This is a genomic window from Okeania sp. SIO1H4 (assembly GCF_010672695.1).
In the GTDB taxonomy this organism is placed as follows: Bacteria; Cyanobacteriota; Cyanobacteriia; order Cyanobacteriales; family Microcoleaceae; genus Okeania; species Okeania hirsuta.
This window is the reverse complement of the sequence record NZ_JAAHGB010000017.1, coordinates 57,672-112,996: the sequence shown is the minus strand read 5'-3', so window position 1 is coordinate 112,996 and position 55,325 is coordinate 57,672. Positions and strand designations below refer to the sequence as shown.

Sequence of the window (55,325 nt, the reverse complement as noted above, 5' to 3'; positions counted from 1 at the left end):
AATGCCGATCATTTTTAGCTTGGCTATTGACCATTTATTTTACGATCGCGATCACACTTCTGAGTATTCTATCTCAGGAAGAAGGCATTGCTTCTACTGGTCACTTATTTCTGCCATCCTGCACTAGATTAAAAAATGAATATGGATTAGACTAATGGCAAAGTATCAATTTTCTGAGGATGCAATTTTATATCAAGTCAGAAGTCAAAAGTCAAAAGTAAGGTTTGTCGGGTGCGTTAGGAAGTTAAAAATTCAAAAGTAAAATTTGTAGTAGATTGACACAGCTAAAACTGTGCAGCTATAATCAGACATAATATTACTCCCTTTGATCGAATTCTTTTTCTACTTGCGGAGTGAGAAATATCTCTTGAAATTTCTCTACCGATTTTGGATGGATAAACAATATAGCAATGCCAATAATGGCAAATATTGTACATAACAAGTAGTAAATAATTTGCCCATTCTGCATCCAAGTCAAGGAATCTAGAAATCCAAATTTCTTGGGTTTTTCTATTTCTGGTTCTGGAGAATTTGCTGTTACTTTACCTTGAATCTTACTCTCGTCACCGAATACATTACCCACAATATTTCCATCTTTATTTTCTATATTTTGGCTTTGGTCATTGACAATTTTTTTTGTCATGGTTTTATTCCCAACAATATTATTACTATCTATAACAAAATCTCTACTATCAACTATATAAATATCATTTGGACGATGACTAGCTTGTAAAAATTCTCTACTCAAGTCTCCGTCTATTACATCATCAATGTCTATTACATGATCAATTAAACTTCGGATATCCACTTCATCATAGGGATAATTATCGCAGTTAGTTTTTTGTCTGCCATTACTTTTCCATTCGTTTAATTTCTCAAATTTGTATCCGGGATGGTTGTTAATTGATTATCACTTAAATCAAGCCTAATTAAATTGGTGAGTTGAGTAATTGATTCCGGGATATTTGTTAACTGATTACCACCTAAATAAAGCCCAGTTAAATTGATGAGTTTAGAGATTGATTCCGGGATGTTTTTTAATTGATTATCACTTAAATCCAGCCCAGTTAAGTTCCTGAGTTTAGAGATTGAATCCGGGATAGTTGTTAATTGATTACCACCTAGATAAAGCCTAGTTAAATTGGTGAGTTTAGAGATTGACTCCGAAATGTTTGTTAATTGATTATTTCTTAAATTTAATACTTCTAGCTGCTCTAGCTTCCAAACCTCAGTAGGGATTTCAGTCAATATTTCATCATCTCTGCTCAAAGAAACATTACTTAAGTTTAATTCCTTAAGTTTTTTATCTTTAGCTACTTGTATTCTTTCTCGAAAACGTCGTGGTATCTGATTCTGCTGATTTGTTTTAGGAAAATTCATAGCTCAATAAAAGAATTTTTACAATTATTGTAATAGCTACAAATACAAACATCGATTTTCCATAACCATCATAACTTTCTTACTTCAACCCAACCTAAAAAAAATTCTTATAAATAACCACCCAATGTTTTGCCTCAAAAATTTTCTCAGTATTTCAGCAACGTGCTAGAACATTATTGTATAGAATTTTTGGCGTTGGTAATTTGAGATATGATACCATGTCTGGATAAGAGCGCAATAGAACTCCGTGACCTTTACGCTCCCCGAAAAACTTTATCTTTCTACTCGGGGTTTCTTCTTCTTTCTTTCCTTCTGACTCCTGACTCCTAAAGAATTAAGATTCATATCATACACTAATTTACCAACGCCGAATTTTTCAGTAAGTGTGGATACACTGCTGGAGATCCCCCCTAACCCCCCTTGACAAGGGGGGAAACCGGAAGTCCCCCTTTTTAAGGGGGATTTAGGGGGATCGTTGTTTTTCGTACCTCATGCGTAAGTCCCGATCATACTTACTAGATGGCAAAACTAAGACGTTATAGTTATGGGTGCCTGATTTGTAGAAGTAACCTACTTAGTAGATGGAAAACTAAGACGTTATAGTTATGAGTGCCTAATTTTTCATCACCACAAAAGCGACAACAATAGAAAAACTAAGACGTTATAGTTAGCAGACAGAGATTCCTACTCTAAAACTTTGATAAAATTGCTTTTTCTCTTTTAAAGATAATAAAGCTGATAGCTGACTGCTGAATACTGAATGCTTACCATACTATTCCAACCAAGATGAAAGGTCTCTATCAATTAAATCTTGTAATTTGAGAATATCTTCACGGTAGAATTCAGTTAATAGTTGACGCTCTTCTGAAGAAAGAGGTTTGAGTTCTTTTCCTGCTGAATTTAACTTAATTATACTAGAGCGTAATTTCTGCCGCATTTCTAAAGGCATTAATACTCTAAGCGTTGATGAAATAGCTGTCCTAACTGGATTTTTTGTTTTCAATAAATTATTCAATGTTTGATTCTTAGGTACAGCCGCACTTTGACTACGCTTTGAAGTATCAGGGTTAAATGTATCATCTACCCCAATAAATCTATAAATCTCTTGCATAACCTTTAAAGAATCTTTAGTTAAATCATCATGGAGAATAATTTTTAATTTTTCCCGGTCGAAACTATCAAAATAATGTTTGATAGGAGAATAATATAATCCTTTCTTGATTGTTGAAGAACTATCTGCACGAAATTTAACTTGTTCGCTTAGAGAACGAACTTTTCCCACATTTATCCCATCGCGAAGGTGCATTAAATAATCAGAATAAGCTCTGTCTACAGGATTTCTCAATATAGCAATCATTTTCACATCAGGAACATAACGTTGAATCATTTCCGATGAAGTTTTATAGTTAACAAGATAGTTAGGAGAAGCTTCTCCTATAGCAATCTCATCTTTTACATTCATAAATAGTTCACAGTATCTTTCCCAGCTATTAATTCTTTTTCTTGTTCCTGTATCTGGTTTTTTTTCTGTATTGTTTTCCCAATCTGTAGCGAAAAAATTTGTTTCCTTAATGGGACTCATATACACCTGGGGATGTTCCTTTAAATATCCATAGACGGATGTAGTTCCTGCCTTCTGTACTCCTATTATTAGAAAAGTTGGTAACTTCATTGTATTTCTCCTAAATTTAAACTTATAGATATAGACATTTATTATTAAAGGTATCAGACTACTAATTCGGAGTTTAGAGCATAGTTTACTATGATGCTTAAATTATAATTTATTAAGAGCTATCTTCCACACATTCTGATGAATTAGTAACTCTTCATTCCTAATTAAGCTAAGAATAATTTAAATTCTATATCCTTCACAGGAGCGCCCATTCCCTTGCGTCTACTACAGATGCGGGGTCGCACCACTGTTAAGAGTTCCTTTTGGCACAAATTTTAGATATATGGTTTAAATGCAAAATAGCTAATATCTTGGTTTAGTTTACTGCATTGATAGACTATTGTAAATAATCTGAATATTATATCAATCCGTGCATAATTTATAAAAAACTCACCGCTGTTTCTAGTTAAATCTTCCCTTTTTCCTAATTTCCAGATATTATATACACAACCGCTTTAAGGATTACAATACTAAATGTTGAACACAGATTAAATTTGTTTTATATACCATATCCGGATGATTAAGTATCATAAAAATGTTCTATTGAAGCGATATTGAAGGAATATCCCAAATTTCTGCTCCCTTTCCAGTGTTTTCACTTGAATTTACACCTACCATCTACCGCCTAAGAAATTTGTTGGAAACAATTAGACAATATTGAAATAATAGATCAAAAATCAGCTTTTTTTTTATCAGTTAGTTTGACTTATTATTTCACTGTTTGAGTTTGTTTTTAATTTATTCGATCAGAGATTTAGAATCTAACAGCAAACCAGTAGGTTCATCATTATTATCCTCGTATTGAGGAAATAATTCGGAAATTTCTGATTTATATTTCTCCGTTTTATCTTGAATCATGTTATACGCTTTTACTAAAATTTCCGATTGTGCTAATAGTAAATCATGTAAATCTATCAATCTTAAATTGCCATTCGACAACACTATAATTATTGGTTCGTAAATATAATTTTTTGGTCTATTTAGGGCAGTTAGTACTGCAGCATTAATTTGAAAATTTTCAGAAAGAACTAAAGGAGGAGTGCTAAGAAAATCTAACAATTCGCTAACAGGTTGCCTAGAATAAAAGTATTTATTTCCTGGTGATTTCATATACTCTAAGAATCTGACTTGTGAAATCATACCCAACATTTTTGTATTTTTAGTAATGATAACTCCTGGTAATTCTGGTTGTTGTCGAAATTTTTCTGCTACTTTTTTTACTAAAGTAGTAGTATTAACTTGAAAATCGTGGAAGGGTAAGTTTCCAACAGTGGAATAGAGTGTAAGCTGAACTAGGTTGGTCATTGAAAATAATGAAGAATAAGCAGTATGAAAAAATATGCTATGAGAATATGTTAACTTGGATAAATTTACAGTTAGATTAAATAATCTAAAATATAAAAAAAAGCTTAATAATTACATAAGCAATACTCTTTGTCCTGGTCCGGAATATTCTTATGGCCATTTTATCCAAAATCACCGGGGATGCCCAGTTTCCACCTGCAAAACCAAACTTAATTTTACCTTTAAATACCCTTGAGCTTTTAAGTCAGCTATTGCAACAAACAACTCAAGGTTTGAAGACTATATTAATTACGGAAGATATACTTGCCACCACCCAATCTCATAAATTCCCAGACCTAAAATTTACAGTAGTTATTTCAGAGGAGTTTAATGGACTTTTGTGGGGCACAATAGTCAAGGAGTCATCAGATAATCAAAGTCAGAAGACAGAAGACCGACAAAAAGATCATAATTTACAATCTAACTCTTCTACCTTTCCTTTTTCAAGGGAAAATGTGGGAAATTTCAAATTTAATGTAGGTTTAACTTTTGACCCAGAGGCAATCACACTTTTTGTATACCAGATTTTTAATATTATAGAAGAAGATAATAGTAACTCAGCGCTCATCTCTCAAATTAAATCTCAAATAAATAACCTGAAAGTCAATAATCCAAATCTCCAGGATGAATTTACCTTGAAATTACTAAAATTATTGACTTCTAATGAAAATATAGATTCTATTTTAGAGCAAACAAGTAGTCAAACAATCAAGAAAAAAAAATCTTATTCTCAGACATCAAATTTACTATCAATAAATGATTCAATAGTTGGTATTTATGGATTATCAGGACCGGATTCAATACTGAATAATCAACAATATCCATTAGTATGTAAACCTATTGAGCAAGCTCTAAACCAACAGCTAGAACAAGAGATACTTCTGAATCAAGTCACAACTCAAATTCGTCAAAGTTTAGAACTACCAGAAATTTTATCAACGACTGTAGAGCAGGTTCAAAAATTGATTAAAGTTGATAGATTATTAATTTATAAATTTAATTATTCCTTATCATTAACAAATAAAACAAATAATATTACAACAGACAATCAAAGAAAAGGTACTGTTAAATATGAAGCATTAGCATCCGAAAAAATTTCTTCAGTATTAGGTTTAAGTGAAGGAGAAAACTGCTTTTTTCCTCCCCATAACTCGATCGTGAAATATAGTAAAACATTTGTTCGTGCTATAGCTGATACAGAAGTAGTTTATGGTAAATTTCCTTGTTTAGTAGAATTGATGCAACAACATCAAGTCAAAGCTAAATTAGTAGTATCAATTATAGTCAATCGACAATTATGGGGATTATTAATTGCCCATCACTGTTCGATTCGAGAGTGGCAAGATCATGAAAAAATATTTCTCAAAGAAATAGCAGAACACTTAGCGATCGCTATTTACCAAGCTCAATTATATGAAGAATTGCAAAAGCAAAAACAAACTTTAGAAAAGCAAGTGGCTAGACGGACTCAAGAACTTTATGATACTCTACAAGCAGCAGAATCAGCTAATCGTACTAAGAGTGAATTTTTAGCCACAATGAGTCATGAATTACGCACTCCTCTCACTTGTGTTATTGGTATTTCTTCAACTCTTTTACGCTGGTCTTATGGCAATAGAGGAGCTAAAACAATACCAATACAAAAGCAAAGAGATTATTTACAAATAATCCATGATAGTGGCGAACATCTCCTAGAATTAATCAATGATATTCTAGATTTATCTCAAGTAGAAGCTGGCAAAGCAGTTTTAAATATCGGTGATTTTTCTCTCTCTAAATTAAGTTATGAACTTTGGCAAACTTTTAGAGAAAAAGCAGAAAAAAACGAAGTAAAATTAACTTTAGAACAAACAATAAATCCACAACTAGATCTATTTACTGCCGACCAAAGGCGAGTTAAACAAATTCTCTTTAATCTTCTCAGTAATGGAATTAAATTTACTCCTAGTGGGGGGAGTGTCATACTTAAAGTTATCAGAGACAAAAATACAGCAATTTTTCAAGTAGAAGATACCGGTATAGGAATTTCTGAAGAGCAAAAACCATTATTATTTAAGAAATTTCAACAACTAGATTCTCCTTATAATCGTCAGCAAAGTGGTACGGGTTTAGGTCTGGCTTTAACAAAACAATTAGTAGAACTTCATGGTGGAATTGTTGAAGTAGAATCTGCTATTGATTTTGGCTCTACTTTTACAGTGAAATTACCAGCACAACCCCTAACATTAAAAAATGAAGAATTAAAACAAAAAGAAGAAAATTCACCTAATATTTTATCCTTGCAAGGTAGTGTAGTGTTGATTGAGCAAGAAGAAGATGTTGCCACAGTAATTTGTGATATTTTGACAGCAGCAGGATTAAAAGTTGTATGGATAATAGAAGGTTCTACAGCAGTGGAGCAAACTATTTTGTTGCAACCTCTTGCTGTAATTGTAGATATGCAATTACCAGGAATGGATGGTGTAGAAATTATCCAGCAGTTACGCACAACAAATAGTAGTGAAAATCCAAAAATTCTGGCATTAACTACTTTTGATCAACAAATAGATATGGAATATTGTTATACTGTTGGTGCAGATGAATGTTTGACTAAACCAATTAATCTCGAATATTTATTGAGTAAAATGATAGACTTGCTGACCAAATAAGAATTCAGTCATAGGTAATTGGTAATATACCTGACCAGTATGGTAATTTCTATAAGTAAGTTTCAAGTATTTAATAACTTTTGTTGTTTTCATAGTTATTTGAAACTTTCAAATATCTTATTACTATTACTTTTAAAATGGTATAATCATATTTTATTTGTGGAGCTTACAGCACTTTTCATTTAAGTAGACTACGAAATTATTTTTGCTTAAGGAGTGGGGAGCAGAAAAATGCTTTAGCCACTATAGTCTATCTATGTGAAAATTCCTATAATATCAAATTAATATGAAGTTGTATAGAATAATATTTTAATCAGAGTTGATTGTAGATCGGGAGATACAAGTTAATAAATGCAGCTTCACATAAAATTGGTATAACACCTAAAACCTAATATTATATCCGGTTGAATAATTATAAATAACGACGGAGGAGTCAAGAGAGAATAAAAAGGAAGAGGATCAGAAAGTTTTTTATTACTAATTATCCGGACTTGATATAAAGTCTAATACCTAACACCTAACACCTAATTCTGTACAGCCTCATATAAAATTGGTATAATTCCTGATACTGACTACATGAATTTATCTCTACTTATAATCTATAAATCAGCTCTAACATCTATACAAAATAATTATTTAACCATGACTAATAAATACTCCGATCTATCATTACCACAAGGTTTAATCATTTCTTGTCAAGCTCCCACTGACTCCCCTTTAAATCATCCAGAAGTTATTGCAGCTATGGCACAAGCATCTATAAATCAGGGAGCTTCAGCAGTGAGAATAGATACACCATCCCATATTCGAGCAGTGCGACAGAGAATTACTCAACCAATTATTGGTTTGTGGAAGCAACAAATACCAGGATTTGAAGTTTATATTACGCCCCAATTTTCAGATGCAGAAGCGATCGCCAAAGCAGGAGCAGATATTATTGCTGTTGATGCTACTGCCAGAAAACGTCCGGGAGGAGAAACTTTAGCAACATTAATTACTCGTATTCATAATGAATTAGGAAAATCAGTAATGGCCGATGTAGATACTATAGAAGCAGCACAACTAGCTGTAGAAGAAGGTGCGGATTTTGTCGCCACTACTCTGTATGGTTATACTGAGCAAACAATCACAAAATCTCCTCCTGGTTTTGAGCTGTTAAAACAGATAGTAAAAAACTTAGAAGTGCCAGCAATTTGTGAAGGAGGTATTGCTTCTCCCACAATGGCAAAAAAAGCTATGAATTTAGGAGCTAATGCTGTAGTTGTCGGGACAGATATTACAGGAATTGATAGTAAAGTCAAAGCTTACAAAATGGAGATGATTTCTTAAATTAGCTAAATACGCTAATTATTTAATGCGCTTTTATATCATGTCCGGTTGAATACTTATAAATAAATAACGGATGAGTCATAATTCAGGAGGAAAGAAAGAATAAAGAAGCAAGAAAGAAGAAGAAAGGGCGTTGCACAGAGACAAATGATTTTAGATTTTTGATGAACAATATTTTGGATTTGAGAATTGCTAAAATGATTAATATTAGGTTTTTTACTCAAAATCTAAACTAATTTTTGGCAATATCATTCCATAATGTGCAAACCCCAATATTAAATCGGACCATCTCCCCTAACTATATAATATCATGTCCGTTTATATCGTTTGTGTAAACCCAAGGGTGAATATCTACAGGAAATGATGGTTTTTTCTTGCGAGGGTAGCCTTCTTTCCTCTTCCCTCTTTCTTCTTCCTTCTTCCTTCTTCCTTCTTCCTTACCTTTGCTATACAAGACCAATGCTACCGGACATGATATAATAAGTATTCAACCGGATTTGATATTACTCCGTGTATAGTAAGTTACAAGGGTTTCTAGAAGAGGAAAAAAATTGATAATAGCAAGGAGTGAAAGATATAACAAAGAACGGGGAAAAATAATCAAACTGGAGAAGAGAATGACTTTTTTGTAGAGTCTTATATCAAATTCTGTTTAATCGGAATGATATAGTTTCTTTTATTATTATTAGTAAGGACTTTCCGTTCCGAAAGCCCTGAAAATATTGACTCTTCTTCCTCAATATTTAATAATACTGAGGCTTTGTTGCACAAAGGAAGGAAATAGGGTAAAAATAGCAGTGCATGACACGCAAAACCTACACCGAAGTAGATCTGAGTAACTCCAAGTCTAATTCCAAGTACCGGGTAAGCAACTGGTCTGAATATGATCCTTCCCTAAAGCACAGAGGGAGTCTGACATTTTGGCTCAGTCCTGAAGTAATAGAGCAGTGGGTAAACCAACAGAAAACAAGACCTAGGGGAGCATCGAATAGTTATAGTAATGTAGCTATTGAATTAATGGTCTCTGTGAGTAGCTTGTTTGGATTAGCAGGACGACAAACAGAAGGATTTGTCGAATCTATATTTAGTTTGATGGAACTAGACTTACCTGTACCAGACCATAGCACTGTATCTCGTCTGATCAGGAAGTTAAACATTACTATACCAGTGATACCAAAGGCAGAAGGGACTCACGAGCGTAGTAGATTCTACGAGAGTCAAAGTATATGGTGAAGGGGAATGGAAGACCAGGATTGACGGTGTAGGCAAACCTGTAAAATTGCGTAAACTACATCTAGGGGTAAATGTTTGCGCAGCATTCCGAAGGAAAGCGACAGGAGAAATAATTGCTGCTGTAGTAACAACCAACGATGTTAGTGATGACCAAGTATTCTCTGACTTGCTTGATGGAGTTGAAGATGAAATAGTAAAAGTTTCGGGCGATGGAGCATACGACAAGTGCAAGTGCTATGAAAAAGCTAGTCACAAAGGAGCTAAAATCACAATTCCGCCACGAAAAAATGCGGTGATTTGGCAGCATGGCAACTGTAGAGGTACTCCCCATCCTAGAGATAAAAACCTTAGACGCATTGGTATCTGTGGGCGAAAGAAGTGGAAAGGTGAAAGTGGCTAGCACAGGCGTTCTCGCTTCAGAAACTACAATGTTTAGACTCAAAGCTCTATTTGGAGGAAAGTTGAGAAGAGGATTATTTAACAACCAAGCGGTGGAGTTATTCATTCAATGCACTATACTTAACCCCATGATACATAATGGTAAGCTCGAAAGTTATCAAGTAGACATCTAGTCTCCCCCTCTTGTGGGAGTAATTTGTGATTCCGGAACGGATCGCGGAGCGAATCGCAACTTTCATGCAACAAAGCCTAATACTAATGCTATCCAAATCTCATATTGCTTTCTCCTCCAAGAGCCATAGTTACTCTCAACTCTTTAGCAGAGTAAAAATATCTTTGATTCCTTCTGCTGTGTTTCCTCTAACTTTTTTGTATAGCAGAAGGAAGAAATAAGTAAGGAAAATGTTGCGTTGTCTGAGTTTTAAGCTTTTGATATGTCAAATGTAGTAATGGCTACTGCTATAACTATTCATTTTTAACTCATGGTAAAATGTAGTGAAATATACAATTAACTATAACCCGAAAAGATATAATTGAACAAATAATTAATCACAATTTTTTAAAGGTACATCTACTACTAAAAGTGGTTAATATTCCGGACAAAAAGCAGGGTGTAAAGAAAAATCAACAAGATGAAACACTTATGCAATTATAATGACTCAAGATATTGGTTTATATTCTAAATCTCCTCACCTTGCCAGAAGTGCTGGGCAACAAATTGTATCGAAACGTAGTCGCTTGGTGCAAGCATTCACAATGATGCTACTGATCACTAGCTTAATTGGCATCAATGCTTATCGTGTAGTACAACTACAATTAGTTCAGGGAAAGTATAACCGGGAACGTGCAGAAAACAACCGCATTCGTCTAGTTCCAGTGGCAGCGAGTCGTGGTACAATTTATGACCGCAAAGGTAAAATCTTAGCGGGTAATAAGCTGTCTCGCTCCGTATATTTGTGGCCTCAAGAATACTCAGCTGCAGAGTGGTCAGAACTTGCAACCGAATTAAGTTCAATTTTAGACATTTCCGCTAGCGATATTATCAACAAATTAGAAGAAGTTGGCTATGATTCACCCCTAGGAGTTAGAATCTTTTCTAATCTCGATCCCACTACCTTCATAGCATTAGCAGAAAAAACTGGTGAAACACGAGGACTAGAAGTGCGTACTGAAAATATTCGCTACTATCCTAATGGCAGTTTAGCAGCTCATCTGATTGGATATACTGGCGAAGCAACCAAAGAAGAATTGATATCTAACCCCAAATACCCAATGGGAATGATTGTTGGTAAAATGGGGATAGAAAGTTCCGCAAACTCTAAATTGGAGGGAGTTTGGGGTAATCGTTTGATTGAAGTTGACGCTAAAGGTAACAAAATCCAGGAACTGGGAGCCAAAAATCCGACATCAGGCAAATCAGTCAAATTAACCTTAGATATCGATATTCAAAAAGCAGCAGAAAAAGCACTAGGAAACCGTCGGGGTGTGGCAGTTGCCATCAATCCCAAAACAGGGGAAATCTTAGCAATGGCAAGCAGACCTACATTTGACCCTAGTCTATTTACTGGTAAGATGACAACCTCAGAATGGCAACGTCTGCAAGGTGCAAGTAAGCCCTTTTTGAATCGTGCGCTCCAGGGTTATCCGCCAGGAAGTACTTTCAAAACAGTTGCTTCTGTTGCAGCACTCCAGTCTGGTAAGTATTCTCCTAACTCTAGAGTGAGAACTTATAATGCTGTCACTATTGGTGGCATCACTTTTAACGAACATAGTGGAGGTTATGGGTTAATTGGTTTTAGGGATGCTTTAGCTTACAGTAGCAATACATTTTTCTATCAAATGGCTGTGAATATTGGCCCGGAAGTAATTTCTAAGTGGGGGCGAGAGTTAGGTATTGGTGGCAGTATTGACTTAAAACTATTGGGGATAGATGGTAATCATGGTCAAATTCCCACTCCTAAAGAAAAAGAAGAGATTTATGGAGAACCTTGGCATATTGCTGATATTGTGACTATGGGTATAGGTCAAGGTTTGGTGTTGGTAACTCCTTTAGAATCATCAGTGATGGTCAGCACGATCGCTAATGGTGGGTATCGAGTAAAGCCTCATTTATTGGCATCTCAAACTGGCACTGCAGCTACTAAATCAGTCAAAATTGGTCTGAAACCTTCAACTATTAATACAGTGCGCGAAGGATTAATTGATGTGGTGAGGAAGGGTACTGGTCGGAGTTTGAATGATGGTACTATTCCATTATCTGGAGGAAAGACTGGCACGGTGGAACTTCCTGGGCAGGCAGATAATGCGATGTATATTGGGTTTGCACCTGCTTATAATCCTGAAATCGCTGTAGCAATTGCAGTTGAGGAGGGTGGTTACGGTTCGGTAGGTGCGACACCAATTGCTAAAGCTATTTTTGATACTTATTTTGCTAATAAAGGAAAATAGTATAGCAGAAGGAAGAAGGAAGAGGGAAGAGGGAAGAAGGAAGAGGGAAAAATTTTACCTTGTCTGAGTTTTCAGCTTTTGATCTGTCCGTCCTCTTTCCTTAGACTCCTATAGTATTATGTCCGGCTAAATAGACATAGGCGTGATAATCAAAAATCAAAAAATTATCAATTATTTCTCCCTGTTCCCTGTTCCCTTATAACTAAATTATTGTTTTAACCAAAAGACGTAGTGCTTTTTTTATGAAAAAAAATTCTTCATTCTTCCTTCTCTGCTGACTTCTGACTCCTGACTCCTGAATCCTCCGTCGCTTTTTATAAGTATTCAACCGGACATGATATAACTTTAAGACTTCCTATCAGAAAAGCAATACTTCTAATGTTAATTTAAAGTATATTTATATAACATATTTGATAGTGAGGTTTATGGAGTTTTATCTGGTCAACCCTTGGATAGCCAACATTTGTTGGGTCTTGGGTTCTATATTATTTGTGGAACTGGTGCGAGATACTTATCATGTGGTTTCTCATATTTGGTCTCCTTTGTATAAATGGCACGGTTGGCATCATCGTGTTTTCCGCCCAGACTTGACTCCTGTCAGTACAGAGGTTTATCAAAAAGCTACTTGGTATCACGATGTCCCAGAATCTCTGGTAATGTTGACTTTTAGTCTGTTACTCTGGGCACTAACTTTTGTTTGGATACCTTCTTATCATTGGGCTACTTTAGCAGGTTCTGTTTATACTTTAAGTTTCTTGCTTCCGGCGATCGCTCGTGGTATTGGTATTCCTCATGCTGACCAACTTACAGACCTCAATCATCTTCCTGGTGCATTCTCAGAGCCTCCCACTTATTGGTTTGTTAACCGTTCTTATCATTGGCGACACCACTTCGATAATCAAAATGCTTATTTTTGCGGTACTCTGAGTCTGGTAGATAAACTTATGGGTACAGCTCTTTCTCTCAAAGGTAAAACTATTGCTGTTACAGGTGCTTCTGGCAGTTTAGGGCGATCGCTTCTCCTACATCTTCACAAAGCAGGGGCAAAAGTAATTGCTCTTACCTCTGGGAATCAAACTATTACTATAAATATAGATGGTAAAGACTTAAAAGTAAGTACCATAAATTGGCAAGTAAGTCAAGAAAATAATTTAGCAGATTTATTTAAAAAAGTAGATATTTTAGTATTAAATCATGGCATTAACGTACATGGAGAAAAGACAGCAGAAGCGATCGCTAAATCTTATGAAATTAATACTTTTTCTAGTTGGCGAATGTTAGAAATCTTCCTCAAAACTGTGAGAACAAATTCTGATATTGCCTGTAAAGAAGTCTGGGTTAACACATCAGAAGCAGAAGTTTCTCCAGCTTTTAGTCCTCTATATGAACTCACAAAAAGAACCCTTGGAGATTTAGTTACTTTAAGAAAATTAGATGCTCCCTGTGTCATTCGGAAATTAATATTAGGTCCGTTTAAAAGTAATCTTAATCCCATTGGAATAATGTCTGCTGATTGGGTGGCAAAACAGATAGTAAAATTAGCAAAAGCAGATGTTAGAACAATTATTGTCACAATTAATCCTTTGACTTTTGTAGCAATTCCTATCAAAGAATTTTTAGTTTCTACTTACTTTAAATTATTTACTTCTAAATAGGGTTTGCTGAATAAAGTATTTTGGTAGGGGGTGGGTTGTCTCCTGACTCCTCCTCTGACCAAAAGACTTCCATAAGCGAACCCTACTCAAACTTGCCGCTTTTTCTGTATAAAAAACTCCTTACTGCAAGAGATAAACCATAAATCCTAAGACGAGCAGCATTCACAGAATTAGGATCGTGAGCATCAAACGCCTCCACTGCACCCAAAGAATCCGGTTGCCTACCGATATCAAAAGATAGTTTCTCCGTTTCTTCAAAAGAAAGCGACCGACCTATGGTTATCGTTGCTAAATCCAACCAAGGGGAAGTTTCTTCACTCCATTCTACTTCTTGGGTAAAAATCTTAGTTTTATCCCCTTGAATATCTTCATGCAAGCGTAATTGGAGATGATAGATAATAGGTTTTTGGGAAAGTTTCTCAACATATTCCTTGCGGAGATAATCAATAGGTCTGGTCTCATCAGGAAGGCGATTTTGCAACCAAGGTTTTTCCCAATCCTCTCCCGAGATTAACCCAGAATCTACTCCCCGGTCTTCAGGAAGAAGACGGTATTTAACATACCTAAGTTTGCCATCTTTAGCTTTAAAATAGTTGACTAACTTCGAGTGATAATACATCTGACTAAAAGAATCAGGAGCGCGTCGTAGAGTTTCAGCGAAAATATCTTTGAAGATTGGTTGACTTTCACAATAGACCTTGAGTCCTTTAGAACTGACAAGTTCACCCTCTTCTCTATCTCGTATAGATGCTAAAGTAAAATTCCAAAATTCGATGATGTCTCTAAATGTGCGAGGTCCTGTATTCATAATGATATCGAGTACGCTCTTTTCTGAGGGGTCGCTAAGTTTGAGAGAGGCACTGCGAAGGTCCATTGCTGCATCATCCTCAAATGTTACTGCACCATGGCGAATTTGTACGGAAAAAACTTTCTCCCCTTGCCAAAATTCGTGTTGGGGAAATTCCGGAGTATCGACCACTTTCAAGGTTCCAGCACCACCGACACCATATTTATGAGTTGCACGTCCCTTGTTTTTAAATGCTGCCAACATAAATAGTAACGAGGCAGAAATTAAGTAAAAAAAGAAGAGAATGGTGTTCCAAATTTTTTTCATTGATTGCTATATCCGTTCTCGTGTTTTCTCGATCTACAGGACTTACCTGAATTAAGTCAGAAGTCAGAAGTCAGAAGTTAGAAGTTATTTTTGTAACGGAGATTTGAGCTTCGCTCCAAAAATATTTCACCTTAAAACCCACATTCCGCACTTTAATTTGAATATTAAAAGTAGTATGTAAATCCGTAGCTTGGCAGGTATTTATACTATGCAAATCATCTCAATTTATTTTGATCGACTGGGTATATTAACCCAAATTCTTGCTCTTAAAGCAAATAATGAGGGCCATAAACCCGGTTTATTGGTTGGAGTTCGTAAGTCCCGGTCTAAATAGGGCTTGCTGATTAAATATCAAAGCATTGAATGATATGGATTTTAGCATTTTTTGGTCTAAAAAAGTGCCAGCTTTTCAGCTTTTTGAGCTGCATAAAGCTAGTATTTTGGGACGATTATGGCAGAAAAATCACTCTTACAATTTTTCCGACTACTTCCTCTATAATTCCCATTTCTCCTGTCTTCCCCTCCTGGGAGGGGCGAGGGGTGGGTTGTCTCCTGTCTCCTGTCTCCTCCCCCTACTAAAATACTTTTGAGCGCAAACCCTAAATATTGATACTCATCATAATCCATCCTAAAGGAATCCCTGGTTCGATGCGATCGCGATATTCCCAAAGCAGTTGTTTCAGATGAGGATGACCATACTCAATGACCGGATTATAATGAACATTTGCTAAAGTCCACATTAATTTCACTTGAGCATCATATCGCTCTTCAACTTTTTGAGGGTCATAGTTCGGATCGTCTTTATCCCACAGTCCGATAGAAGCATAGTCGATGTCTCCACCATCTTCATATTGTTTGTTATTAACCCAAGAATGAAAGAAAGTGCAGTGATAAAGAATATAAACGCAAAGCTGTTGCAAGTCCTCTTGGTTATTAATAGCTAATTTTTTCGGCTGCTTGAAAACGGAATGAGTAACTAAATCTTTAGACATCCCCTCAATTTCATTCCAATAGGTTTTAATTTCCTGCTGATTATTAGCAAAAAATTGGGAAACATATTTTTCGAGCAGTTCCCACATAGCAGAAGAAGCACGATCAAAATGATTATTATCAATAGGGTCGGGGAGAGCGCGCTCAACTGGCGACCAGTGATAATCCAACAGAGCAATTTCTTCTGCCAGAATCCCATCTACACCTGTTGCAGTCAAAACGGAGGCTTTGGGAATAAACCCCCGGTCGCCAATAATCATGGATGCTCCTTTCTTGTCAATATGAATTAATCCTTCAAAGTGAGGCAATAAGAGCTCGCGAATTGGATTCTTGATCACATTGCGATAAAATGCCATCGCATACTGGTCCATATTCATGTGAGTCCGTCCCAAATGAGACTGAATTTCCTGAAAAACGTATTCAGCGCTGCGAAAATAATATTTTGCCTTTTGCCACTTTGCTCCATCTGTGGGATAATAGGTAAAAGCTTGTTTTTTTAGATCATAGTCAATTGAGTGAACATGAAGAGCGCGATCGCGTAGTAAAAAACGAGCTTCAATATATTCAGGGAGGACTCCTCCTGGCTCAACTTCATAGCGTCCGGTTTTGTAATTAACCGCATATTGCCATTCCTTACCTTCAACAGGATTCAATTTTCCCGGATTAAACCCATTTAAACGCCGTTCTACAAAATATTCATCGCTGAACTTATCGTAACGCAGACGACTTAAGTTAGAAGGCATCCACTGCCTGAAGGAAGGACCAGTCATGCTGCGGACACCCAACTTTTTGGCCAATCCTGAAAATAATTGACACTTACCGAGGGGAAGTAAAGGCAAGGTGGGGAAAACCCGCAAACCAAGATGAGCTTCATATCTCGCGGTGGGTTCAACCTCTTCGGGCAAGGGCTGATTGGGGTCGAATCGGGGAAAGTCTTTTCCTGGTTTACCGTAGTATTTAAATCTTTCTTTTAGATTGCTGGATGATGGACTCATTATTTTTAATTACTTTTTATTGCTTTTTAGTAAAGTTTAACGAATCTACTATATACTTAGCAAAAACTGTTTTTTTTAACTAAGAACCTACACAAAATTTATTACTTGCTGTAATTTTCTGTAATTATTTTTTTCTGCTTACTAACTAGAGAAATACAGTCTGTTCAGGACAAAATTGTATGAATTTTTGTGAATTTTTCAATACAAATATAGCGCTACGCACTAGGGAATAGGCAATAGCAAACTGTCATTTCAGTTATCAGTTATCAGTTATCAGTACCTCTACAATAAGGAGGCAAGAAAATACGGAATTATCTTTTTTTATCCCCTTCAAAGGGGAAGCTGTAGACCACTATTTTTCGATAAAAGGGTTTTCGGTGCGGAATCCGTCAGGAAACAGGATTGAAAAATCTCCTAACCAATTCTTGTATTGCTATAGTTAATTATTTGAAAAATTTTATGCTTAAATATTTGTCATTGTGACGGTAATCTAATAATAGTCGAACTACTAAATGATCTATTATAGCAAACCATAAAACGGCTCCTATTAATGCTATAGCGCTGTGCGCAGGCAACAGCTCATCTGGCAACAGCTCATCTGGGGGAATAAAAGACCGATAATACAAGACTTTTAGCTATTGGACACCTCTTGTAATTTGTAAATATGCCAGCGCACATTGCTATATATGAAAAAAAACAAGAATAGCTAACTTATAAGCATTCAGCCGTCAGCTATCAGCCATCAGCTATTGCTTTTAATTTTAGATAAAAGCTTTACTAATTGAGTCAGAATTTATACTTATTATAAAAGCTGGCTGAAACAGTCTATATTTATTAAGACCCGCTTTTTTTACTGAGAGCTGACAGCTAATAGCTGAATGCTTACGCTAACCTAGTGCAGGATGGCAGAAATAACTAACCAGTTACAAAATCCTAAAACAATTACAGATCAAAAATGATTGACTTTTAAATGCATGACTTTTAACTTCCGGGTAGCGACACTAATCTCTGTTTTTCTTAACCATCATTAATCCCATCATCCATCTGAGATAACATTGTCTGTATTTCAATATTCGACTCCTCAACTTCCATTTCTATCGAATCAAAAGTTGGCTGTACAACGAAAGGTAAAGATGCTCCTATCAATCCTCTTTTAATCCTTTCTGGAGTCTCTGAAAATAAAACAAATAAAGGATAAATTTCCTCAGCTTCTTGAGAATAAATGTGTTTATAACCTTGAGGCATTACCCATTCATATTCCTTATCTAATAAAATCTGAGTTTGTCGCCAACGACTAAGTAGATCGGAAAAGTCTTCCTGGGGTCTATAAATAAAAATAAAAATTTCTGCTCCTGTCTTAACCTTCCACTCAGGGTCGCACATAAAAATTCCTAGATCGCAAGGCAAATTAACAGTTTTTCCTGACTCATTACCATGTTTTCGTAAACTAATAATAGGTAGAGGAATCACAATTAAACTATCTTCTGGACGACGCATACTGGGAAGCATTTCTAAGTATGGTCTATGTTGTTTAAGTAGTGCAATTGTTGCTTGTGAATTACTATATTCTGCTAGTAGTGCTTCGTAATCTGATTTTTTTATAACCATAATAATTTTAATTTTTTCTTATATTTAACTTATAATTTTCTACTATTTCAAATAGGGAATAGGGAGTAGGGAGTAGGGAACAATAGGAAAAAAATTTTCCTGTCTAAGGTTGATCATCAGCATAAGTCCTAACCAACTCGTTCTTTGCTATATAAAATTTGGATAGGAACAGGGAATACAACTTGTTAGGGACTAGCAAAAAAATAGACTACCAGCTAATCTATAGAGTAGAGATTGCTTCGGCTAGCTTAACTATTCCCGATTGAGGTTGAGTTTAATATCATCGCCTCGCAATGACAGCCACGAGCCTTTTTCTACACCAATAATTGGTACTTTATTAAGTTGCAAATCCCTTATAGCAGTCAAAGGAAAGGTTAGGACAGTTCAAAAGTTTAAAACTCAGACAACGTAATACTTTTCCTTCTTCCTTCTTCCTTCTTCCTTCTTCAATTCACTCTACAAATCTTCAAATACCTTAAACATAGGTAAATACATAGAAAGCAAAATCGCACCAACCATCGCACCAATAACAACAATCATTAAAGGTTCCAACATACTTGTCAAAGATTTTACGGCTTCCTCAACTTCTTGTTCATAAAAAGCTCCCACCTTCATCAACATCGCATCCAACTCACCAGTTTCCTCTCCAATAGCCATCATTTGAACTGCTAAAGAAGGAAAAACTTTCTTTTCTTGCAGAGCTAAACTAATCATTCCCCCACTTTGAATTTCTTGCCTTGCATACTCAACAGACTCAGCGATCGCCGCATTTCCTGCCACATTTCTCACAATTTCTAGAGACTTCAACATTGGTACACCGGAGCGAGTCAAAGTACCAAAAATCATACAAAAACGAGCCACTGCCGACTTCTCAATAATATCTCCAAAAATAGGAAGTTTCAGAAATATTTTGTCAAAAAATAGCCTACCTTGGTCTGTTTTATAAACCATTGTATAAACAACGTAAATAAAAATAATTGTGCCTATTGCCGTTACTTGAGGAATAGGAGGCCAAGTTCTACAAAAAGCACTAATACCTAACATAAAAACAGTAAAAGCAGGCAACTCAGTACCAATTTCTTCAAAAATTTTGGCAAAGGTTGGTAATAGAAAAGTCGTCATACCAAAAAATACTGCCAAAGCAATAAACATAACAGTTTTTGGATAAGACATAGCAGACTTAATTTCACTCAAAGTCTTAGCATTTTTCTCCAACATTACTGCCAAACGCTCAAGCACTTCATCAAGGACACCACCCACCTCTCCAGCAGCCACCATACTCAGAAATAATTCATCAAAACAAGCAGGATGTTTCCTCATTGCTTCTGACAATTCAGTGCCTTCTTCTACCTCTGCACTAATCATTTTTAGAGCATATTTAATCTTATAATTAGAGCTTTGTTCTTGTAATACTTTAAGACACCTGACCATCGGCACACCTGCATTAAACATCGCAGCAAATTGACGTGCAAAAACAGCTAAGTCCTTAACAGTAATCGTAGCAAGGGCGACGTTTAATTTTTCTTCAAATGCTTTTAATTGTTCCTCTAATCCACCTTTAGATTTTTTCCTGGCTAAATTGCTAGTCATAGTTTATTTTCCTCATTTTTTTAATCTTTAATAAACAACTATTTGCTTAGGTGGCGTGATTTTAAATTGCTTTTGAAAAAGTTTTTAATTATCATTAGCTTTACTCTGTTTCCAAATCAGACCTTAAGCGAAAAAACCTCTTTGATCAAAATAATTGGGTCGCGCAACCCTGCCTTTTAAGGCGAAATGTTTTCGGAGGCTTACTCAAATCCCCTACTTCCCCTCCTGGGAGGGGTTAGGGGTGGGTTAACTTCTGACTTCTGACTTCGTTAACTATCACCTACCACCTCTCAAGAAGTTTGTTTTTCATACGATTGTCAAAAGTACTTTACTCAGTAGAATGGAGAAAGGAAGATTGTATGAAGTTCTTCTAATACTCCTCACTCCTCTACTACCGACAACCGATCGCCCAATAATATCTAACGACGAGCCTTAGTTTTTTCTCCCTTCACTTTAGGTTCTGGACCAATCAAAGCTTCTAACTCATCTGGCTTTACCGCTTTAGCCATCACATTAGCCCAAGTAGCCTTTCCTTCTTTATATAAATCGGCAAGAGACATTTCCATAGTCTGCATACCCAACTTTTTACCCATCTGAATTTGAGAATAAAGTTGAGCATTTTTAGATTCCCGAATTAAGTTAGCGATCGCCGGAGTATTAATCAAAATTTCCTGAGCAACACAGAGACCCCCACCAACTTTTTTCACCAAGTTTTGACTACAAATACAAACAATAGAATTAGCCAACTGCGACCTAATTTGAGGTTGTTGTTCTGGAGGAAAAACATCTAACATCCGGTCTACCGTACTAGAAGCAGAATTAGTGTGTAAAGTCCCAAATACCAAGTGACCTGTTTCTGCTGCGGTACTAGCCAAAGCAATAGTTTCCAGGTCTCGCATTTCTCCCACCAGAATAATATCCGGGTCTTGACGAAGTGCCCCTTTCAGAGCATTAGAAAAACTTTTTGTATCTTCTCCCTTTTGCCGTTGATGAAACAAACTCTTAACGTTAGGAAAAACATATTCTATAGGGTCTTCAACAGTGAGAATATGTTCAGAACGGGTACGGTTAATCAAATCTAGCAAAGCCGCCATAGTAGTTGTTTTTCCAGATCCAGTCGGCCCTGTCACTAGAAAAAGTCCCCTTGGTCGCTCAGTCATCTCCCGTAAAATCATCGGGAATCCAAGCTTATCAATATTAGGAATTTGAGAAGCCAAAGCACGCATACAAGCTGCCCAACTACCTCTCTCCCGATAAACATTTAAACGGAAACGAGCCAACCCCTTAACACCATAAGCACTGTCAAGTTCCCAATTTTGCTCCAAATGCTTACGCTGCATATTGTTGAGCATTTGGAAAATCAGATTTTGCACTTCCAGTGGGTCAAGATTTTCTCCAAACTGTGGCTGAGGCATAAGTTGGCCAGTAATTCTAAAAAAAATAGGAGCGCGAGCTTGGATATGTATATCTGAACCGCCCTGCTCTACAAGGGACTCCAACACATCTTCAATCATAAAAGACATAATTTCAATCTCCCGAAAAACGTTGCATTTGCTATACTTAAAAAGTTAATTACTCCTCAACTACTCAAAGCGGGGTGTCATACAATATGGACAATATCGCCATTCTGCCTCTAATTCAGCATTACAAGACTTACAAACTAGATTCTGTTTAGCTTGGCGCTTCATTTCTGCCTCCAGACCAGAGTCAGTAAATGTTACCCGCTCTACCTCTTCAAAAGTGGTATAACCTTGTCGCACCAAATCCAAGCTATACTGCAATAAAGTAGTCATTCCTTCTTCAACTGCTACTTCCTTAATTTGCTCTGTAGGTGCTCTTTGAGTAATTAGAGTTTGTAGTCGCTCTGTAGACTTCATAAATTCATAAACACCTACACGACCTTTGTAACCTAGACCACCACATTTTTTACAAAGTTCGTCCCTTTCTGCCAATACCCTGCGGTCTTCAACTGGTATAGTATTTGCTCTGTAGAAAGTATAATCCTGCTCCTGAGAAGGAACTAAACCATAGCGAGTCAACTCCTTAGGTTCAGGAGTATAGGGAATTCGACATTCACTACAAACCCTACGCATTAGACGTTGTGCCAAAACACCTAACAAAGCAGCAGAGACCATAAAAGATTCAACTCCCATCTCATCAAGTCGAGCGATCGCCCCTGCTGCATCATTAGTATGTAGGGTTGTTAAAACTAAGTGTCCAGTTAATGCTGCCTCAATAGCCGTTTTTGCTGTTTCCTTATCCCGTGTTTCACCCACCAGTAGGACATCAGGGTCTTGTCGTAGAAATGCCCGGAGGATATTAGCAAAAGTTAAGTCTTTTTCTCGAATCACTTGACACTGAGTAATCCCAGGTAAAGCATATTCAATGGGGTCTTCTGCAGTACTTATATTAATCCCCGGATCGTTTCGTTCTGCCAAGACAGAATATAGAGAAGTAGACTTACCAGAACCTGTTGGCCCCGTCACCAGAATTAATCCAAATGGACGACTAGCAGTTTCCCTCACTAAAGCCAAAGTATCCTGGTCTGTAATTAACTTATCCAACCCTAGTTGGGTACTAGAGCTGTCCAAAATCCGTAAAACAATCTTTTCACCATAGCGACTAGGTAAACTATTTACCCTAAAGTCAATAGTACGTCCCTTAAATACTTTACGAATACGACCATCTTGAGCTTGCCGTCGTTCAGCAATGTCTAAGTTAGCAATAATTTTGAAGCGGGAAGTAATAGCTGGGATAACTTTTTTCGGAAACCGAAAATATTCTTGCAATACCCCATCTTTACGCATCCGAATTCTGATAAATTCCTCTTGGGGTTCCACATGAATATCTGATACTCCCTCAGTCAGAGCTTTCACTAAAATTACATTAACAGCCTTAATTACAGGAGCATCTTCAGCTTCAGAGATGCTTTGTGCTATGTCCTCTACCGCATTCTCATCTTCAGCTTCTTCTAATTGCTGAGTCTCAAAAAATCCTGACTCCAGCTCTAACTCTTTTTCTTCTGCCTTTTTCGCAGCAACAGCGTCCTTTTTCGTTTGCTCGTCTAAGTAGTAGTTAATTAGGTGTTGATAATCTTCTGGAGTAATGACCAGACGCTGTAAAGTTAATCCACGATGTCTGAGAATTTTATTTTTCAGTTCATCTAAAGCTTGGAGGTTATCAGGGTCGGCCATTGCTACCATCACAAAGGGTTGCTGTTTTTCATGTTCATTCAGCAAATTTGACGGCAGTGAATCTCCAGCAAACTTCTCTAATTCCTCAACGAATGTACCTTGTGAACCAATTCTTTGAGTCAAAACTTTTAACATTTGGTTTTTATCTATTTTGCCAGCTCGGACTAACTGATTTGCCAAATGAGTTTCGTGGCTAAATAGTGGTATAATTCGGTTACGACGACAAGTTTCTATCGGAATTACTGTGTCAATGAGATAACATACTTGTTGTGGTGGAATTTGAGTTATTTCTGGGTCAAAGGCAGCTACACCATAGAAAATCATTAGTTCAAATAGCTGCTGCTTTTTGTAATGCCTCAGTAATTCTGGAGGTAAAGCTTGTCCTGTTAGAGCTTGGAGCAGATCTGTCAAAGATTTACCGGTTTTACGGCTTTCAACTTGACATTTTTGGAATTGTTCAATGTTGACATAGCCTGCTTGAACCAGTTTATTCCCAAAAGGAGAAAGATTGCTAAGGGCAACTATAGCGGTGCGTGAATTCCGTGAAGAGGTTTGGGCCATGGCTGATAAATTAAATTCTCCTGAATCTAAGTATTCCCTAAGTTTTTGATGAAATTTACACCAGCTTAACAAGTCGTTAACTTAGTTTACTGATTAAGTATTTCCTGTTTCCTGGTTTAATATTATTTCTGGTGAGTATTTGAATAGCTTTAGTTAAGTTAATCTAGGGATAGTCTACAATTATACAAAACTCCTAAATTAGAATTAAGGCCAGTAATTACCATGTTACTGTAAAAACCCTAGCAATTTAATTCACATAGCATAGAAATACTTTCTCTTTTGTTTGATATAGCAGCTACAATCAGCTATAGCCAGTAAAAATATCGACCAGAAAAATGTTTTGGTTAATATAAAATAATTCGGTATAATCTAAAACTAGAGTCAAGAAATCTCCAGGGACACAATGTTTACGAAAAACATCAGGCCATAGAACTAGGAAAGCCTATTATTTATTGTTGAGGTCTCAGGAACTACTTCAGAGTGACTGAGATAGTATTGCAATCTATGTTAATTTTAAAGAATATCCTAACTATTATATAATAGACTAATGTTAATGGTTGACCAGTTCAACAACCTTAACCTTTTCTAGTTTAAAATCTGTAAAAGAGTCTTTGTCTTTAGTATAAGTAAGTTTTTTTAAGAGTGATAACCATAATTTTATTTGTGACATAGACTTAATTAGTAATATTAGCAATTTTTTAGTAAAGAAATTGGTTAGGTATTTTGCTAAAAAATTAAGTACCCTATAATTTCTATAAACCACTATACTTGCTAATATTAAGCTTATAAGCTTGGCGCTAAAAACCTGATAACTAATAAGTTTAAAGGTGGTAATAATTATATAGCCCAGTTAAAAATCAGTGTTTCCATAGTGCTTTTTATTCTGAATAAATCAGAGGAAAAAAGCAAAATTAAAAGCAGTAACAACCGTCAGTATCCAGGAGAAAATTAAATGGTAGGAGAGATACCATCAGCAGAAACAACAAATCAAGAAATACATGAAAATATGGAAGTGGTTGAGGCAAACGCAGAATTAGACTCATCTCAAAAACTTGAAAATATTGAGGAAGTATCTGAAGATAATGGTTCTGTAAATACAGACCAACAAAACTTCGAGCAAATGTCACAGAATATAGTCCTTTTAAAAGAGGCAAATGAATCTCTGCAAACTCAGGTAGAAACTACCAAAGTTCAGCTAGAAGAGAAAGATATTCAATACAAAAGACTAGCCGCAGACTTTGAGAACTTCCGTAAACGTACACAAAAAGAAAAAGAAGAACTGGATGTACAAGTCAAGTGCTCGACAATCATCGAATTATTACCAGTAATTGACAATTTTGACCGTGCTCGTTCTCAAATTAAACCAGCTAATGATGGAGAAATGAATATCCACAAGAGCTATCAGACTGTCTATAAGCAAATGGTAGATACTCTCAAACGACTGGGAGTTTCTCCTATGCGTCCAGAAGGTCAAGAGTTTGACCCAAATCTACATGAGGCAGTAATGCGAGAAGCAACAACAGAATATCCAGAAGGAACTGTGACAGAAGAGTTAGTGCGGGGATATACTCTCGGAGATCGTGTCCTCCGACACGCCATGGTAAAAGTAGCCACAGCTCCAGAACCTGTAGAATCTACAGAAGAAACTCAAACTGATCCAGAAGGTTAAAGGTAAAAAATGGCAGTCCGAAAGTTCCCAGAAGATTTATCCCCTGGTAGAATAACTACACGCTGGAGAAATCCCGGTTTCAACGTCTGGTATAATTGTTGAATGCGATTAAGAATAAGGTTTGTCGCCATGACCTTTAGCTGTTTGGAGTTAAACTCCGGTAGATAGGAGACGGGAATGATATTTCCTAGGAAAGCTGTTAGCTCCGCATTTGACACCGAAAAGTAAGAAGGCAGCTAAAGCAGCGATTTATTGCTCCAGCATTTTGAGTAAAACCACTCTCAAAGCTAAAAAAAAAAGTAACCTCACAGCTAGATTTTGATCTATGCCGAGGAGTCTAGGAGTCTGTTGACAGGTTTCAACCATAAGCGGGTTTATCCCTCTATGCGGTAGCCAAACCACAAAATCCAGGGTGTTTCAACCCCTGGATATGTTAAAACACTTCCATATTTTTGTTTAATCACCACACTTAGTAAGTTGTATTCACACTATTCAAAATTAGCTAAAAGAAAATACAAGTGTAAAAATTTCAATCTAAAATCTTACCGAGATTACTTGATTTGTTCTGAATACAACTTTACTAAAAAAACTCAAAATATTTTTGACTATTTAAGAACGCCGAAGCACTATGGGAAAAGTCATTGGCATTGATTTAGGGACAACTAATAGTTGTGTGGCCGTCTTAGAAGGGGGCAAACCAATTGTAATTTCCAACTCAGAAGGTGGGCGTACAACACCAAGTATTGTGGGATTTGCGAAAGGGAACGAACGCTTAATTGGCCAACTAGCAAAGAGACAATCAGTAAACAATGCAGTAAATACAGTTTACAGTATCAAAAGGTTTATTGGCAGAAGATGGGACGATACAGAAGAAGAGCGCTCCCGAGTTCCATATACCTGTATTAAGGGTAAAGATGATACTGTAAATATCCAGATACGAGGCAAGAATTATACAGCTCAAGAAATTTCAGCAATGATTCTGCAAAAAATGAAGCAGGATGCTGAAAAATATTTAGGAGAATCTGTTACTCAAGCAGTAATCACAGTACCCGCTTACTTTACAGATGCACAAAGACAAGCAACTAAAGATGCAGGAACAATTGCTGGTCTGGAAGTGCTGCGAATTATCAATGAACCAACTGCTGCTTCTTTATCTTATGGCTTAGATAAGCAAGACCAAGACCAGACCATTTTGGTATTTGACCTTGGTGGTGGGACTTTTGATGTTTCGATTTTACAGTTAGGAGATGGCGTATTTGAAGTTAAGGCAACTTCCGGTAACAACCATCTAGGAGGAGATGATTTTGATAATTATTTAGTCCGTTGGTTGGTAGAAGAGTTTATAGACCGGGAAGGCACAGACTTATCGGCAGATAGAATGGCGCTACAAAGACTCCGAGAGGCAGCAGAAAAGGCAAAAATAGAACTATCTTCTGCCCAGATTACCAATATAAATTTACCATTTATCACTGCTGACGAAACAGGGCCAAAACACTTGGAGACCCAATTAACTCGTGCTCAATTTGAAAAATTAATACAAAATCTTACTAAAAGTACGATTAAACCAGTAGAACAAGCTCTGAAAGATGCTGGTATAACACCAGAAAAGATAGACAAAATTATTCTGGTGGGAGGGTCTACTAGAATACCAGCAGTTCAGGCAGCAATAAGTAATTATTTTAACATTCAAACTCCTGATACTTCCGTTAATCCCGATGAAGCTGTGGCATCGGGAGCAGCAATTCAAGCTGGTATTTTAGGTGGTGAAGTTAAAGACCTTTTGCTATTAGATGTGATTCCTTTATCCCTGGGGTTAGAAACTTTAGGGGGAATATATACCAAGGTAATAGAAAGGAATACTACAATTCCTACCAGTCGCTCTCAGATGTATTCTACTGCCGTGGATGGACAAACTTCTGTAGAAATTCATGTCCTTCAAGGGGATCGGGCAATGGTTAAAGATAATAAAAGTTTAGGTAAGTTTTTACTCAAAGGAATTCCTCCAGCTCCTAGAGGTATACCTCAAATAGAAGTTAACTTTGATATTGATGCTAATGGAATTCTGAAAGTTAAGGCCTTAGATATAGGAACGGGTAGAGAACAAAGTATTGAAATTAGTAATACAGGTGGTTTGAATGAAGCAGAAATTAAACGAATGCAACAAGAAGCAGAAATTTATGCGCAACAAGATATTCAACAACAAAAATTAGCAGAATTGAGAAATCAGGCAGATACTCTTCTATACAATTACGAAGCAACTATCAAAGAACATGGTGATTTTATTGATGAACAGTTAGCAACAGAACTTGAAGAAAGCTATGAACATTTCAAGCAAGTTCTCATTAACTCAAGAACTGAAAATAATTATGACCAGTTAAATCAGCACATTGAAGAATTCAGGCAAAAGCTTTTTGCTTTAGGTGAAACTTTATACGACCGAAGTGGCGGTGAAAAGATAGATTCACTAGAAAAAGAGAAGATTACTCAGCTTCCTCTAGATTCAGAAACTTCAGAAGAAGAAACTTTAGAGCAAGAAACTAATACACCAATTGATAGTAACCCAACTAAAAATGAGGCAACTTCAGTTAAGGCTGAAGAATCAACTGAAGAACCTGAAAGTGAATTTGGAAAAAATCCATTCCTTTGACACTCGCCCGTTAAATCGAAGATTATAAGGGGCGATTCTTGGCTCAAAGACACTTAACTAGATTAACCAAATTACTCTGATTGATCCCCATAAGTACGTCTCCCCAAGCATTTTAATTACGGTATGCCCTACCGCTATCAATCCACTATTGTAACCACCCTCGTTGGTGGCTTACCATTACCGATATAATTCTTTACAATATAGAAAGTTTTAATGGTCTCGATATTTGAGGAGAGTAGAGAGCTTGACTTTTAGCACCATCTATGATATAAACTTAATACCCACTTATCCCTGATATTTGAGAAATGTTAAGAAAGATGTGGATGGGTAAAGCATAGTTTGGCAGTGAGGTATTAAACCAGTCACTGAAAATATAATGTAGTAACTAGGTGGAGTAAGATTTTTATTAACAAAAAAGTCTATGTTAGAGTGGTAGAATGTGCATAAATATATTGGTAAATTTAAGACCGGATAATATGATCGCCCGATATTTTTAACCTTTGGTCGCAAAAAGTCCCGCGCTATTGTAATAGAATGGCCGTTAAATTGGTAATTTACTTGGAGTTGTATGGGGATGCGAGTGAAATTTTAGATATAATAAATTAGTACTTGCAGCGAACTATAGCTGTCAAGGTGAAAACCAAGCATATAAATAAATAAAAATTTAGCCTGTGGACCCTGTGTAAGACCAAGAAAGTTTTCAGACCATGGAGGCATTGGCGGTTGAAGCAGCATATCTGACACTATCTAGCGACAGCTTTGGTGTTGGGTACTTCAAAGATAAAAGTTATAGGACTTACCCATGAACGCTATTGGTAGGGTGTGTTAGCACGAGTGTAACTGAGCAATACCCCTTATGTAGTGCCTTTGCGTAAGTACTGAGTTAAACAATACACATATTAACACTAATTCTAGGCAATCAGCTCTATGGCCAGCGATTATTATGAAATTCTAGGTGTTTCTCGTACAGCAGACAAAGAGGAACTAAAGCGTGCTTACCGTCGCTTGGCTCGTAAGTACCACCCAGACGTGAACAAAGAGCCAGGAGCAGAAGAACGCTTTAAAGAAATAAATCGTGCTTACGAAGTTCTCTCAGACCCAGAAATAAAAGCTCGTTACGACCGCTTTGGGGAAGCAGGAGTATCAGGAGCAGGAGCGCAAGGTTTCTCCACAGATTTTTCAGACAGTTTCGCTGATATATTTGAAAGCTTTTTCAGTGGATTTTCTGGAGGAATGGGGACACAAGGGCGTAGGCGTACAGGTCCAGTTAGAGGTGATGACCTACGCATAGACCTGAATCTGGATTTCCACGAAGCTGTATTTGGTGGGGATAAAGAACTAACCATCAAACATTTAGAGGTCTGTGAAACTTGCAACGGTTCGGGTGCCAAACCAGGTACAAAACCCAAAACTTGTTCTACTTGTGGGGGAAGTGGTCAAGTACGCCGGGCAACAAGGACTCCTTTCGGTAGTTTTACTCAAGTTTCGGTTTGTCCTTCCTGTAATGGTACTGGGCAAATAATAGAAGAAAAGTGCCCAACCTGTGGTGGACGTGGGCAAAATGAGGTTACAAAAAAAATAAAGATTACTATCCCAGGAGGGGTAGACAATGGTACTCAGTTACGAGTATCTAAAGAAGGAGATGCAGGTAAGATGGGTGGACCACCTGGAGACTTGTATGTTTTCTTGGGGGTCAAAAAAGACTCAGAGTTTAGAAGAGATGGAATTAATATTCTATCTGAAATAAAAATTAGTTATTTACAAGCAATTTTGGGCTGTAGTCTGGAGATAAATACAGTTGATGGCAAAGCAGAATTAATAATTCCAGCAGGTACTCAACCAAATACTGTTCTAACTTTAGAAGATAAAGGAGTACCGAAATTGGGTAATCCGGTAAGCCGTGGTGACCATCTCATTACAATAGTAATAGATATTCCCACAAAAATTACTACAGAAGAACGTGAGTTGCTGGAAAAACTGGCAAGCATTAAGGGCGATCGTATAGGAAAAGGTGGCATAGAAGGGTTTTTAGGAAACTTATTTCACCAAAAATGATCAAGAAAGGGAATAAACAAAGGCAGAAGGCAGATAGCAGAGGGCAGAAGGAACAATTGGTTAGGGTTTTATACCTCAACCAATTGTAGACACCGTGTAGACCGTGGGGTTTTATACCCTTGTTCCCTTCGGTCACTGCCAGAGGACAGGATTCAACAATTAATAATTAATAATTAATAATTAATAATTAACAATTACCTCTCCTTGAAAAGAAGAGGATTGACTCAAAGGAAAATTTTTTCTCATTTCTCCTTTAAAGGAGAGGATTTTTACCTTAATTATTCGGTTAGAATTCCCTTCTGCCTCTTGCCCTCTGTCTTTCCTGATAATAATTGATTGCAACTATACTATTAAAAATTAAAAGATTGGAGAGACAATATTAAATTATGGATTCTCAACCTCAAGTTCAGCAGCAAAAAATACCAGATGCCCAAATAGATTTGCGAGGTACTCCCTGTCCAATTAATTTTGTCAAGACAAAACTACACCTAGAAAAAATGATGCCTGGAGAAATTTTGGAAGTTTGGCTAGACCAAGGAGAACCAATAGAGCAAGTACCTGATAGTTTGATGATAGAAGGTTATCAAATAGAAGAAATAAGCGATCGCTCTGAATATTTTATCCTGAAGGTACGTCGTCCGGAAACGGTTGCATGAGTTGTTCAGAAGAGGGTGATATCTTAGAAGCAAATAAGGATTTGGTAGGGACAGTTGTAGCAGTCCAAGCAAATTTTTACCAAGTTAAGCTCGATACAAAAAATGATTTGGTAAAAAAAACAACAGAAAATTTTACCCAACTCCTGTGTACCCGCAGATCGCGATTGAAGAAAATAGGCCAGAAAGTAATGGTCGGCGATCGCGTGGTGATAGAAGATCCTGACTGGGCAGGTGGACGAGGAGCTGTTGCTGAGGTTTTGCCAAGAACAACAGAACTAGACCGTCCTCCTGTAGCTAATGCAAACCAGGTAATGTTAGTGTTTGCTATGGCAGAACCAGATTTAGACCCTATTGCTTTAACAAGATTTTTAGTAAAGGCAGAGTCAACAGGTTTAGAGGTATGTTTATGTTTGAATAAGTGCGATCTTGTCACACCAGAGCAAATAAAGAAATGGCGCAATAAAATTTCTCAGTGGGGTTACAATCCATTCTTTATTAGTGTGGAAACATATGCAGGTTTGGGGATAGCAAAAGATAATTCGGTTTCTCTGTGGGAAAAACTGAAAAATAAAATTACCGTAATTTCTGGTCCTTCTGGAGTTGGGAAGTCAAGTTTAATTAACTATTTGATTCCTCATGTTAATTTAAGAGTAGCTGCAGTATCAGGAAAGTTGTCACGGGGACGACATACTACTCGTCACGTTGAATTATTTGAGCTACCGACTGGGGGTTTATTGGCAGATACGCCTGGTTTTAATCAACCACAGTTAGAGTGCGAACCTTTGGAGTTAGGGTATTTGTTTCCAGAAGTGCGACAGTATTTAACAGCAGGAAGTTGTCAATTTAGTGACTGTTTGCATTGGGATGAACCTAACTGTGTAGTCAGGGGTGATTGGGATAGGTATGAATATTATTTGATGTTTTTGGAGGAGGCGATCGCGCATCAAGAAGCTTTGCAACAAAAACCTGATGTTGAGTCAAACTGGAAGGCAAAAATAAAGTCAGGTGGCGAACAAAAGTTGGAACCGAAGTTAGTTAGTAAAAAGTATCGCCGTTCTTCGAGAAGATTACAGCATCAGCAGTTACAAGATTTGTGCGAAGAATTCGATGAATTTTAGTAGCTTTGTAGGTTGGGTTGAACTTGGGAAACGCAACATCAATCTTAGGAATTCAATCTCACATCAATATGAGGAATGTTAGCGCAGTTTATGTGTAGAATAAACCCAGCATCAATCTCAGGAATAAAATCCCACATCAATATATTTTTGTTGGGTTGCGCGTTGGCGGAGCCTAGCGGCAGCTATATCGCTTAACCCAACCTACAGTATTATAATTAATGGCGTTGGTAAATTAGGGTATAATGTTTTCCAAAACCTTATAGGTGAACTTGAATGCAATGTCCTGAATGCCAATCAACTCACGTTAACAAAAATGGAAAAAACAAAGGAAAACAGAATTACATCTGTGTTGATTGTCGAAGACAGTTTTTAGACTGTTATCAAACACAAAGAAGCTCCAAAAGATGAGCTAAAACATGAATATCTAACTATGTACGTTAATGGTATGGGTTTGTAGGTTATATCATGTCCGGATAATTAGTTATAAAAAAAAGTTTCTCTTTACTTCTTCTTTCTTCCCTCCTGAATCCTGAATCCTGACTCCTGACTCCTTCGTCGTTTATTTAACTGTTCAACCGGACATGATATTACTCTAAGTCTGAAATTATGCTGGGAGATGAGAGTGAAATTATTAATTCACGCTTCTTAAATTCAGAGATATTCCTGTACCATTCACTCAAAAACTTCTAACTGTTTAGCGCACGCATTCTTTCCTCATCATACCTTCATTTACCAACGCCGTATTTCGGCGTTGGTAAATTACAGGATGAAATTTGTAGGGGCAATCCCCCAATGATTAACTGAGGTGGGTTACAGAGCGCTACCCCAAAATATAAATCATCCCATCAATTACCAACGCTGAATAATATACAATCACTGGCTAATAATCGCTCAAAACATTATTGAATCCTAATAATTACTTAATCATTGAAATCTTGCATAACTATAGAATTTTTTTTCAAAATTGTATAATATCATCAAAAATTACTTCACTTTTGACCAAAACATTATACTGGCTGTGTAATCGGAATTTCCATGACAAACTCTGCTCCCTCATCAGGGGTAGAAATACAACTCAACTTTCCCTTGTGTTTTTCCACAATAATTTGATAACTAATAGACAAACCTAAACCAGTACCTTTCCCTGCCGGTTTAGTAGTAAAAAATCGCTCAAATAAATGCTTCTTAACTTCCTCATCCATACCTAAACCATTATCTATAATCTTCACTATAACTTTGTCTGATATAGCTTCTGTTTTAATTTTAATAGTAGGAGTTTTATCTTGGCAATTATCATTTTCAAAAGCCTCTTCTAAAGCATCAATAGCATTACCAATTAAATTCATAAATACCTGATTTATCATACCAACATAACATTCTACTAAAGGCAATTCTCCATACTCCTTATGAACTTTAATTTCAGGTTTTTTTCCACGCCCTTTAAAACGATTTTGGAGAATTACTAAAGTACCATTAATACCATCATGAAAACTCATCAGAGTTTTTTTCACGTCATCTTTACGAGAGAAATTACGCAGAGAACTCACAATATCACTAATTCTTTCTGTCCCTATTTGCATTGCTGATATTACCTTGGGCAAATCATGCCTCATAAAATCTAGATCTATCTCCTCAAATTCTTGTTTAATGTAATCTGGTGGATCGGAACAATATTCTTCATAAAGATTTAGTAAATTCATCATGTCTTGAACATAATGATTCAAATGGACTATATTTCCATAAACAGAAGTTATAGGATTCTTAATTTCGTGAGCAATTCCTGCTATTAATTCACCCAAGCTAGACATCTTTTCACTATTAGTTAAAGTCGTCTCCGCTTCATTCAGTTCTTGCAAAGTATTTTCTAATTTTCGCTTTTGTTTTCTTAACTCATTTCGAGATTGCTTTAGTGCTGCTTCTGCATTTTTACTCTCAGTAATATCTGTAATAAAACCTTCTAAAGCTATTAATTTTCCTGACTCCGAAAATACTCCTATTCCCTGTTCCCAAACCCATTTAATTTTTCCAGTTTTAGTAGTAATTCGATAAACTACTTGATAATGCTTATTTTCCTGTACAGCAAACCGTATAGCATTCCATAAACGTTGTCGATCTTCTCGATGAATTAATTGTGATAAAAATATTTTCTGTGAACCAAAAAAATCTTTGACTCGGTAACCAGTTAATGAATAGCAACCTTCACTTACAAATTCCACACTTCGATGTAGATCGTTGCAAAAACGATAGGCCATGCCTGGCAAATTACTCACTAAAGTAGCTAATTTTCTTTGACTTTCATATAAAGCTTTTTCTGCATGTTTGCGTTCAGTAATATCTGTAATAACTGTTAACAAACAAAGTTCATTACCAATATCAATAATCTCTGCAGACAACAACCATACTCTAATTGCACCAGATTTAACTCTGAACTCGTATTCCTGATTTTTCACAACTCCTTGCTGTTGTAAGTTCTGTATAAATTCAGTTCTTGCTTCTGGATATACCCATATTTTCAACTCTTGTGCAGTCAAACCGATTATTTCTTCACGGCAATAACCCATTATCTTCAAAAAACCATCATTTACTTCGATAAACCGCCCATTCTCAAAAGTAGTAATACTGATCGGGTTGGGACTACAACGAAATGCTTTTGAGAACTTTTCCTCCGATAATCGTAACTTTGCTTCTACTTGTTGACGTTCAGATATCTCTTTCTGTAATCGCTCAACTACTTCCTGTAGTTCAATTGTTCGTTTTTCTACCCGCTTTTCTAACTCCTCATTTGCCTGCTTTAGTGTTTTTTCTTTTAACACCCGATTGCTAATATCTAAAACTACTGCTTGCCAACCATCTCTACCATCAAACTTCATAGAAGTTAAGAAAACTTCTGCCGGAAATTCAGAACCATCTAAACGTTTATATCGCCAATTAAAACGACTTATGCCTCTGTGTAATGCTATTTCTAAATAACGTTGAAATTTCGTACTTGAATTTTCTTTTCCAGGCTGTTTTAGAGGGCTGAATTGCCAAGGAAGTTTTCCACACAAATCTGATTTATTACTACAGCAAAATAATTTTAAGGCAGCAGAGTTACAATCAATAAAGCCTAGTTCATTTATGAATAAAACCGCATCTTGAGTAGATTCATATAAATCGCGAAACTTTTTTTCTGAAGCTTGTATAGTAGCAATTAATCCTGTTTGGATAGCTCTAGCTTGTTTACTTTCAGTAATATCTCTTGTTACTTGAGAAAAACCCCGTAATTGTTCGTTATTATCATACAAAGCTGTGGTAATTACACTAGTCCATAATTGCGTTTTATCTTGCCTAAAACAGATATTTTCTCTCACAAATTTACCTTTTTCTTGAGCAATTTTTAATTCTTTCTCTGGTAGGTGATTTTTAATATCTTTTTGAGTATAAAAAGTCGATAAATGTCTACCAATAACTTGCTCGGATTGATATTTATAAATACGCTCTGCTCCAGAATTCCAGCTAACTATATATCCGTCAGCATCCAACATAAATAAGGCATAATCTTGAACACTTTCTATTAATAATCTTTGTCTTTCTTCGTTTTCTTGCAAAGCAACTTCTGTCTGTTTACGTCTGGTAATATCTTCAACAAATCCTTCATAATATAAAAAATTTTTCTGGCGATCACGAACTACCCAGGCATTTTCAGCAATCCAAATTATTGTACCATCTCTGCGATAAATCTGGGATTCAAATTCGGAAACTTCTCCTTTTTCTCGTAAAATATCAACAAATTCGTCACGTCGCTGAGAATCTACATAAAGTTGATTTTTAATATCTGCCAATGCAGCAATCATTTCTGTAGAAGAGTCATAACCATAGATGCGAGCTAGTGTAGCATTAGCACTAATGTAGGTTCCTTCAAGTGTTGTTTGGTAAATTCCTACAACTTTATTCTCAAATATACTGTGATATTTATCTTCCATTTGCTGTAATGTCTCTTGGCTTTTCTGAAGATTAATCATTCAAATTTCCCGTTCCAGATTGATAATTGTATGTAACTATTTTTACCTACTGAAGAAGTTTATTATTGAATTAATGTACCCTTTTAGTTATTATATATCTTGACATATTTATAACTTTTTGGCTTAAATATGCGACCATTATCTTAAAAATAAAATTACTGTAGAGAAAGTTGGAAATAAATGTATTTGACTTTTGACTTTTTTTTGTAGACTTATGCTTGATTGTGGAAAATATTCTTTTCAAAGATACATATACAAGATAAACATAAGATAATTAGATAGTGGAAAAATGTATATTTACTTTTAGATATGACTGGTTCTATTGCTCAAAACCAACAAGGTATATCAATGATTAACTCTTCTACTAATGAATGGCCGAGTTTATTACAGCAGTTACTTGATGGCCAATCTTTATCTTCATCTCAAGCATCGAATTTAATGCAAGGATGGCTGCAAGAAGAAATTCCACCTGTTCTATCAGGAGCAATTTTAGCTGCCCTGCAAGCTAAAGGTGTATCTGCAGAAGAATTAGCAGGTATGGCAAAAGTATTACAGTCTTTATCCTTAACAAAAGAAGATGGCGATCGCTCTACTCCCATCACCAACTCCAAATATCCAGTTATTGATACTTGCGGTACTGGTGGAGACGGAGCTTCAACATTCAATATTTCTACTGCGGTTGCCTTTGTCGTAGCTGCGGCCGGAGTGCCAGTAGCTAAACATGGAAACCGTTCTGCTTCTGGTAAAGTTGGTTCTGCTGATGTATTGGAAGCATTGGGAATACGTTTGAGCGCTCCCACGGAAAAAGTAATATCCGCAGTATCTGAGGTGGGAGTAACTTTCTTGTTTGCACCAGGTTGGCATCCCGCAATGAAATCTGTAGTTCCTCTACGTCGTACTTTAAAAGTACGAACTGTATTTAATCTTTTAGGTCCTTTAGTTAACCCTTTGCGTCCTCAAGGTCAAGTCATCGGAGTATTTAATTCTAACTTAGTAGAAACTATAGCTCAAGCTTTAGGAATATTGGAGTTAAAATCGGCGATCGTTCTCCACGGTAGAGAAAAACTAGATGAAGCTGGTTTGGGCGATATTACCGACTTAGCTATTTTATCTAATGGAGAGGTACGAATGACAACCGTTAACCCCCAAGATTTAGGATTAAATTTGGCTCCCATAAGTGCCTTACAGGGTGGGGAGGTAGAAAAAAATGCTGAAATTTTACAGAATGTTCTCCAAGGTAAGGGGACTTCTGCACAGACAGATGTAGTCGCTTTGAATAGTTCTCTGGCACTACAGGTAGCAGGTGTTGTACCACTAGAAGCTCATGCAGAAGGTATTGCTAAAGCTAAAGATATTCTCGAGAGTGGAGCAGCTTGGTTGAAATTAGAGCAGTTAGTTAAATTCTTATAAATCTGCAAAAACTTCTCCATCCGAAAAGCGTAGAAACCGGGTTGATTTTAAATACTTACCATACTAATATTTACCAGCCACAAACCAGGTTTCTACACTTAAAAAAAATCATAGCCCCCATCACCAACGCCCAGATATACTTAATTATTTACTCCTAGTTATTGACTCTTAATTGACGACCATGATTTTCTCCTAAATCCTGACTCCTTATTCTATGAGCTTCACATAAAATTTTTTATAAATATGATGCTTCTAACTACTAGAACGTACCCGTAACTCTACTAATTTTTCTTTAACTGTCATATCATAACTACCAAAAAAGTCTTGTCCCAGCAGTGGTATCTCTGCTTCAGGAGGTGCGATAACAACAGTAAATTGTTTGAACTCTAAACCTCCCGCAGAAATAGAACCAACTATTCCTGCTTGTACTTCTACTTCTCTACCATCAGCAACTTTTACAGTTCCCCGACCATAAGGTACTACTTTCAAAGAGTCTGCCATTTCCTGAGTAATAATGGTTTTACTAGCTCCAGTATCTAAAAGCATTTCGTATTTCTGATCCCCATTAAAAATAACTTCAACAATAGGAATACCTTCTGCACCATCTGTACGTTTAACAATTGGTATTTCATATAACCCTGCTGTTGTAGTTGAAGTTGATACCTCCTCTGGTAATTCTTCTGGAAACAGACGACAAACTGATATTGTTAAGTCCTTCCTATTTCCTGCTTCATCAAGCATAAAACATCCTGGATATTCTTGAGCGATCGCTGCAGTACAAATTAATGTAGTCACTAATATTGATGGTATTTGCCAAAAGATCGTTTTCACCTGTTGTTTGTGCTTAATTAGATTTCTATCAGTAGAATTGTAGAGTGAAGAATTTTCCATCATAATTAATTACTTTTTAAGAATTTCAATTATTTGTTTATTGTTAAGTTTTAAACTTTAAGCTAATTTTATCTTATTTAATTGATGAATGTAATCTGTACTTGTGACTACTACATTTTTCGTAAACCTAATATATTCTCAATGACCTAAGTAAATATTCTGACCTAATATTTAAAGAAGCAGTCAGCAGAATCATTAGGATCATTTTTTTAATGTTTAGAATGGGATTTTAACCCAAGCTGTTAAAAGCTGATAGCTAGTTAAATTAAATACTAATTAATTGAGAGGAATTAAAATGTCAATCTCACCTCAACCTGCTCTTCTGGTACTAGCAGATGGAACTTCTTACCGTGGCTTATCTTTTGGCGCTCCAGGAACTACCATTGGAGAAGTGGTATTTAACACAGGAATGACTGGTTATCAGGAAGTTCTCACAGACCCAAGTTATCGTGGGCAAATTGTTACTTTTACCTACCCAGAATTGGGAAATACAGGAGTTAATCCTGAAGATGAAGAGTCCAATCAACCACAAATCAAAGGTGCGATCGCTCGTAATATTTGTCCACGTCCTAGTAACTGGCGCTCAACTCAATCTTTGTTAGAGTATCTTCAAGAACATAAAATTCCTGGAATTTATGGTATTGATACCCGTGCTTTGACCAAAAAAATTCGGACTTTAGGAGCAATGAATGGGGCAATTTCTACAGAAATTCTAGACCCAACTGAATTGCTACAAAAAGTTCAGTCTGCCCCTAGTATGGCAGGATTGAATTTAGTTCAGGGAGTAACAACTAAAGAAGTTTATCAATGGTCTGAACCCACTAATGCAGCTTGGGAGTTTAATCCTTCTGTTTCTGGTTACAGTGGAGAAAAGTATACAGTAGTGGCCATTGACTTTGGAGTGAAAAAAAATATCCTACGACGTTTAGCTAGCTATGGTTGTCGAGTTGTAGTTGTTCCTGCTAATACGCCACCAGAAGAAATTCTCAAGCACAACCCAGATGGTATTTTCCTGTCCAACGGCCCAGGAGACCCCGCTGCTGTTAACGAAGGTATTGAGACTACTAAAGAGTTACTTAAATCATCTAAACCTGTTTTTGGTATTTGTATGGGACACCAAGTCCTCGGTCTTGCTTTAGGAGCCGACACTTTTAAATTAAAGTTTGGCCACCGTGGTCTCAATCAGCCAGCAGGTTTACAGCAAAAAGTGGAGATTACAAGTCAAAATCATGGATTTGCGATTCATCCAGATTCTTTAGCTACTGAGGTAGAAATTACACATCTTAACTTGAATGACCAAACTGTTGCCGGTTTACGACATAAATCTTTACCTTTGTTCTCAGTACAATACCACCCTGAAGCCAGCCCTGGTCCCCACGATGCTGATTACTTGTTTGAACGTTTTGTCCAGGTAATGCAAGATGAGCGCAGAGCTAAAGCCTCGAAATCAAAGTAGGATTTTGCCTGCAAATTTTGTGTATTCCTTACTTAAATTGTACAATTTTTTTTTGCATCATTTGTCTTTCAAAATAAGTTATCTTTAGGAGTAGACAAATTTTACATAAAAAAGTATAATTGACATTCGACTTATGCAAAATCAAGCTAGGAGGGTGTTATTCCTGAGCCTAAGCCATTAGCCCTGACTGTTAGCCTGAGATGCACTCATGAAGAGAGGAATAACTACCAGCTATTCCGCCTAACAGGGTTACTAGATGCCTTTTCAGAAGGTACTTTTAACAAAACGCTGAAGACAAAAATCGATCAAGGGCCAAAAAACATTATTTTGGATTTGTCCAAAATAGACTTTGTTGATAGCTCTGGGTTAGGAGCACTCGTACAACTGGTAAAGCATACCAAACAATATGAAGAAGGTACGTTGCAAATAGTTTCCAATGCCCGTGTCAATCAAACTGTTAAATTGGTTCGTTTAGAGAAATTTTTGTCTTTACGCTCTTCATTAGATGAAGCTATAGAGAATGTCAAGATATCTTGACAAGGCCAGGCAATGACCGACTGTTTAATATAGCTATAGATGCTATCTCCCGTCAAAAATCAAAGGGCGAGACGGGAGTTGGTCAAGCCTGATTGAGATGGAAAAAACTAGAAAGATTGTGAAAACAAAATTTGGCCTGTCTTGTTAAATAGAAATTAAAACTTAAGTTAAGCAAAAATTTTTCTACGGGGATATTAGAAGAAGGACAATTAATATTTTATCGAGTAGAAAAGCTGGTCTAACAAGGAGAACGATCGGTTTGCAACAATTAAACCTTGTGGCACTAACACCAACAGAAATTCAAAAAACTACACCCTCAGCTTGGGCATATCTGGGGGATGCTATTTATGAATTGTATGTTCGGAGCTACTACTTAATACCAGCTAAAAGATCGCGGTCTTATCATCAACTGGTGGTAGCGCAAGTTAGAGCAGAAAGTCAAGCTCATCATTTACATAATTTAAAACCTCATCTTACTAGTTTAGAGTTAGATATTCTCAAGCGAGGACGCAACGCTGCTTTTGGGAAACCAAAAAGATTAGACCCAGAAGTTTATCAACAGGCTACCAGTTTAGAAGCTTTAATTGGTTACTTATATTTAACAGATCCTCAACGATTAAATCAATTACTAGGCTATATAAAATTAGATTAAAGAATAGAAAGAATTAAAAAGGTTAATTTAAAAGGGGTAAAAACAGAAACCCAAATCCTACCTAAATATACTCTTTCCCTACTCTTTTTCAAATTTTGGTAGTCCTGCAACGGTAATGGTATTGATTGAACTTAGGACAAATTACCTAATGATGTCAGCTGTTATTACCTCAGCTCTAATTAAAAGAAAGCGTTCGAGGGATGGCGTTTTGCTCCGCAACATGTAAAGCGGAGCGACTCTCTCTGTCAAGAGCGGGTCTCCTCGACATATCCAATCGACCAAGAGAGAGGATGTATTTTGGTTTCTTTCTCACTTCCCGTCTTCTCATCTCTCCCACTCCCCTACTCCCTGCTCTTGCGTAAAATTTGGTATTAAGATATATTTTCTGTTCCCTATCCGGTTAATGTACAACAAATAGTGATTTTCGCTCGAAAACTTAAGTAATTTGTAAATACCATTACTTTTAAAATTAGCCTTTAGAGTAGTTTTTATATTATGTTCGGTAGAACACTTATAATTATTGCTCTGCTGATTAAATATAAAAGCATTGACATATAAAGACAAGTGCCTTTTTGGGAACGAAAAAAGTGCGCCTGTTTCAGCTCTTCACGCTCATGCATGGAGCGTATTTTAGGCGCATAGTTGGGCAGAACAATCTTGGGACAAAACGCCCGCTCCTACTTCCTCGCTCCCGATCCATTTCTCCCCTCCTGGGAGGGGCGAGGGGTGGGTTGTCTCCTGTCTCCTACCCCTACTAAAATACTTTTGAGCGCAAACCCTAATTAGGCTCGTAGTTTTGCTTGAGCAATAATATAAGTATTGCAAGGGCTAGAACAAAACTACAAACAAAAACTTTACTATAAGTAATTATCAGAAATTATAAGTAATTATCCGCAATTCGTAGCTCCCCCGGAGGGGGCACATGATATTACTCCCTACTCCCTGGTATCTACTTACAAATGTTAAATTAATTTTGCATAGGTATTTATATTACCTGGGGCCTTATGGCCTATGCCGCCTGTATTAAGAATAAAATTAGATTTGATATGAGCTATGCCTATAAAACCTTCAAAATTTAACTATCAAGACAAACCCCAAAAACAGAAATCAATTAAACTCAAAAGTAGGCAGTCAAGCAATGATAATTTAGAGGCCACAAGGGAAGATGACGATCTAATCTATGGACGACATACTGTACAAGCAGCCCTCAAAAGTGAGCGTTCCTTAAACCGCATCTGGGTTATTTCGCCACTGAGATACGATCCCAGGTTTCATACATTGCTCAATGAGGCTAAAGCCAGAGGTACGATCATAGATGAAGTAGATGATAGACGCCTAGATCAAATTACCCATAGAAAAAATCATCAGGGTATTGCTGCTCAAATATCCCCTTACGAGTACAAAGAGCTTGACGAACTAATTTCTCAAGCTAAATCTAAAACCGAGCAACCTATATTGTTAGTAGCTGATGGTCTCAACGATCCCCATAATTTAGGAGCTATTATTCGGACGGCAGAAGCTCTGGGAATACAAGGTTTAGTTATTCCACAAAGACGAGCAGTAGGAATAACCTCGACTGTAACAAAAGTTGCTGCAGGAGCTTTGGAAAATTTTCCGGTAGCCAGAGTTATTAATCTGAGTCGTGCTTTGGAAGAATTGAAAAAAGAGGGATTCTGGATATATGGTACTGTAGCTGACAATGGGGATCTTATTCATACTGTAAAGTTTACAGGAGCTATTGTTCTAGTTATTGGTAGTGAAGCAGAGGGTTTAAGCCTTCTGATCCAAAAAAATTGTGATGCCTTAGTATCTATACCAATGTCAGGAAATACACCTAGTCTCAATGTATCAGTAGCAACTGGTATAGCCCTTTATGAGATCTATAGACAACGCTGGTCAAAAAGTTTGCGTATGTAGTGAAAAATATAATTGAAAAAATAGAAGTTGCGTAGTATAACAAAAATAGAGAGGAGAAGTATAGCTTAACATGGGTTAAACAGTCTTCTATCAGCTACATGGCTCTGACCAGCGAAATAGATTTTGAAACTCCCGGTTGACTATAATGAACACTCTTTGTAATTTGTATAGTTTAGTTATCGATTCAAATTTTTCCTGATAGTTTGTTTAGAATTTTTGCTCATAAAGTTGCAAACATTGGCAGATGTGAGAATCAGTAACTTCAAAAGCAACTACTAATACAAAAATTATTAACATAGTATGAAAGAAACATTGGCAAACTTATTAAACTTTTCTGGTCTGGCTTGGTGGGTTAAAATTTTTACTACTAACCCTTGTTGCACTTATTATTTTGGACCTTTTTTTACATTTGAAGAAGCAAAAGCTGCTGAAGCTGGCTATATAGAAGATTTAAAAGACGAAAGTGCTCAGGGTATTCAGGTGTTTATTGAGCAGTCTAAACCTGTGGAGTTAACTATTTATGATGAATTAGAAAATAGTAGTAATGAAACAGTAATAAATCCTGCTTTTAGTCCCCAAACTTAATCCTTTTCAGGAAATTATAAAATTTGAAGATAAATGGTGTTGCTGAGTAATAGTATAACTTTGAAGTTAGTAGTCGATAAGAGTCAAAGATACTAAATAAACTACTAATTGCTTGATACTAGATAGAAAAATAGTAAAGCTTATTAATTACTCTTGATTTACTTTAATTTAAGTCTTGATATCTGTTTTCAGCAATGCCAATAAATTATAATTAGGAAATTATCAACTTTTCTTAATTTTGACTTTTAATTGACTTTTACAAGAATTTCTAATACCAATTTCATAAAATATTGCTACAGTCTCGACACTGGTAACAGGCAACAGGGAAAAAACTGGATAAAAAAGAGGAAAAGATACTTGATTTTGACATTTGATGGATATATACAATTTTTAATTGTAGCAATAAATTACAAGTTAAGATGTAACTACCTTTTTTGAATTTGGTATAATATTTTTGATTATTTTTGCTGAAGCTGTATCCATTTTTTAATATCTGTTAGCACTTGCTGAGAAATTTCCCAAGGAAAAAGATGAGCGGTGTTAGGATAGCATTGCCAATGTGCATGATTGAGATGTAGAGCTGTTTCTTGACTGGACTCAGGAGTAATATGGCAATCGCTTGCCCCAGCTAATACTAAGCAAGGACATTGAATTTGTGGCAGAGCGCTCAATCTGTTATAGTCACTTCTTAAAGCTTGATTTAATGCTCTAGTGGCAAATTTAGAAGTTTGTAAATAGGCAGAAACGGCTTCTTTTGCTAAATATTTATAGCTGGCAGGAGTGTGTTGTTGAATGAGATATCTAAATAGTGATCGCTTGCCAAAAGTATCAATATTCCATTGCCATCCAGGCATCAACCAATTTATGATCCCCGCTAAACCAGTATAAAGATTATCCTGCCAAGTAATAGGTGGATGATTACCTCTAGGTCGTGCTGCGGTACCTATTAAAATCAGACCTGCAACTTTCTCTGGGTTTTTTAGAGCTAACTCCATTGCTATAATTCCACCTAACGACCATCCTAATATAAAATATTTGGGGATTTGAAGTTGGTCTAGCAGTATTTCTAAATCTACTAAATGTTGAGTAATCTCAAAGTCTTTTTTCGTATAACTTTTGCCATAACCTCTTAAGTCAGGAGCAATAGTTTGAAAGTTTTGGCAGAGGGAGTTGGTAAAGACAGACATACATTGGCCTGAACCTGGATGTCCGTGGAGGCAAAGAATGGGAAAACCTTCTCCTTTGAGTTGAAAATGTAGTGGTAATGATGAGACCATGATTTTTTTTTCTGTAAAATTTTCTTTATATACCTTACCTTGCTTTCAAGTCTAGTTAATATAATTACAGCAGATTGCAGGTAGATGAGGTACAAATATAAATGGTAAAGTCTTTGTAGTGCGGGCATCTTGCCCGCGACTGGTGTACCTCACTAATATGAAATATGCTGTAAATTACATCCTCAGGACTTACGCAGAGACTCTACATATAGCGAGGGTGAATATCATTCGCCCCTACAAATGGTGGTTTAAAAGTCAATTTGCGTAAGTCCTGATCCTAATAACGATAATTCAGATAAAAAATTTACTAAACCCTTTTTATTTTTATCTTTTGGGTTTAATACCCCGCCGCCACTCGCGGTGTTTACAATTAGTTTGGGTTGGAGTCCCCATCAACTTTTTCCATCTTCCATCTTCCATCTTCCATCTTCCTTGTTCAATCCTAAGTATTAATTTCTGTTATGGAGTCAAACCAAAATCAAATTACAGAAAAGCAAAAGATGCTAAACGGGCAATATTATAATGGCTTTGATAAAGACTTACTAAAAGATAGACAAAGAGCTAAAAGTTTATGTCAAAAATTGAATAATATTCCAGATGGCAGTCAAGAAGAAAGGGTCAAAATTATCAGAGATTTATTCCAAACCGATCGAGATTGTTGGATAGAATCTCCTTTTAAATGTGACTACGGGTATAATATCCAAATTGGAGATAATTTTTATGCCAACTTTGGTTGTGTTATTCTTGACTGCAATATTGTGAAAATTGGTAGTAATGTAAAGTTAAGTCCTAATGTACAAATTTATACTGCTACTCATCCAATAAATGTGACAGAAAGAATTGCAGGTAAAGAAATGGCTTATCCTATTGAAATAGGGGATAATGTTTGGATAGGAGGGGGTTGTATCATTCTTCCTGGTTTAAAGGTTGGAAAAAATACAGTTATTGGGGCGGGAAGCGTGGTAACGAAAGATATTCCTGAAAATGTTGTTGCAGTGGGGAACCCCTGTCGCGTAATTAAAGAAATTGAATGAATAACAAAGAGTTTTGAAGTATACACAGTATTTATCGTGATTAACTCTATTTTGAAAACTGGCGTTGCATAAATACGGGATGATTTTAATAGTTTTGTGGAATGGGCATCTTGCCCGTTCCTGATATTTTCACCGCAGGCATGATACCCACCCCACTTATATTCATCCCGCCCCTCAGCAATGCCTGAAAACTTAATGAATTACTCCACCCATCATAATATAGAATCCATTTGGTATCTTTGCACGCAGTATGTGCTTTTAGCTGCTGAAGTCAGGAAGACCGAGTCATATCATGTCCGCTGGTATCATTTATGTAAACCCAAGCGTGAATATTTACAGAAAATTTCAGTTTTTTCAGACTTTTAAGTCTTCTGTTCTAGATAAATAAAGCCTTTTTCCATCTTCCTTCTTCCTTACCTTTACAATACGGATGCTACCGGAGTTGATCTCATAACTCCGGAGATTCAGAAATACAATAGGGGAAAAAGGTAGAAAAATGAATGGGTAATCTTGGTCGCGTAATGGTTAAAAGAACAATAGATGTCTGGCATGGGAGCAAGATGCTCCCACTGTTCTTGTAACAAAAATAATGACAATGTACAACCAATGAAAATGCACCACCACCGAAAAATTATCCCTTTTTCTCTAAGAGTTCTACTGCTTCCCTGGGAGTAGAATTTTCTGTAGTAGACACCAACAACTGTAGCAAAGCATTAATCGCCTTCTTATTGCCAGGGTCAATTTTCCCTAAGAGTTTTGCTGCTTCCCTACGAGCATGATGATTAGAAGTAGACTCCAACAATTACAGGAAAGCATTAATTACTTTCTCATTGCCCATGCTAATTTTCCCTAAACTTTCTGCTGCTTCCCTACGAATATTAGGATCGGAAGTAGACCCGAGCAATTGCACCAAAGCATTAGTTGCTTTACTCAAGTATTTAAAAGAATAGCTGCTGAACAAATACAAAATTTACAAACTAAATTTGTACAACAAATCAGTCAAATCATAGCTTCCCCTAAAAATAATGTGCCAAAAACCCTCAATAATTTAATTAAAAATGTACAGAAATTATCATTTGTCAATAGGATGACTTTATATCTGTCAGATAAAACAGATGATACAATTATTTGGAGGTATTCATCACAGACAATTTATCATGAAAAAGACAAAAGAAAATTAGAATGTTTATTTGTGGCCAAAGAATACGAAAAAGCGATTCCATCAGCTTTTCAAGGAAAGCCAGAACTGTTAAAAGTAATCAATGACCGCACAGAATTCCAATGGTACTATATTGTTAAAAATGAAAATAACCAACCTATAGCTGTTTTAAGAGTAAATGGCAATCCTTATGAAAACTTCAGAGAATATAAGTTAGGTATTTGAAAGATATAGTAGTTTATTCTTAAGTATCACCTCTATGAGAACTCTGATAGTCTAAAAGCATTTTTACTTTTACCTGTTATACCAAGCGTGATAAATATTTGCTACAAATAAATAGGTTATTTCTTAGGAGTAAACCCACCCCTAACCCCTCCCAGGAGGGGAAGTCACCGAGTCAGGAGTTAGGAGTTAGAATAAATAGCTTTGATACCATTTATTAGGTCGGAATTTATCTTTTTAGTCCAATGGATATCTCCTATAAAGTCTTTTAATTGCCCAAATTAATTCGTAATATTCTTTTTCCAAATTGGTATTATCTTCTCTCAAAATTAAAGATATATATAAATACAGCAGATTCCATGTAAATGTGGCAAAGTAGTTTAGAGTCCAAATAATGAAAGTAATTTTTAACAAAATACTCAGGATTGGAAAAACTATATTCTTTCTTTCCTACTACCTACTACCGACTCCCTGCTCCCTACCGTACTTCATAAACCACCAAATACTCTGTAAATGTAGAGGTGTAATATGCAACGACCAATAGGTATAGATTTATTTGCAGGTGCAGGAGGTATGACTCTGGGCTTTGAACAAGCAGGATTTGATATACTTGTTTCTGTAGAATTAGACCCCATTCACTGTGCCACTCATCAATTCAATTTTCCTTTTTGGCCAATATTATGTCGTAGCATAGTTGATATTACTGGAGATGACATTAGACAGTTATCAGATATTAAAAATAAAGAAATTGATGTAATTTTTGGTGGTCCTCCTTGCCAAGGTTTTTCTCTGATGGGAAAACGTACCTTAGATGACCCACGCAATACACTTATATCTCATTTTGTTCGATTAGTTTTAGAGTTAAAACCTAAATATTTTGTCATAGAAAATGTCAAAGGATTAACAGTAGGAAAGCAAAATTTTTTTCTTGAGGAAGTCATTGACAAATTATCTAAAAATGGTTATCAAGTTCAGCAACCTTACCAAATTTTAAATGCTGTCAATTATGGTATACCGCAAAATAGGGAAAGATTATTTTTAATGGGATGTAAAAAAGGTTTAATCTTACCAAATTATCCTCTAGCAATTACAAATATTTCTACCGATAAAAAATCAGAAAACTTGATCACTGTTAAGGATGCAATCGGAGATTTGCCAGAAGTAGAAAATTATCCAGAACTATTAGAAAGAGATTGGATAAAAGTAGAAAATGATTATGGTAAACCAAGCAAGTATGCTATAAAATTGCGTAATATTGAACGTTTTAATAATGACTATTCTTATAAACGTGAATACGATCAAACAATATTAACCTCTAGTTTACGCACAAGACATACAGAAAAATCAAGAGAAAGATTTAATGCTACAGCACCAGGAAAAATTGAATCAGTAAGCCACTTTTATAGACTTAATCCTGATGGTATTTGTAACACACTCAGAGCTGGAACACCAAGTAGTAAAGGGGCATATACTTCTCCAAGACCAATACACCCATTTACACCCAGATGTATCACAGTTAGGGAAGCAGCAAGATTACATTCATATCCTGATTGGTTTAGATTTCATGTAACAAAATGGCATGGTTTTAGACAAGTTGGAAATTCAGTGCCACCCCTATTAGCAAAGGCAGTAGCTCAAGAAATTATTCATGTTTTAAATATTAAACCACTTCAACCTAGAGGAAAAAAAATCAAGTTAGAAAAATGGGAAAATTTAGAGTTTAATATGTCTATGGCCGCTAAAAAATATCAGGTAGATCGACATACTATTGCGCCAAGAAGTAGAAAAAAAATAATTAGTTGATATTATATTAATTAAATTAACAAATAAACTCAGAATTTATTTATTTTCATATTCCGGCAGTCTTGTAACCGTAATAGTATTGATTAAACTTGGGACAAATTATCTAATGATTTTAGCTGCGATCGACTCAGCTCCAATTAAAAAAAACGGTGGATCTTCGGAGCTTCCCGTAGGGTGGGATGGCGAGGAGACCTGCGCCATATCCAATCTACACAAGAGAGAGGATATATTTCGGTTTCTTTCCTACTCACAGTTTTTTCCACTCCAGGTATCCCTTACTCCCCTACTCTCTGCTCCCTTTTCACTCAAATTTATTGTCCTAACCAAAGAAGGTAATTTTTAAGTATTTTTTGCACAGTTGTGTAATTAACTTCTATCACTACAAATTAATTAATATGTGTTTGTGTAAAATCCTCATTTGTCAATTCGTTATTATCAAAAACATTAAATATATCTATTTCTTTACTAGATAACTTATTCATTTGTTTTGCAAACTTAGAAGCTAATTGTTTAGTATGAATTTGCAACTTTGGCCCTGAAATGCCCAGCCGAATAATCATATTGTCTACCACTGATGTCTGAATGATTGGCTCATCATTTACATAAGTACCATTAGCACCAAAATTGACCATCATCCAACCAGATGAATTTTTCCATAATTCTGCATGATGGCGAGAAACTACTGCACTATAAATTATTACATCATTCTGAATTATTTAATTATTTAATGGCTTTGTTGCATGAAAGTGGCGATCGCGACAACTCCCCTGAGTGGAGTAAACTAGATTTCAACTTTGTAGCTTTTGGGTTTACCTATTTGAATCATACGGTTAAGCATGGCACATTGTATGAATAACTCCACTGCCTGAGCATCAAATTTTCGTCGCCGCAACTTCCCTCCAAATATCACTTTGAGCCTAAACATCGTGGTTTTCCTTCGGAATGCTGCGCAAACTGATAGGGAGCATCGATGGTAGCCACTTTCACGTTTCCATTTCTTGCGTCCTACAATTCTTATTCTTCTGAGGTTTTCATCTCTGGGATGAGGTGCGCATTTACAGTTGCCATGTTGACCTATTACCGCATTTTTCCTTGGTGGAATCGTTGTCTTTGCTCCTCGTTGCCTAGCTTTCTCGTAACACTTATACTTATCATAGGCTCCGTCTCCTGATACTTGGGCTATTTCCACATTTACTCTATCTAATAGGTCAGAAAATACTTGATCATCACTTACATCATTGGTAGTCACTACCCCGCTGACAATTTCCCCTGTGGCCTCATTTACTCCTAGATGTAATTTACGCCATGTCCTGCGTTTACCTACACCATGAATCCTGGTTTTCCATTCCCCTTCACCATAGACTTTAACTCCCGTAGAATCCACTACTAGATGAATAGCTTCATGAGTTGGTATAACTGGCAGTTGAACATTCAGTTTTTGTAAGCGACGGGATATAGTGCTATGGTCTGGTACTGGTAAATCTAAGTTCATCAATTGAAATATAGATTCTACAACACCTTCAGTCTGTCGTCCGGCCAAACTAAACAATGATTGTATAGTCACCATAAATTCAATGGCTGTGTCACTATAGGTATTTGATGCTCCCCTACGTCCATTTTTTTGTTGGTTTACCCACTGCTCTATTACTTCATCATCAGCGCCAAAATGTGAGACTTCCTCTCTGTTTTAGGGAAGCATCATATTCAGACCAGTTGCTGAGTCGGTACTTGGACTTGGACTTACTCATTTCTATGTTGGTCTAGGTTTGTTGTGCTACGCACTGCATATTTTTACCCTATTTGCTATCTTTATGCAACAAAGCCTTATTTAATTATTAATTCTTCGGTAATCACTGATACTAATTTATTTAACTATACTAAAATTATTGATGTATTTGTAAATCATCTATAATGTTTTCTCGATCATCTTTTGAAATATTAGAGTTTTTTCTCCATTGTGACTTTACCCCATCAATTTTTTCCTTAGCTTCTGCTGTAACTTCTTGAATTTTGGTAGAAAAATCATTTGAAGTTTGCTTACTTTTTCTGGACTTTTTTTCTGTAGACTTACTTTGAAATTCTTCTACTTTTTGTTTAGCTTGCTCTGTAACTACTTGTGCTTTTTCTTGAGCTTGCTCTTTAACAACTTTAGCAGTTTCTTGAAAACCTACAAGTAATTTTTTTGCTTCACGTTTTGCTACATTAATATGTTCTCTAGTTTTCACTAAATCTTCTTGTAAAAAATCTTGAACCAGACCTATTTTTTGAGTAACTCCTTCAGTATAACATTGAGGATTTTCTATAGAACTATTGACTACTATTACCCGTTTATTACCAGCACTGGAAACTGCTTCTGGTGGTAATAAATAAATACTATTTAAAACACCTCGCCACCCATTAGATTTAAACAAATAATTAACTACTGCACCTGTTTTAATGTTGAGAAGGTATTCTACAATTAACCCTACCTTCTCTCCTGTATTAGTCCATACTTCATTTCCAATTATATTTACAGTATTATTGAATTTATCTAAACTCTCTTGTGCTGAGTCTCCATTAACTAGAGTAGCATCAGTGCCAATAGTCTCAATTTGTTTCCAAGCAAAAACTTTTTTCTGTTTACCAAAAATACCAGACTTACATATAAAACCTATGACTTGATGAGATTGAGTATTCAGGCACAATTGTTCTATTCTACCCTGGTCTTCAACCGTTTTTTTGTCAAGGACAAACCTCTTCAACAGTTGACTATGTTTCATTACTTCTGGTATTTTATTCATAAATTTTACTCCTAAAACATAATTTTGATAAATTTATTGAACAATTTAAGAAGGAAATTAAGAAATAAATTTAACCCCTCAATAAATGGGAGTAGACTAGCAGTTAGGGAAGGATTTTACGCTATTTAAGGCTTGTTTATGAGGGATTTACCCCGGATAATTGAGCTGTTAGAAGTAAAAAATAAATGAGATTATTTGTGGTCAAAAATATAAATTAATTACTATAGTAATCTTATTTGAGTTGTGAGATATCTTAGACTTTTAAGGCACAGGAAATAGGGAATGTGAAACACCGAAGCAATAAAATTATCATTAATAATTTATAATTGCTATATATTAATAGTGTCATACCATATTATTTTTAATAACATAGAGTTATGTAATTTGAATAAACATTTGTTGCAAATCTCCCTTACCTTTTCTTACTTTTTCCTTCTATAACTAGAACTAATATAAGTAAAACAAATTTAGTATTATTCAAAGAGAATTACTTATACTTTTGATTAAAATTATATGCAACATTTAAAGTATTTTTGTACCTATTACGATCAAACAAAAGCAAGGTTACCGAATTTTATTGTCTAGAACTAGTCAATAAAACTCAATCACCAAACTTAATCTGAATTTATTACTCAAATCAATCATAAATCAGGTAAAATTATCTAGAAACAGTAATCACAAAAATAAGATTATTTATTAATCAAACTATTCATCTTTTTTATCCCCAAAGATTTTTTTTTGTTTACATTAGAGAGATAAATATAGTTTGTCTAAATCATTTAGTTGACGATAATTTTCCCTTTGTTTAATACTAGATACTTCTAATTGTTTGTCAATAGATATATCAATTTTTGCTTTGGAGCCAGTAAAATTCACGATCAATAAACTTACTATAATAACCTTCAGAATCGATTGATAGTTAACCTATATAACACACTGATAAATAAATTAATAATTTCCCCATTATAATGATTATGCCTTAATTAAATATGATAACGAAAAACTATGGAACTATAAAGAACTACATTATTATTTGAAATAATGCCCAATTTTAATTATATGTATATTTCCCAAAGTCCAAAATCAGCCTAGCATATACTGAAGTGGATGTAGCAGTGTTAGCCTAATCACTTTTGCTATTGGAAATTTTAGTAGTGGTCTGTCAAGATAGTTTTGAGGGGTCACATTACCCAAAAAACATTACCTAAAAATCACATTGACAAAAATCTATACATGATTTCAAAGTTGACATACCAGTACAACATCTTAAACAATTTTTGATAATTACAATTTTAAGTTACTTAGCTTCATGTCTTCCTAACCAGAGGAAGACCTTGAGCTGAGGATTTTAATGACCCTAAAATCTAAAAACTGAGCTAAGAAATTTGAAATAGGAATGAAACTAAATCTCCTTTGCCCAAAGATATTCGATCTCCTGGCCTCAATTTATGTCGATTTCCTCTTGTCAAAGAAGTATTATTGACATAAGTACCATTAGAACTACCTATATCTTCAATATAATAACTATCTCCCTCTATTCTAATATCAGCATGACTACGAGAAACCACCTCAGAGTCAGGAAATCCCGAAATATCAATATCTGGTGGTACTCGGTCGTTAGGCTTACCTATGTGAATTACAGATAAATTAACTGGTAATTCAATATCTGTATCTGTTCTAATATGAATTAACTTGGCAGACTGTTTTTGTAACTGAGTCTTGGCCGGAATTGGTGTTTTTCCAGTAGGAGATGGAGAAGTTACTACAGGGTTACTAATAGGATTAATAGTTTGTGGAGGTTCCTCAGTAGGAACTGGAGTATTAATGTTGCTAGATTTTTCTAAGTTTGGTGTAGCAGACACTACTATAGGTTCTAAAGTCACTAATGGATCTGGTGGATGTAAGTCAGGTATATCTTCTGAAGGCATACCTGCATTCGTACCAGATACTGGTGATACTATAGTTGGCATTACTGCTGGATCGGTTTGAGATAAAACTTGACCTTCCTCCATACCAGTACTAGCTTTCAAATCAAAGCCACATTGACCACAAAAGGCAGCATCAACTTGAACTGTTGCCCCACAGTTAGGACAATTCGTAGTTACAGGTAAGGGAGTGTAGCAAGCTTCACATTGTGTTGCTCCATCAGGATTCTGATGATTGCAATTCGGACAGACAATCATTGATCTACTCCTCGTTATCGGCCAGACGATCGAAACACCGACATAAGAATCATAATTATATTTAACTTTCAGATTCTATAGTAATCCTAATTCTATTGTATTGTATAGCTAATTTGGGTGTTGGTGAAGAGCATGTATAATATCAATTTTAATTACTTAGGAGTCAGGAGGACCTCCTCAGGAGTCAGGAGGGAAGAAAGAAGTAAGAGCCGAAGTTGGAAGGACCGAAGGAGTGAAAAATCTTACTTTGTCTGACTTTTAAACTTTTAATTTGTCCGCGCCCTTTCCTTCGACTGCTATACAAGTATTAAGCTTTAGATAGTTAGGTTTGTAGTAGAAATATATGAAGTATTCTATTACTTTCCTTGCCTCAACCTAACACTTAACCAATGAAGGATTGAAATTTTAGGATAGGATGAATTTATATCATGTCCGGATAATTAGTTATAAAAAAACTTTCTCCTTCAACTCCAGTTCTTCCTCTTCCTTCTCCTTTCTTCTCTCCTGACTCCTCCGTAGTTATTTATTTATCACTGTTCAACCGGACATGATATTACTTTTCACTGCTTAAATATTGACATCAGTTAGTAACCAATGTAGTTCCCCTTTTGGTTGAATCAGGCGACTAGGATATTTCATTTCATCCCCATTTTCTGCAAATACTCGATCCAATGCAACTTGTTTATCTGCACCAGCAACTAGAAATATGACGCAACTAGCCTGATTAATTAGTGGAACTGTAAAAGTTAATCGCGGTTGGCCATCTTTATTCCCTACAGTAATGAGGCGATCGCTAATTTGCAAAGCATCTGTATGGGGAAATAAGGAAGCTGTATGGGCATCACCACCCATTCCCAGTAAAATCAAATCAAAACTAGGAAAATCTCCTGGTGAGACCTGAAAAAATTCTCGCAAATGAGCATCATGGCTGGAGGCATCAACTTCTGGATCTCCAGCTCCTGTAGGCATAGCATGAATATTTGTCGGTGGTATGGGCACTCGGTCTAACCAAGCTTGCCTAGCCATTTTTTGGTTACTATCTTGGTGGTCAGGAGCTACATAGCGTTCGTCCCCCCAGAAGACATGAATTTTATCCCAAGGTAGATTTTGAGT

At 36.1% G+C, this 55,325-nt stretch carries 40 protein-coding genes and 3 pseudogenes (1 of these 43 only partly in view); 20 read left to right on the top strand and 23 right to left on the bottom strand.

The features are described 5' to 3' along the window. Window positions 1-316: 316 nt before the first annotated feature. The 4 genes from F6K06_RS14925 to F6K06_RS14910 form a co-directional block, all read right to left on the bottom strand. Window positions 317-808, bottom strand: a complete 492-nt coding sequence (locus F6K06_RS14925) for a hypothetical protein (protein ID WP_124147018.1) — start codon at window positions 806-808, stop codon at window positions 317-319. A gap of 59 nt (window positions 809-867) precedes the next feature. Further along, window positions 868-1,380, bottom strand: a complete 513-nt coding sequence (locus tag F6K06_RS14920; protein ID WP_124147019.1) for a leucine-rich repeat domain-containing protein — start codon at window positions 1,378-1,380, stop codon at window positions 868-870. A 772-nt stretch (window positions 1,381-2,152) separates the two neighbouring features. Next, window positions 2,153-3,052: a sulfotransferase gene (locus tag F6K06_RS14915; RefSeq protein WP_124147021.1), complete on the bottom strand. Its 900-nt coding sequence runs from the start codon at window positions 3,050-3,052 to the stop codon at window positions 2,153-2,155. Window positions 3,053-3,790: 738 nt separating this feature from the next. Continuing rightward, complete coding sequence (locus F6K06_RS14910) at window positions 3,791-4,357, bottom strand: hypothetical protein (RefSeq protein ID WP_124147022.1); 567 nt, start codon at window positions 4,355-4,357, stop codon at window positions 3,791-3,793. Window positions 4,358-4,509: 152 nt separating this feature from the next. Between F6K06_RS14910 and F6K06_RS14905 the strand changes: the two genes are divergently transcribed. Together F6K06_RS14905 and F6K06_RS14900 are read left to right on the top strand one after the other, a co-directional pair. Next, window positions 4,510-7,044: a GAF domain-containing hybrid sensor histidine kinase/response regulator gene (locus F6K06_RS14905; RefSeq protein ID WP_287241867.1), complete on the top strand. Its 2,535-nt coding sequence runs from the start codon at window positions 4,510-4,512 to the stop codon at window positions 7,042-7,044. Between the two features lie 642 nt (window positions 7,045-7,686). After that, the gene (locus F6K06_RS14900) at window positions 7,687-8,373 is read left to right on the top strand and encodes an N-acetylmannosamine-6-phosphate 2-epimerase (RefSeq protein WP_124147023.1); all 687 of its coding nucleotides are present in this window, start codon (window positions 7,687-7,689) and stop codon (window positions 8,371-8,373) included. A 298-nt stretch (window positions 8,374-8,671) separates the two neighbouring features. Here F6K06_RS14900 and F6K06_RS14895 read toward each other — a convergent pair whose 3' ends face one another. Continuing rightward, complete coding sequence (locus tag F6K06_RS14895) at window positions 8,672-8,827, bottom strand: hypothetical protein (protein WP_161564684.1); 156 nt, start codon at window positions 8,825-8,827, stop codon at window positions 8,672-8,674. Between the two features lie 347 nt (window positions 8,828-9,174). Between F6K06_RS14895 and F6K06_RS14890 the strand changes: the two are divergent. From F6K06_RS14890 to F6K06_RS14880, 3 genes and pseudogenes are all read left to right on the top strand, one after another. Beyond that, window positions 9,175-10,178, top strand: a pseudogene (locus F6K06_RS14890) (IS5 family transposase). A 481-nt stretch (window positions 10,179-10,659) separates the two neighbouring features. After that, a complete protein-coding gene (gene mrdA / locus F6K06_RS14885) occupies window positions 10,660-12,453 on the top strand; it encodes a penicillin-binding protein 2 (protein ID WP_287241865.1) in 1,794 nt (597 codons plus the stop codon). Window positions 12,454-12,878: 425 nt separating this feature from the next. Continuing rightward, window positions 12,879-14,108, top strand: a complete 1,230-nt coding sequence (locus tag F6K06_RS14880) for a bifunctional sterol desaturase/short chain dehydrogenase (protein ID WP_287241864.1) — start codon at window positions 12,879-12,881, stop codon at window positions 14,106-14,108. A gap of 82 nt (window positions 14,109-14,190) precedes the next feature. On the opposite strand, the gene F6K06_RS14875 is transcribed toward F6K06_RS14880, so the two are convergent. The 7 genes from F6K06_RS14875 to F6K06_RS14845 all read right to left on the bottom strand — a co-directional run bounded on the left by F6K06_RS14875 (window position 14,191) and on the right by F6K06_RS14845 (window position 24,160). Continuing rightward, window positions 14,191-15,222 (bottom strand): hypothetical protein, encoded by a 1,032-nt coding sequence (locus F6K06_RS14875; protein WP_287241862.1) that lies wholly within the window; start codon window positions 15,220-15,222, stop codon window positions 14,191-14,193. Window positions 15,223-15,654: 432 nt separating this feature from the next. Beyond that, window positions 15,655-15,849 (bottom strand): hypothetical protein, encoded by a 195-nt coding sequence (locus F6K06_RS14870; protein ID WP_287241859.1) that lies wholly within the window; start codon window positions 15,847-15,849, stop codon window positions 15,655-15,657. Continuing rightward, window positions 15,822-17,207 (bottom strand): lipoxygenase family protein, encoded by a 1,386-nt coding sequence (locus F6K06_RS14865; protein ID WP_287241856.1) that lies wholly within the window; start codon window positions 17,205-17,207, stop codon window positions 15,822-15,824. Before F6K06_RS14865 ends, F6K06_RS14870 begins: the two co-directional genes overlap by 28 nt. A gap of 1,017 nt (window positions 17,208-18,224) precedes the next feature. Continuing rightward, on the bottom strand, window positions 18,225-18,815 hold the full coding sequence (locus tag F6K06_RS14860) for a hypothetical protein (protein ID WP_124142659.1): 591 nt from the start codon (window positions 18,813-18,815) through the stop codon (window positions 18,225-18,227). 456 nt (window positions 18,816-19,271) lie between these two features. After that, window positions 19,272-20,405 (bottom strand): type II secretion system F family protein, encoded by a 1,134-nt coding sequence (locus F6K06_RS14855; RefSeq protein ID WP_124142658.1) that lies wholly within the window; start codon window positions 20,403-20,405, stop codon window positions 19,272-19,274. 419 nt (window positions 20,406-20,824) lie between these two features. Further along, the gene (locus F6K06_RS14850) at window positions 20,825-21,928 is read right to left on the bottom strand and encodes a type IV pilus twitching motility protein PilT (protein ID WP_287241852.1); all 1,104 of its coding nucleotides are present in this window, start codon (window positions 21,926-21,928) and stop codon (window positions 20,825-20,827) included. 60 nt (window positions 21,929-21,988) lie between these two features. Continuing rightward, the gene (locus F6K06_RS14845) at window positions 21,989-24,160 is read right to left on the bottom strand and encodes a GspE/PulE family protein (protein ID WP_287241849.1); all 2,172 of its coding nucleotides are present in this window, start codon (window positions 24,158-24,160) and stop codon (window positions 21,989-21,991) included. 952 nt (window positions 24,161-25,112) lie between these two features. On the opposite strand from F6K06_RS14845, the gene grpE reads away from it, so the two are divergent. The 6 genes and pseudogenes from grpE to F6K06_RS14815 all read left to right on the top strand — a co-directional run. Next, window positions 25,113-25,829 (top strand): nucleotide exchange factor GrpE, encoded by a 717-nt coding sequence (gene grpE / locus F6K06_RS14840; RefSeq protein WP_287241846.1) that lies wholly within the window; start codon window positions 25,113-25,115, stop codon window positions 25,827-25,829. A 628-nt stretch (window positions 25,830-26,457) separates the two neighbouring features. Then, the gene (gene dnaK, locus F6K06_RS14835) at window positions 26,458-28,476 is read left to right on the top strand and encodes a molecular chaperone DnaK (protein WP_124142654.1); all 2,019 of its coding nucleotides are present in this window, start codon (window positions 26,458-26,460) and stop codon (window positions 28,474-28,476) included. A 927-nt stretch (window positions 28,477-29,403) separates the two neighbouring features. Beyond that, window positions 29,404-30,531 carry a molecular chaperone DnaJ gene (gene dnaJ / locus F6K06_RS14830; protein ID WP_124142653.1) on the top strand — a complete coding sequence of 376 codons (1,128 nt, stop codon included), beginning with the start codon at window positions 29,404-29,406 and terminating at the stop codon, window positions 30,529-30,531. 386 nt (window positions 30,532-30,917) lie between these two features. Further along, window positions 30,918-31,187 (top strand): sulfurtransferase TusA family protein, encoded by a 270-nt coding sequence (locus F6K06_RS14825; RefSeq protein WP_124142652.1) that lies wholly within the window; start codon window positions 30,918-30,920, stop codon window positions 31,185-31,187. Beyond that, window positions 31,184-32,305, top strand: coding sequence for a small ribosomal subunit biogenesis GTPase RsgA (gene rsgA, locus F6K06_RS14820; RefSeq protein ID WP_287241841.1), 1,122 nt, complete (start codon window positions 31,184-31,186; stop codon window positions 32,303-32,305). The genes F6K06_RS14825 and rsgA overlap by 4 nt, the downstream gene beginning before the upstream one ends. Before the next feature lie 273 nt (window positions 32,306-32,578). Beyond that, window positions 32,579-32,756, top strand: a pseudogene (locus tag F6K06_RS14815) (IS1 family transposase); the annotation flags it as partial. A 556-nt stretch (window positions 32,757-33,312) separates the two neighbouring features. Here F6K06_RS14815 and F6K06_RS14810 read toward each other — a convergent pair. Next, complete coding sequence (locus F6K06_RS14810; protein ID WP_287241838.1) at window positions 33,313-36,306, bottom strand: PAS domain S-box protein; 2,994 nt, start codon at window positions 36,304-36,306, stop codon at window positions 33,313-33,315. 348 nt (window positions 36,307-36,654) lie between these two features. On the opposite strand from F6K06_RS14810, the gene trpD reads away from it, so the two are divergent. Beyond that, the gene (gene trpD / locus F6K06_RS14805; RefSeq protein WP_124142660.1) at window positions 36,655-37,716 is read left to right on the top strand and encodes an anthranilate phosphoribosyltransferase; all 1,062 of its coding nucleotides are present in this window, start codon (window positions 36,655-36,657) and stop codon (window positions 37,714-37,716) included. 252 nt (window positions 37,717-37,968) lie between these two features. Here trpD and F6K06_RS14800 read toward each other — a convergent pair whose 3' ends face one another. Then, entirely contained in the window at window positions 37,969-38,610 is a 642-nt protein-coding gene (locus F6K06_RS14800) for a TIGR02281 family clan AA aspartic protease (RefSeq protein ID WP_124142649.1), read from the bottom strand. Window positions 38,611-38,902: 292 nt separating this feature from the next. Between F6K06_RS14800 and carA the strand changes: the two genes are divergently transcribed. The 5 genes from carA to F6K06_RS14775 all read left to right on the top strand — a co-directional run bounded on the left by carA (window position 38,903) and on the right by F6K06_RS14775 (window position 43,754). After that, window positions 38,903-40,063, top strand: a complete 1,161-nt coding sequence (gene carA, locus F6K06_RS14795) for a glutamine-hydrolyzing carbamoyl-phosphate synthase small subunit (protein ID WP_124142648.1) — start codon at window positions 38,903-38,905, stop codon at window positions 40,061-40,063. 159 nt (window positions 40,064-40,222) lie between these two features. Then, a complete protein-coding gene (locus tag F6K06_RS14790; RefSeq protein WP_124142647.1) occupies window positions 40,223-40,600 on the top strand; it encodes an STAS domain-containing protein in 378 nt (125 codons plus the stop codon). Window positions 40,601-40,859: 259 nt separating this feature from the next. Continuing rightward, window positions 40,860-41,252 (top strand): Mini-ribonuclease 3, encoded by a 393-nt coding sequence (locus F6K06_RS14785; protein ID WP_192901016.1) that lies wholly within the window; start codon window positions 40,860-40,862, stop codon window positions 41,250-41,252. Window positions 41,253-42,305: 1,053 nt separating this feature from the next. After that, complete coding sequence (gene rlmB / locus F6K06_RS14780) at window positions 42,306-43,169, top strand: 23S rRNA (guanosine(2251)-2'-O)-methyltransferase RlmB (protein WP_124142645.1); 864 nt, start codon at window positions 42,306-42,308, stop codon at window positions 43,167-43,169. A 300-nt stretch (window positions 43,170-43,469) separates the two neighbouring features. Next, the gene (locus F6K06_RS14775) at window positions 43,470-43,754 is read left to right on the top strand and encodes a DUF1816 domain-containing protein (protein ID WP_124142644.1); all 285 of its coding nucleotides are present in this window, start codon (window positions 43,470-43,472) and stop codon (window positions 43,752-43,754) included. Between the two features lie 458 nt (window positions 43,755-44,212). On the opposite strand, the gene F6K06_RS14770 is transcribed toward F6K06_RS14775, so the two are convergent. Further along, window positions 44,213-45,031, bottom strand: coding sequence for an alpha/beta fold hydrolase (locus tag F6K06_RS14770; protein ID WP_124142643.1), 819 nt, complete (start codon window positions 45,029-45,031; stop codon window positions 44,213-44,215). 461 nt (window positions 45,032-45,492) lie between these two features. On the opposite strand from F6K06_RS14770, the gene F6K06_RS14765 reads away from it, so the two are divergent. Next, window positions 45,493-46,065, top strand: coding sequence for a sugar O-acetyltransferase (locus F6K06_RS14765; protein ID WP_124142642.1), 573 nt, complete (start codon window positions 45,493-45,495; stop codon window positions 46,063-46,065). 631 nt (window positions 46,066-46,696) lie between these two features. Here the strand turns inward: F6K06_RS14765 and F6K06_RS14760 are convergent. Beyond that, the gene (locus F6K06_RS14760) at window positions 46,697-46,864 is read right to left on the bottom strand and encodes a hypothetical protein (protein WP_161564282.1); all 168 of its coding nucleotides are present in this window, start codon (window positions 46,862-46,864) and stop codon (window positions 46,697-46,699) included. A 3-nt stretch (window positions 46,865-46,867) separates the two neighbouring features. Continuing rightward, the gene (locus F6K06_RS14755; RefSeq protein WP_240038716.1) at window positions 46,868-46,975 is read right to left on the bottom strand and encodes a HEAT repeat domain-containing protein; all 108 of its coding nucleotides are present in this window, start codon (window positions 46,973-46,975) and stop codon (window positions 46,868-46,870) included. Here F6K06_RS14755 and F6K06_RS14750 point away from each other — a divergent pair. Beyond that, a complete protein-coding gene (locus tag F6K06_RS14750; protein ID WP_124142640.1) occupies window positions 46,970-47,449 on the top strand; it encodes a hypothetical protein in 480 nt (159 codons plus the stop codon). The genes F6K06_RS14755 and F6K06_RS14750 overlap by 6 nt on opposite strands. Window positions 47,450-47,974: 525 nt before the next feature. Further along, a complete protein-coding gene (locus F6K06_RS14745) occupies window positions 47,975-49,249 on the top strand; it encodes a DNA cytosine methyltransferase (protein WP_124142639.1) in 1,275 nt (424 codons plus the stop codon). Window positions 49,250-49,635: 386 nt separating this feature from the next. On the opposite strand, the gene F6K06_RS14740 is transcribed toward F6K06_RS14745, so the two are convergent. The 6 genes and pseudogenes from F6K06_RS14740 to pgl all read right to left on the bottom strand — a co-directional run. After that, window positions 49,636-49,947, bottom strand: a complete 312-nt coding sequence (locus tag F6K06_RS14740; RefSeq protein WP_275670251.1) for an FHA domain-containing protein — start codon at window positions 49,945-49,947, stop codon at window positions 49,636-49,638. 83 nt (window positions 49,948-50,030) lie between these two features. Then, window positions 50,031-50,997, bottom strand: a pseudogene (locus F6K06_RS14735) (IS5 family transposase). Window positions 50,998-51,132: 135 nt separating this feature from the next. Beyond that, window positions 51,133-52,029 (bottom strand): PRC-barrel domain-containing protein, encoded by an 897-nt coding sequence (locus F6K06_RS14730; RefSeq protein ID WP_124142637.1) that lies wholly within the window; start codon window positions 52,027-52,029, stop codon window positions 51,133-51,135. A gap of 747 nt (window positions 52,030-52,776) precedes the next feature. Next, entirely contained in the window at window positions 52,777-52,905 is a 129-nt protein-coding gene (locus tag F6K06_RS14725) for a hypothetical protein (RefSeq protein WP_275670248.1), read from the bottom strand. 500 nt (window positions 52,906-53,405) lie between these two features. Then, window positions 53,406-54,212, bottom strand: coding sequence for an FHA domain-containing protein (locus F6K06_RS14720; RefSeq protein WP_124142636.1), 807 nt, complete (start codon window positions 54,210-54,212; stop codon window positions 53,406-53,408). Window positions 54,213-54,779: 567 nt separating this feature from the next. Further along, window positions 54,780-55,325, bottom strand: the 3' portion of a protein-coding gene (gene pgl, locus F6K06_RS14715; protein WP_124142635.1) for a 6-phosphogluconolactonase. The gene runs 162 nt beyond the window's last position; only the last 546 of its 708 coding nucleotides appear in the window; the start codon falls outside the window, past its right edge; it ends in the stop codon at window positions 54,780-54,782.

Coding starts and splice junctions, on each gene's coding strand:
- mrdA (WP_287241865.1), top strand. CDS start 10,660: ATGACTCAAGATATTGGTTTATATTCTAAATCTCCTCACCTTGCCAGA.
- dnaK (WP_124142654.1), top strand. CDS start 26,458: ATGGGAAAAGTCATTGGCATTGATTTAGGGACAACTAATAGTTGTGTG.
- F6K06_RS14900 (WP_124147023.1), top strand. CDS start 7,687: ATGACTAATAAATACTCCGATCTATCATTACCACAAGGTTTAATCATT.
- dnaJ (WP_124142653.1), top strand. CDS start 29,404: ATGGCCAGCGATTATTATGAAATTCTAGGTGTTTCTCGTACAGCAGAC.
- F6K06_RS14920 (WP_124147019.1), bottom strand. CDS start 1,380: ATGAATTTTCCTAAAACAAATCAGCAGAATCAGATACCACGACGTTTT.
- F6K06_RS14860 (WP_124142659.1), bottom strand. CDS start 18,815: ATGGTTATAAAAAAATCAGATTACGAAGCACTACTAGCAGAATATAGT.
- F6K06_RS14810 (WP_287241838.1), bottom strand. CDS start 36,306: ATGATTAATCTTCAGAAAAGCCAAGAGACATTACAGCAAATGGAAGAT.
- F6K06_RS14910 (WP_124147022.1), bottom strand. CDS start 4,357: ATGACCAACCTAGTTCAGCTTACACTCTATTCCACTGTTGGAAACTTA.
- F6K06_RS14775 (WP_124142644.1), top strand. CDS start 43,470: ATGAAAGAAACATTGGCAAACTTATTAAACTTTTCTGGTCTGGCTTGG.
- F6K06_RS14905 (WP_287241867.1), top strand. CDS start 4,510: ATGGCCATTTTATCCAAAATCACCGGGGATGCCCAGTTTCCACCTGCA.
- grpE (WP_287241846.1), top strand. CDS start 25,113: ATGGTAGGAGAGATACCATCAGCAGAAACAACAAATCAAGAAATACAT.
- rsgA (WP_287241841.1), top strand. CDS start 31,184: ATGAGTTGTTCAGAAGAGGGTGATATCTTAGAAGCAAATAAGGATTTG.
- carA (WP_124142648.1), top strand. CDS start 38,903: ATGTCAATCTCACCTCAACCTGCTCTTCTGGTACTAGCAGATGGAACT.
- F6K06_RS14825 (WP_124142652.1), top strand. CDS start 30,918: ATGGATTCTCAACCTCAAGTTCAGCAGCAAAAAATACCAGATGCCCAA.
- F6K06_RS14850 (WP_287241852.1), bottom strand. CDS start 21,928: ATGTCTTTTATGATTGAAGATGTGTTGGAGTCCCTTGTAGAGCAGGGC.
- F6K06_RS14855 (WP_124142658.1), bottom strand. CDS start 20,405: ATGACTAGCAATTTAGCCAGGAAAAAATCTAAAGGTGGATTAGAGGAA.
- F6K06_RS14845 (WP_287241849.1), bottom strand. CDS start 24,160: ATGGCCCAAACCTCTTCACGGAATTCACGCACCGCTATAGTTGCCCTT.
- F6K06_RS14765 (WP_124142642.1), top strand. CDS start 45,493: ATGGAGTCAAACCAAAATCAAATTACAGAAAAGCAAAAGATGCTAAAC.
- F6K06_RS14875 (WP_287241862.1), bottom strand. CDS start 15,222: ATGAAAAAAATTTGGAACACCATTCTCTTCTTTTTTTACTTAATTTCT.
- F6K06_RS14730 (WP_124142637.1), bottom strand. CDS start 52,029: ATGAATAAAATACCAGAAGTAATGAAACATAGTCAACTGTTGAAGAGG.
- F6K06_RS14880 (WP_287241864.1), top strand. CDS start 12,879: ATGGAGTTTTATCTGGTCAACCCTTGGATAGCCAACATTTGTTGGGTC.
- F6K06_RS14720 (WP_124142636.1), bottom strand. CDS start 54,212: ATGATTGTCTGTCCGAATTGCAATCATCAGAATCCTGATGGAGCAACA.
- trpD (WP_124142660.1), top strand. CDS start 36,655: ATGATTAACTCTTCTACTAATGAATGGCCGAGTTTATTACAGCAGTTA.
- F6K06_RS14865 (WP_287241856.1), bottom strand. CDS start 17,207: ATGAGTCCATCATCCAGCAATCTAAAAGAAAGATTTAAATACTACGGT.
- rlmB (WP_124142645.1), top strand. CDS start 42,306: ATGCCTATAAAACCTTCAAAATTTAACTATCAAGACAAACCCCAAAAA.
- F6K06_RS14915 (WP_124147021.1), bottom strand. CDS start 3,052: ATGAAGTTACCAACTTTTCTAATAATAGGAGTACAGAAGGCAGGAACT.
- F6K06_RS14800 (WP_124142649.1), bottom strand. CDS start 38,610: ATGATGGAAAATTCTTCACTCTACAATTCTACTGATAGAAATCTAATT.
- F6K06_RS14745 (WP_124142639.1), top strand. CDS start 47,975: ATGCAACGACCAATAGGTATAGATTTATTTGCAGGTGCAGGAGGTATG.
- F6K06_RS14870 (WP_287241859.1), bottom strand. CDS start 15,849: ATGGATTATGATGAGTATCAATATTTAGGGTTTGCGCTCAAAAGTATT.
- F6K06_RS14770 (WP_124142643.1), bottom strand. CDS start 45,031: ATGGTCTCATCATTACCACTACATTTTCAACTCAAAGGAGAAGGTTTT.